Here is a 43,556-nt window from a genome sequence, read left to right on the forward strand (position 1 = left end):
GGATCCCGGGCCAGCAAGCGGCCCACCCGCTCCTTCATCTCGCCCGCGGCCTTGTTGGTGAAGGTCACGGCGAAGATCCGCTCGGGCGGCACGCCGTGCCGGTCGATCAGCAGGGCGATCCGGGCGGTGAGCACCCGGGTCTTACCCGACCCGGCACCGGCCAGCACCAGGAGCGGGCCGTGGACGTGCTCCACCGCCTCGCGCTGCGCCGGGTTGAGCGCGTGCTGCAGCTCCGGTCCGGAGGTATCGATCATGCCGCCTGCGCCGCCAATGGAATGCGAATCACGAAACTGGCTCCCTTGTCCGTCTGCTCCAACGCCAATGTGCCGCGATGCGCGTCTTCCACCACGCGCCGCGACAGGGCGAGTCCGATCCCCCAGCCACCTTGCTTGCTGCTGATGCCGGGCTGAAAGATGGCGCGCCGCACCTCGCGCGCGACGCCGGGTCCATCGTCGATCACCCGGATCTCGCCCATCCCCTGCTCGGCTCCGACCCGCAGGATAATCGTGCCGCGGCGTCCCTGCAGTGCGTCGATGGCGTTCTTCACCAGCGACTCCAGCGCCCACTCGAGCAGCACCGCGTCCCCGACGACCATGGGTCCCATCCCCGGGGCCTCCAGCTTGAGCTCGATGGGGTTGGCCCGGCGCGGGAGCCGGGGCCGGAAGTAGCGGGCCACGCGGTCGGCCAGCGCGCCGAGCCCGATCGGCTCGCGCTTGGCGGGATTGCCGATCCGCTCGAACCGCTGGGCCACCCGCTCCAGCCGCTCCGCGTCTGCCGACAGGTGCTCGGCCAGATCGGGCGGTGGGGTTGCGTGGGTGCGCACCCGCTCGATCCAACCTTGCAGGCTCATGAGCGGCGTGCCCATCTGGTGCGCGGCCTCTCGCGCCATGGCGACCCAGAGCCGGTCTCGTTGGGCGGACATCGCGCTCCGGTAGGCGAAGACGGCGACCGCCACCATGATCGCGATGGTGAGACCCTGCAGCACCGCCAGCGCGGTCAGATTCCGCTGCGCCGGGAGCGGTCCGTAGTGCACCGTGCCGATTGCCTCGTCCACAATCGGTGGGTTCTGCCGGTCCAGTCGCCGCACCAGCGCCTTGATCCGCGGGTCGTCCGGTGGCGCCTCGAAGGGCAGGTTGGCCACGGCGGTGACGCGGCCGGTGCGATCGGTGACCACCAGCGGCAGGCCGAGCGCGCGCACCTGAGCGCCCAGCCGAAGCAGCGCCTCCGCCTCCGCGCCCGGCCGCGGATTGTTGAGGCCGCCGAACACGCCGGAATAAAGCCGGCTGGTGGCATAGGCGTCGGAGCGAAAATGGCGGAGCACCAGGAGCCCGGTGCCCAGACTCAGGCCGGCGAGCAGGGCCACGAGCCCTACCGCCAAGGTGGGTGCGAGCCGCTGCAGCCTGTCGCTACGCACTGGGAGCGAGGCGGTCGACGCCGAGGTACGGTCTGAGCGCCTCCGGCACCCGCACCGACCCGTCGGCCGTTTGGTTGTTCTCCAGGAGGGCGATGATAGTGCGCGGAAAGGCGACGCCCGATGCGTTGAGCGTGTGCACGAACTCCGGCTTGGCCCTTGGCTCCGGCCGGAAGCGGATGTTGGCCCGGCGGGCCTGGAAATCGGTGAAGGTGCTCGAGCTCGAGGCCTCGAGCCACCCGCCCACGCCGGCGGCCCAGACCTCCAGATCGTAGGTTCGGGCGCTGGCGAAGCCGGTGTCCCCGGTGGCAAGCTCGAGCACCCGGTACGGGAGCCCCAGTCGCTGGAGCACGGTCTCGGCGTGTCCGGTCATGAGCTCGTGCTGCGCGGCCGAGTCGGCGGGCCGGGCAAAGCGCACCAGCTCGACCTTGTCGAACTGGTGTACCCGGATGAGGCCGCGGGTGTCCTTACCATGAGCCCCGGCCTCCCGCCGGAAGCAGGGAGTCCAGGCCACGTAGCCGCGGGGCAGATCGGCGGCCTCGAGGATCTCGTCCCGATGAACATTGGTGACGGGAACTTCGGCCGTGGGAATGAGGAAGAGATCGTCCGCCGGGGCGGCGTAGAGATCTTCCTCGAACTTGGGCAGCTGGCCGGTGCCAGTGAGCGAGGCGCGGTTCACCAGATAGGGCGGCGCGATCTCGATGTACCCGTGCTCCCGGGTATGGAGATCGAGCATGAACCCGGCAAGCGCGCGGACAAGGCGAGCCCCCATCCCGCGAAAGAGGGGGAAGCCCGAGCCGGTCAGTTTGGCGCCGGCCGGCATGTCGAGGATGCCCAGCGTCTGGCCCAGCTCCCAGTGCGGCTTGGGCTCGAAGTCGAGTCGGGGTGGCTCGCCCCAGGTGCGCAGCACCCGGTTGGCCGAGGCATCGCCAGTGGGGACGAGCTCGGAGGGAAAGTTGGGCAGCGCGATGGCACGCTCATCCAGCGCGCTCTCGATGTCGCGCAGCCGCCCATCGAGCGTCTTCACCTCCTCACCGGACGCCTTGAGCTGAGCCATCAGCTCGTCGGCGGGCTGCTTGTCCCGTTTCCGCCGCGCCACTTCCTCGGTTGCCACGTTGCGCTCGGCCTTGAGCGTCTCCACCCGGAGCAACATTTCGCGGCGCTGGCGGTCCAGCTCCAGGATGGCATCGACCGCGACGCTCAGGGCGGGGTCGCGCCGCAGCAGGCTCGCGCGGCTCCCATCGGGATCCTGGCGCAGTCGCTTGAGGTCGATCACGGACGATCAGTTGCCCGGGAGACCGGGCTTGAGGCCCTTGTAGCCGCAGTTCCGGTCGACCAGCACCTTGAACGTGATGCTCTTGTTGTCCAGGTCGAGGACCTCCAACTTGCCGTAGAGCGGAACCCCCAGCGAGGTGCAGACCACCCGGGAGCGCAGCATGAAGCGTTGCCCTATACTCACCGGCACCGCTGAATCGGTGACGTATCCGTTGCTCTGCGCCTCGGTTATTCCGTCGAAGCTCTCGCTGCGGGCCTGCAGCCCGGGGTTGGCCGTGGTGCCCGAGACCAGCCCGAGCGCCGCCCGCGGCAGGAACACTTTCTGGCTGTCCGGGCCCTGCACGTTGTAGGCGAACTCGAAGTCGGGCGTCTGGTCGACCCGCACGGCGCTGTCCACGACCGAGTAGGCGCTTGGCGTGCTGATCGGCGTGCCCACCAGGGCGCCGATCGTCACGGTGTGCACCGCATTCTCGATGGTCGGGTCGGGGAGGCTGTTCGCGTCACTGCACCCGGCGGCGAGCGCCAGCGACAGCAGGAGCGTTTGGAGACGGAGTCTGTGCATGTGAGCGGGAACGTTAAGGGCCGGAGAGAGAGCGGTCAACCTCAAACCATTTCTTGACTTCGCCTGATGCGGTCCCTACGTTGCGCACCATTCCCCGATCCGGAGGTGCGCACACCCGATGAGCGGTCTTGGAGCGGTGGTTCAGCGCCTCGCCGCGCGAGACGGAGTGAGCGGCGTGCTGCTGCTCAGCGGCGACGGCCTTCCGATCGAGCAGTCCGCCGGACCGTTCGAGCCGGAGACGCTTGCCGCGCTCGCCGCCACACTCGGGCAGCACGCGGGACGGCTGGGCGCCGGCGCCTCGCTCGGGGAGCTGAGCACGGGCGTGCTCGAGTTCCAGGGCGGCCTGCTGCTGGTGGCTCGGGTCGGGACCGGCGACTGGCTGGCCGTCCTCGCGTCGCCCGAGGCGGACATCGGACCTCTGCTCTTCGATCTGCGGCAGCATCGCCCGTCGCTCGCGGCGCTGCTCTAACTTCCGGCCCATCGTGATCGCCTTCCGCAGGTTGCTCGCTTGGGCACTCTGGCGCGGGGCCCTCCACCCGTGAGGTGGGCCGTGCTCCTCGCCGGAGGCTCGGGCACCCGCTTCTGGCCTCTCAGCACTCCACGGCAGCCCAAGCAGTTGCTCCCGCTCGCCGGGTCGATCTCGAGCGCGGAGGAGTCGGTCGAGCGACTCACCGGATTGATTCCGCGGGATCGGATCCTGGTGGTCGCCGGCGAGGGGCTGGCGGCCCGGCTGCAGCAGCTGCTGAAGCTCTCATCCACCAACCTGCTGGTCGAGCCACGCGCGGCTTCGACCGCCCCCGCGCTCATCTGGGCCACTTACGAGGCGCAGCGGCGCGACCCCGATGCCGAAGTGCTCTCGCTCCATGCCGACTGGGCGGTGGGCGACGCGGCCGCGTTCCGCCGGGTGGCCGACACCGCGCTCACGGCTGCCCGGCGGCACGACCGCCTTGTGAGCGTCGGGGTGGTGCCGTCCCGTCCCGAGACCGGCTACGGCTATCTGGTACCCGGAGTTCCGCTGGACGAGACCGCGCGCACGGTCGCGCGGTTTTCCGAGAAGCCGGACGCGGCAACGGCGCTCGATCTAATGGCCGCCGGCGCCCTGTGGAACAGCGGCCTCTTCGCCTGGACTGCCCGGCGCCTGCTCGACGAGGTGGCCCGGCACACGCCTGAGGTGGCGCCCGCCCTTCCCGCGCTCTTCGCCGGCGACGTGCCGAAGTTCTTCCGGGAGGTGACGCCGATCTCGATCGACGTCGGACTGCTGGAGCGGAGCGACGCGGTGGCCGTAGTCAGCGGCGCCTTTGCCTGGGACGACGTCGGGACCTGGCAGGCGCTGGCGCGGGTCCGGCCCAAGGACCCGAACGGAAACGTGGTCGTGGGCGAGGCGGTGCTGCACGATTCCCACGACTGCATCGTGTGGTCCGACCGCGAGCCGATCGTCCTGAGCGGCGTGCAGGAGCTGATCGTGGTGCACGCCAACGGGCGGATCCTGGTGATGGCGGCCGAGCGCGCGGCGGAGATGAAGCAGCTGCTCGAGGCGTTGCCGCCCTCGGTGCGTGACGTGGAGTCGTGACTCAGCTTTATCTGCTCGAGCCGGAGCCCGCAAACGCGGCGTGGGCTCCCTTCGCCGGGGTGCGGCCGGTCAGCGAGCTCAGGGCCGGCGCCTGGCGGATCCGCGAGCGCTGGGAGGCCGCCCTGGACGCGGACGCGGCGGCGATTCTCGGCAGTCACGTCGACGGCTTTCACGACGGTGACGCGCCTCCGGTCCGGGCTGTGGGTCCCATCGACGGGCCCGCCGTCGTGGGGCTCTCCCGATTCGCGCCGACCGGCGCTCGGGTAGTCCCCGGCGATCAGCATCGGCGGCTCGTCCACCAGGCGAGCACGGTGGGCTGGATCGTTCCCTCCGGCGAGCGGTGGGAGGGCCCGTCAGAGAAGGGGCCAGCGCTGGAGATCGAGGGAATGCTGTTGCACGGCGCGTACGACCTGGTCACCGCGCTCGAGCAATTGCTCCCGGGCGATTGCGCCGATTTCCGCGCCGCTCCTGCTGGACCGGTGCCGGAAGGCAGCCTGGTCCTGGGTGAGCCAGCCGACGTCCGCTGCCGGGAGGCGCTGGTGGAGCCCGGCGTCCTGTTCGACGTGCGCCAGGGCCCGGTGGTTCTGGAGTCCGGCTCGGAAGTCCGCCACGGAGCGCGGCTCGAGGGTCCGCTCTATGTCGGCGCGGGGACGCGGATCCTGGGTGGTGCCGTCCGCGGCTCGTCGTTCGGTCCGCACTGCCGGGCGCACGGCGAAATCTCCGCCAGCGTGTTCCTGGGATACGGCAACAAGAGCCACGAGGGCTTCCTGGGGCACAGTGTGGTGGGACAATGGGTGAATCTCGGCGCCGGTACGACGACGTCGAACCTCAAGAACACCTACGGCTCAGTGCGGCTGGAGGCGGGCGGGACCAGGATCGAGACCGGCCGGATCAACCTGGGCACGCTCTTCGGTGACCACGTCAAGACGGCCATCGGCACCCTGCTCGCCACCGGCACGGTGGTCGCTGCCGGAGCCAACGTGTTCGGCGGCCGGAACCCACCGAAGTACGTGCCCCCATTCGCCTGGGGAAGTGGTGGGGAGGAGCGGATGACGGAAGAGGGATTTCTCCTGGTCGCCGAGCGGGTGCTGGCCCGCCGCAACGTGGCTTTTTCCGCGGAGCGGCGCGAGTCGCTGCGGCGGATGTTCGCGCGGGGAATCGGCCGATGATGACGCTGTATGTCCTCGGCTCCGGCTCCCGGGGCAACTGCTGCGCCGTCGAGTCCGATGGCAAGGCGCTGCTGATCGATGCCGGCTTCAGCGCCCGCGAGATCGAACGGCGGGCCGAGCAAGCGGGGCTGGCGCTCGAGCGGGTCTCCGGCATCGCCCTCACCCACGAACATGGCGACCATGCCTGCGGTGCCGCCCGTCTGGCGCAGCGGCTCGGCGTTCCGGTGCTGACCGCGCCCGGCACCTGGGCCCGCCTGGTCGGAGAGATGGGGGACACCGGGCATCGGCCGATCGGGCTCACGGCTCGCGCCGAGCTGGGCCCCTTCGTGGTCGAGGCCTGCCCTACCAGCCACGATGCCGCCGAGCCGCTTGCCATCGTGGTCCGCGCCGGAGACGGGGCATCGATCGGGGTCGCCTACGACCTCGGTCGTCCGACGGCCGCCGTCCGCTACCTGTTGCGGGACGTGACGGCCATCGTGCTGGAAGCCAATCACGACGAAGTGCAGCTGCGGACCAGTGGCTACCCGCCCGTGGTGCAGCGGCGCATTGCCGGATCGGGTGGCCATCTCTCGAACCGGGCCGCCGCCGAGCTGCTCGCCGAGCTGCACCACCCGGGACTCGGGGTGATCGTGCTGGCCCACCTGAGCCAGCGCTGCAACAGCGCGGCCGAGGCGCGGGCCACGGTGGCGCCGATGCTGCATCGTCTCGGATTCGGCGGGGCGCTCCATGTGGCCGACCAGGACGCGCCGCTACCGCCGATTACGGTGCTGGCGCCAGGCCGAGTGCAGCTCCGCCTGTCGCTCTAGCCGTTGCTCAAGAGGGGGATGTGTCGGGGTCGGGTGGAACGGGAACGGTGTCGGGCCGCGGAGTCGGGGGACCCACCAGCTGGAAATCGACCGGGTCCTGGAGGTCGCCGCCGGAGAGCGTGAGATTCTTGCCCTTCAGCTTGAGCTTGTAGTTGACCCACTCGCCGCCCAGGGCGAGCGCCAAACTGTCACCCACGACGCGCCAGCGGACCGTCTCGGTGCCGTAGCTCGCGCTGCTGTCCGGGCGCACGATCACGATGCGGGGACCTTCCTTCTTCTGATCCTGCTTGAGATCGAACTTCCACGTGCCGAGGATCGTCGCCTGCTGAGCGTTGGCGAGGCCCGGCGCCAGCAGCAACGTCCCCATCACGATCCAACCGAACCTCACGATGTCCTCCCGAGATGACGGAATCCGCCGCTCCTCACGCGCGAGTGTAGTCTAACCGCGGATTCCGTGCCGACCAACCGTCACCGTCCCAGGGGGAAGCCGAACCCGATCGCAAGGTGGACATCGTTCTGCGTCTTCTTGTCGGCCTCGAGTGTGGTCTCGTCGATTCGAGTGCCGTAGATGTAGTCGTCGGCCGCCACGTAGAAGCTGAGCACGCTGCCCAGGCGGAAGCCGAGCGTCGCTCCGCCCACGCCGCCGATGTCGTCCTTGTCGTCCGCTCCCTGGTAGGCATCTCCGCTGCGCCGGACGTAACTGCCGCCGCCGCTCAGGCTGAACCAGACCGGCGAGGTTAGGGGCAGGATGTAGTAAGTGGCTCGCAGCGATCCGAACAGGAGATTGGCGTTGCTCTTGACCTGCTGGCCAGTGGCGAGGTCGAGCTTGAGGTCGCTGGGCACGTAGGTCACGCTCGTGAGAATCCCAAAGCGCGGGCTCACGGCCACGCCGAGCCGGCCGCCGACGGCGAGCCCGACCTCCTGCTTGAACTCGTCACCATTGGCCGCCTTGAGCAGCTCGGACGTGGGGATGTACACGCCGATGGTCGGCGAGATCGAGACCTTCTGGGCGCTCACGACGCTCGGCAGCGAGGCAGTCGTCAGCAGGATGGCGAGGACAGGCGAAGCGGAACGGAGCATCGTGGTCTCCTGGAATCGTTCGTGATGAACAGGCCGACGATCATCGCCGGCTGCTCCCTCGGTGGTGGAGCGCGCGCTCCACCTCCGCCATCAGCACGGGCTGGGTACGCCGCTGCGGCTCCATGATCGCGCGCGCGGCGAGCATGGAGGCTTCCGCCTCGCGGCGCCGGCCTAGCGCGAGGAGGCACTCTCCCACCCCAAGCTGGGCCTCTGCCGTCCTGTAGTTGTCGGGCCCGAGCTTTCGGGTACTCTCCTCCAAAGCGCCTTGCAGGATCCCCAGTGCCTCCTTGGCCTCCCCGAGCTGGACCAGACTCCGACCGAGGCCGATGGCCGCGTGCACCCGGAAGGGGTCGGTGTCGGGGTTGTCGGGCTCGAGGCGGGCCAGCGCCTCCCGGAACAACGTCGCCGCCTCCTGGAATCGCCCGCTCTCCCGCAGCGCCCGGCCCAGGTGTACCTCCACCGCCAAGGTGTTCCGGTGTCCTTCGCCTGAGACGCGGCGGTTCAGGGCCAGCACCCGGCGGAGAATCGACGCCGCGCTGTCCGGGCGACCTTGCATGCGGAGCACCGAGGCGAGCTCGTTCAGGTCGTACCCGACGTAGGTGTGCTCCGGGCCGAAGGTCGCCTCGTCGATTGCCAGCGCCTGGCGGAGCAGCCGCTCGGACTCGGCGAAATCCCCCCGCTCCCGCACGATCACCGCCAGGTTCCCCAGGTTCGTGCTGACCTCCACGTGGTGCTCGCCGAGCCGGCGTCGGTTGATGGCCAGCGCCTGGCGGAGCAGCGTTTCCGCCTCCTCCATCCTGGGCGTCGCCTTCTGCAGCAGGTCCGACAGTCCGTTGAGGGTGGCCGCCACCATGGGATGGTCCTCTCCCAGCGTGCGCCGCTGGGCCGCGAGGGCCCGGCGGTAGAGGCTCTCCGCCACCGGGATCCGACCCAGCCGCCGCTCGGTCAGTGCCAGGTGGAACATCGTTTTGGCCGCGAGCGGGTGGCTTGCTCCCAGCAGCCGCTCCTGCACGGCGAGGGCGTCCCGATAGAGCGGTGCCGCCTCCGCGTCGGCCCCTCGGTCAGTGAGTACTTCCGCCAGCATCCGCTTGCTGTCCGCAGTAGCCAGGGAGCTATCGCCGTGGATGGCGCGTTGAATGGCCAGCGCCTCGCGTGCCAGCGCCTCGGCGCTGGCGAACTCGTTCCGCTCCCGGCGCACCTCCGACAGGTGCTCCAGGCTCGCGGCGGTGGCCGTGTCCTGGGTGCCGAGCAGGGCGCGGTGGAGGGTCACGGCCTGGCTCAGCAGCGAATCGGCCTCGTCGAGCCGCCCCTGGTGGTCGCGTACCTCTCCCAGCTGGTCGATGATCGCCGCGGTGGCGACGTGCCGGTCGCCCGTGATCGCCCGCTGCTCCGACAGCGCGGCGGCGAGCTGGATGGCCGCATCGTCGTAGAGACCGAGGTTGGTGTAGACCCGACCCAGGGAGCTTCGGAGCCGCGCGCGAACCACGGGTTGCCCGGCGAGCGAGGTGTCGAGCCGGGCCGCGCCGCGGTCGAGGAGCCCGCGGGCCGAGCTCGCGGCTGCGCTGGTGTCGCCGGGGAGAAACGGATCCGACGCGCCGAAGACCGTCAACAGATACTGCTCCACCGCGTGCGCCGTCTGGGTCTCCCCCTCTGCCAGCGCGCGGAGACGGTGCTCCCGCACCGTCGCGAACACCATCCCCGCAGCGATGGCGCCCGCTACCGCAAGTGACGCGCGGTGGCGACGGGTAAACTTGGCGGCACGATATCGGAGCGAGTCAGGACGCGCGCTGACCGGCTCGTCCGCAAGGTATCGCCGCAGGTCATCGGCGAATGCGGCCACCGTGGGATAACGCTCCCCGGGATCCTTCTTGATCGCCCTGGCCACGATGTTGTCCAGGTCGCCAAGGTAGAGCCGTCGCAGCCGCTCGGGAGTGCTGCCGCGCGCCTGAGCCTGCCCGCGGCAGGCCTCCCGCTCGCCGGCACCGGCCGGCCACACTGCGGCGCTCAGGCGGCGGGGCTCGGTCTCGGTGATCGCCCGGAGATGGTCGGCGGGCGAGCGGCAGGCATCTCCGGTCGGGTGCCGTCCGGAGAGGAGCTGATACAGCAGGACGCCGAGGGCGTAGACGTCGGTCGCGGTGGTCACCGGATCGCCGCGCACCTGCTCGGGTGCGGCGTACTCCGGGGTGAGCGCGAGGCCGCCCTGCTCGGTGAGGAGACTGCGGTCCGCGGGGGCGGCGTCCTCCGCCAGCAGCTTGGCAATCCCGAAGTCGAGCAGCTTGACCGTGCCGTCGGGGGTCACGAGGATGTTGGACGGCTTGATGTCCCGGTGGACGATCAGGTTCGCGTGCGCGTGGCCCACCGCCGCGAGCACGTCCAGGAACAGTCCGATCCGACCAGCCGGCGGGAGACGCAGGGTGTCGCAGTGCCGGTCGATCCGCTCGCCCTCGACCCGCTCCAGCACGAGATAGGGTTGGCCGGCCCCGGTGAGTCCCGCGTCCAGCAGCCGCGCGATGTTGGGATGATTGACTCGCGCGAGGAGCGTTCCCTCGCGCCGGAAGCGCTCGGCGCCCACCGGGTCGAGCAGCGCGAGGTTCAACAGCTTGACGGCGGCGGTCCCCTCGAAGCGTCCGTCGCTGCGGCGGGCCAGCCATACGGTTCCCATCCCGCCTCGGCCGAGGGGCTGCTCGATGGTGTAGCCGCCGAGCCGCATGCCCGCGAGGGCGGCCGGCGGCCGATCCCCATGGCCGATGGGCCCCCGGGCCAGGAAGCCGGAGCGGTCGAGCTCGCCCTCGGCAGCGAACAGCCGCTCCAGCTCCGCCGCGTGCTCTGGCTCGCGTTCGCGGAGCTCGGACAGCCAGACGGCCCGCTCGGCGGGGTCCAGGTCCAACGCCTGTTCGAGCAGCCGCTCCAGTGCGGCGATCAGGGCCGGGGTGGCGCGGGTCATCAGGTCCACCCGACCGGATGCCTCAGGCATCCTGCATGGTCCGGTGCAGGAGCAGTCGTGCCTTGCGCCAGTCGCGCTGCATGGTGCGCTCCGACACGTTCCGAAGCGCCGCGAGCTCCCCCAGGGAGAAACCGCAGAAGAAGTGCAGATCCACCAATTGCGCCAGCGCGGGGTCGACGCCGGCGAGGGTGTGGAGTGCGCCGTCGAGCTGCTCCAGCTCCTCCGGTCGCACCTCGTTGGATGCCAGGTCGGCGCCCGAGGACGTGATCTGGAATTCGCCGCCTCGCTTCTTGGCCTGCCGACGACGCGCGTAGTCGAGCATCAGTCCGCGCATCGCCCGCGCCGCATAGGCCAGGAACTGCCCCCGGCTGGCGAAGGCAACCCCCTCCCGACCGGAGATGTTCAGGTAAGCCTCGTGCAGGAGGGTCGTGGTCCCGAGGGTGAGATCCGAGCCGCCCTGATGGAGCTGGCGCTCGGCGATCCGGTGCAGCTCGTGGTAGAGCGCCGCGAAGAGCTGGTCCGCAGCGGTCCCATCCCCGGCCTCCGCAGTCTGGATGAGCCGACCGATCGACTGATCCACCACTGAGGTCCTCGCCTGGCCGGAGCGATTGGAAGGGAAGGATTCCGGCAGAACATATGGCGCGACGAGGGACTCGTCAAAGTCCGTGGGGATCGATAGACCGCCAGCCGCGCGCGGCACCGGGGAACGGTGCAATACATGGCACTCGGTGGCCTCGGCGGTGAAGCCCAACCGGTGTGGTGGCATGATGCACTCGTGGCAAGGGGAAAAAGAACGCCCCGGGAGTCATCCCGGGGCATTCGCTCACACGACTGCGGCGGTGCTTAGTACATCCCGCCCATGCCGCCGCCCGGAGGACCCGCCGGGGCCGGCTTCTCTTCCTTCCTCTCCACCACCACGCACTCCGTGGTGAGGAGCAGGCCCGCGATCGACGCGGCGTTCTGCAGCGCCGTGCGGGTGACCTTGGTCGGGTCGATGACGCCCGACTTCACCAGGTCCTCGTAGTTGTCGGTCTGGGCGTTGTAGCCGAAGTTCTTGTCCTTCGACTCCTTCACCTTGGCCACCACGATCGAGCCCTCGGCGCCCGCGTTCTGGGCGATGGCCCGGATGGGCTCCTCCAGCGCGCGCCGCACGATCTCGACGCCGATCTTCTCGTCCTCGGTGCCCTTGAGCCGGTCGAGCGCGGACTGCGCCCGGAGGAGCGCCACGCCGCCGCCGGGAACGATGCCCTCTTCCACGGCCGCGCGGGTGGCGTGGAGCGCGTCCTCCACCCGAGCCTTCTTCTCCTTCATCTCGGTCTCGGTGGCCGCGCCGACGTTGATCACCGCCACGCCGCCGGACAGCTTGGCCAGCCGCTCCTGCAGCTTCTCCCGGTCGTAGTCGCTGGTGCTCTTGTCGATGGCCGCCTTGATCTCGTTGATCCGGCCCTTGATGTCGTCGGCCTTGCCCCGGCCATCGACCACGGTGGTGTTGTCCTTGTCCACCACGATCCGCTTGGCCCGGCCCAGATCGTTGAGGGTGGCGTTCTCCAGCTTGAAGCCGACTTCCTCGGAGATCACCTGGCCGCCGGTGAGTACCGCGATGTCGCGGAGCATCTCCTTGCGGCGGTCACCGAAGCCCGGGGCCTTGACGGCCGCGACCTTGAGGGTGCCGCGGAGCTTGTTGACCACCAGGGTGGCCAGCGCCTCGCCCTCCACGTCCTCGGCGATGATGAGCAGTGGGCGGCCGCTCTGGGCCACCTTCTCCAGCACCGGGAGCAGCTCCTTCATCGAGGAGATTTTCTTGTCGTGGATCAGGATGTAACCGTCGTCGACCACGGCCTCCATCTTCTCCGGATCGGTGACGAAGTAGGGCGACAGATAGCCCCGGTCGAACTGCATGCCGTCGACCGTCTCCAGCGTGGTCTCCAGGCCCTTGGCCTCCTCGACCGTGATGACGCCGTCCTTGCCCACCTTCTCCATGGCGTCGGCGATCAGGTTGCCGATCTCCTTGTCGTTGTTGGCGGAGATGCTGCCGACCTGGGCGATTTCCTTCTTGCCGGCCGAGGGGACGGAGAGCGTGCGCAGCTGCTCGACGATGGCCTCCACGGCCCGGTCGATGCCGCGCTTCAGCTCCATCGGGTTGGCGCCGGCGGTGACGTTCTTGAGGCCCTCGCGGTAGATCGCCTGGGCCAGCACGGTGGCGGTGGTGGTGCCGTCGCCGGCCAGATCGGACGTCTTGGTGGCGACCTCCTTCACCATCTGGGCACCCATGTTCTCGATCGGGTCGTTGAGCTCGATCTCCTTGGCGACGGTGACGCCGTCCTTGGTGATCGTGGGCGAGCCGAATTTCTTGTCGATGACGACATTGCGGCCCTTGGGACCGAGGGTGACCTTGACCGCCTCGGCCAGCGCATCAACGCCCTTCTTGAGGCGGGCGCGGGCATCGGTATTGAAGAGAAGCTCTTTTGCTGCCATCTGTCGGATCTCCTAGGGTTGGTGCGAGCTGGAATCAGCCGAGCTTGGCGAGGACGTCGGACGCCTTGATGATGACGTACTCGTCGCCTTCGTAGGTGTAGGGCGTGCCGCTGTACTTCCCGTAGATGACCTGATCGCCGACCTTGAGCTCCATCGGCACGCGGTCACCCTTCTCGACCCGGCCCGGTCCCACGGCCAGCACTTCACCCTGGGTGGGCTTCTCCTTGGCGGTATCGGGGATGTACAGCCCGCCGCGCATGGCCTCGGCCTCGTCGGCCGGCAGGATCACGACCCGATCCTCCAGGGGCTGAATCTTCAGGGCGGGCTTGCTCTTCGTCGCAGTCGCCATCGTGCTTCCTCCACAGCTGGAGCTGGATAGATGTTAGGTAAGACATTGCGGCGCCAATCGCTTAGCACTCAAGATTGTAGAGTGCTAACAAGCTTGTGGCAAAGATAAGACTTCGCTCTCGTCTGTCAAGCGCCGAGTCCCCCGCCCGCGAAGCAATCGAGAGACCGTCAAACCGGGTCATTTTGGCGGAAGATCGAGCGAGCGCCGCGCCGATCCGCGCGCAGCGGCAGGTGGCAGGTCAGAGCGACAGGAGTCGAGGGTGAGTTACAGGTCGAACCGCAGCTCGGCGCCGATGTAGCGGCTTTCCTTCCGAAAGAACTGGCGCTGGGTGGAGAGCCCGTCGTGGGCGATGAGGGCGATCCCGAGCTCCCGCCCATCCGACACCAGCGCAATGCCCAGCTTGGCCGACGTACTTACCCGCCAGTCGGTGGCCGCCGCACCCTCGAAATAGACGCCACCCACCGGCCGAACCTGCCCGCCGAGCAGGGTCCCGACCGGCCGGCTCCGAAAATCCACCGCGAGCGCCGCGCCGGGCCGGGGAAGCCGGAGCTGATCGATCAGCGCGTAGCTGAGCTCGCCGGTCAGGCGCCACGGGCCGGCACGCCAGCTGGCCCAGCCCGCCGCGACTTCCCGGGTCCAGTCGAGCCGGGTGGCATCGAACCGGTCGCGGTACTCATCGCCCAGGTGGCTGCTCTCGTGGTACACCTCGGCCGTCAGCTCCCAGCGTCCCAGCGCGGCCGTCGTGTTGAGGCCTACCACCCAGTCGTTGCTGATCTGGGCGCTCTTGGAGTCACCCAGGCTGAACCGGCCGTACACCTGCGACCCGAACCCGAGGGTGATCGGCCGAGGTCCACGCCGGAGCGCCAGCACCGGGAAATTCTCGCCCAGCCCCACCTCGGCCTCCGCCTCCCGACCGAACTGACTGTCGCCCTTGCGAGCGGAGAAGAGGCGTCCCACCAGACCGTGCACCCTGGGCGATGCCTCGGGCAGCTCGAAGCTCGGCACCCGGGGGAAGAGCCGCGCCTGCGCGGCCAACGGAGCTCCCGAAGCGAGGAGAAGCAGGAGCGCCCCCGCCACCCGCGTATGCATGCTTGACATTGCCTTCTCGCATCAAGAAGTTCCGCGCGGGCCAACGGCAGTTCGGTTGTCTCGGTCGGGCGGGGAAAGTTGCCCGACCGGTGAAAGCGGCGCAATGTCGCTTGGATCTTGACTACCTTGTCGCGGAGTGCTGCATAAATGTTGTGGAGCACGTTTCTCCTCGCCTCGATGCTGTCCGGGCCGGTGCGGCCGCATCCGGCGCCCACTGTCCTCGTGGCCGTCGACTCCTCCAAGCACGAGCTGACGATCACGGCCGGCCCGTTCGATCTCCCCAATATGCCGCCGATGACCGGCAACAACATGATGGATCACGGCATGTCGCACGACACGCCGGTGCAGCACTTCGCCTGGCCGGTGGAGGGCTGGTTCCGCGGCTACCGGGTCGACCTGGTGAACGCCAAGGGGCAGCCGGTGCCGAAGCACGTCATGCACCATCTCATCATGGTCAACTTCAGCCGGCGGCAACTGGTCTACTCGGCCGCCGAGCGGCTGATGGGCGCCGGCACCGAGACCGATGACGAGGTCAGCGTGCCCAAGACCATCGGCGTGCCGATGAGGCCGGGGATGAAGCTGGGCATGTACGTCGCCTGGCACAACGACACCGGCAAGGACCTCGATGGCGTCTTTCTCAAGCTGACCATGCTGTGGACCCCCAAGAACCAGAACCCGCGGCCGGTGAATTCGCTGCCGATCTACATGGATGTGAACCTGACCGTCGGAGGCAGCAACACGTTCGACGTGCCACCCGGCAAGTCCACCAAGTCGTTCGAGTTCACCCTTCCGGTCGGAGGGCGGCTCCTGGGCGTGGGCGGTCACATGCACGACTACGGCGTGCGGGTACGGCTGGAGGACGCGGAAACCGGGAAGGTCATCACCCAGGTGGTCGCGACCCGCGATTCGGCCGGGCATGTGAGCAAGGTGAGCCGCAAGCTCTACGGGGTCAGCGGAGACGGGCTGCCGCTCAAGGCCAACCACCGGTACCGCGTGGTCGGCGAGTACGACAACCCCACCGGCGAGACGCTGATCAAGGGCGCCATGGCGCATATGGTGGGGCTGTTCGTACCGGACGACATGAGCGAGTGGCCGTCGATCAATCCCCAGGATCCCACCTACCAGCGCGATCTCGCGTCGCTGCAGGTCAGAGGAGACATGGTGGGGATGGAGCACGGCGAGCATGGAGGGACGGAGCACGAGTCGATGAACATGCCGCATCCGGCCGGCGACAATCACGAGGCGCACGCGCCCCATCAGTAGCCGGATTTCCGGCGGACCGAGGGGGCGTGCTTTCGAAACATGCCCCCTCTGCTTTTCCCCAGCGGCTTGCACCGGCCGGCCGTTACTGCAGGATCCGCCGCACCCCCACCCAGCGATGGTACCACCACCGGCCGTACGGATCGTCGGCGCTCAACGTGCTGAGCTGCACGCCGCGCGTCGCGCTATGGATGAAACGCCCCTCGCCGACGTAAAGACCCACATGGGTGACCGCACGACCGGTGTTGGAAAAGGTGAGCACATCGCCAGGAAGCAGCTTGGCTGGATCCCTGGACACTTCCCTGCCCTCGCGCGCCTGGTCCACGCTCCGGCGCGGGAGGGCGACACCGTGTTGGCCGTAGGCGTACTGAATGAGCCCGGAGCAGTCGAACCCGCTCCCGCCGGCGCCGGTGCCACCCCACTGATAGGGGCGCCCCATCACCTCGCTCGCCGTCGCGACCACCGACTTGGCCAGGCGAGCCGCGTCGCCGCTTCGTGAGCCGTCCTCTGAGGATGAGGGCGCCGGTGGGCTAACTGACTCGCGGGCACCTGGGGAGGAGACGGCTCCCGGCTGCCCCGGTAGTGGCGCCCGGCGCTTCCCGCCGAACCGGATGGTGAGCCCGGCGGTGAGCTCGGGCCCTTCCCTGGAGTCGAGCGTCATCGCACGCCAGCGGGCTTCCGCGCCAAGCGTGAGAAAAGACGCCGGAAACAGCTCGTAGCCCGCCCCTGCCGACCAGGACGCCCAGGCCTTGGAGAACGAGTTGTCCTCTGGTGAGCCCATTCCCACGCCGACTCCCGCGATGACATAGGGGCCTGGCCGCCCGCCGCGGAACGCGCTGACATCGGCGCCCAATCCGGCAAAACCGCCCCGGCCTCCGCCCGTCCGTCCCAGGTAGTCCGCGTGACCGGCGATGCCGAAGACGCTTCCCACCGGCCGGCTCAGCCCGGCGCGATACACGGTCCATCCATCACCCTCGAAGAAATGCCCGACCTGGCCTTCGAAGGCCTGGGCCGCGGCTTGTGCCGCGATGCTCATCAGACTGGCGAGGACAAGGGCGAGCTTCCGGAGTCCACCGCCGAGCCGCGAGGGAGCCGGCGGCGTCATGGGCGCTCCCGAACCGGGTGCCCGGTGCGGAGGTTGACCAGATAGGCATCGCCCGGGTGGCAGCGGTCGGAGAGCGTAGCGCGGATGGTGGAGTCGTTGACCATGGTCGGCGTGGTACCGGTGTAGAGCAGCGGTACCGGGATGCGCGAGGCGCCGCGCCGGATCTCGAGCGTCCGGTCGACGCAGTGGGTCCCGTCCCGGGCGGTCGAGCTCCGGGCCAGCGTGAACCAGACCTCGACACCGCCCGGAGCCCTGGCGACGAGCGAATCCTGCGGCACCGGCGCGGCCGCCTCCCGCCGGGCAGGAGCCTCGGGCCGACGGCCACAGGCAAGCCCCGCGGCGAGCAGCAGGATAGAAGCCCTCCCGGTGTGCATCAGTCTCCCGGCTCCGACGGCGGCGAGCCCACGGTTGGGAGCACGAACTCCGTGGTATCCGGCGTCCCATCCTCCCTGACCGCGAGCACCTGCCGGACCTCGGGTGACTGGCGGAGGTATCCCAGCCAGACGATGAGTGCCGCGAAGCCGGCGACCGCCCCGCAGAGCGCCGTCACGGCGAGCCCCTTGATCGGGTCCGCCAGCTTCATGGCGATGAGCGCCCCGCCGACCGCCCCGAAAAACGAAGCTGCCCACGCCAGGAACGGCGTGAGCAGCCAACCGAAGATCCGGAAGAGGAGCCGCAACCAGCGCATGAGGTCAGGCGCGCTGCATCCCCAGGCTGGTGATGGCCGTGGCCAGCGCGAGCCCGGGAAGGAAGGCGACCCCGAACGTCGCCAGCGTCCAGTGCGCGCCGGGAAAGCCCAGGAGGATCGCCGCGACGGCAGCCACGATTCCCAAAACCAGCGCCGTGCCGAACCCGGCCGGTGCCGAGACTCGGCCATTCCGCGCGGCCTGGTTGGCGAGGATCCAGGCGCCCATCCAGGGCAGGAAGGTGCCCACCATCCACCAGACCGGGTGATACCACCACATGGCCCCGCCACCGATCTCCCACCATCGGTTGCTGTAGGTCCCGATGTTCTGCAGCAGCGCGACGTCGATCAGCAGGAAGACCACAGAGGCACCAAGGCCGATCCCGGCAGCGCCCGCGATGCCTTCGATGGTGCGTGCGTGGGTCCACAGGCCGGGAAGCTGGGTGACGGCATAGAGTCCGGCGAGGAGAATGACTGCCTGGGCGGCCGTCTCGAACGGGCCGTGGGGCAGAAAGCGGGAGACCAGCGAGAACACCAGGACCACGACCGCTTCGAGCAGGCCAAGCTTCACGGCACCCCGCACGATCGACGGGATGTCGGTGACGTCGTAATCCGCAGGGAGGTCCATCGCCGGGTGCATGACGGCTCCATGGAGGGGGTTAGGGCCCCAAGTATACTGGCCCGCGGGCAGTGAGGCCAAGGGCCCGGTCAGGTGCCCCAGGCCCCGACCACCACCGCGTCGGTCACAGCCCAGGCGCCCAGTGCGAGGTACATCCCCCGCTGGTGCTGGGCCGGATTCATCCTTGTATAGCGCATGCGCCAAGGGAGCAACACCGCCACCCAGGCCGTGAAGGCGAGCGCCAGACCGGCCCAGCGCCAGAGATCCTGGCCCGTGGCTCGCCAGCCGGCGCGGACGCCCGCCGCCGCGAACACGAGAAACGCCAAGAGCGCGGTCACCAGCGCCGCGTCGAGGCTCCGGCGCACCCCCAGGACGCAGGCGAGCGTGCGGTCGCCCCGGCGGGTGTCTTCCTCTAATTGATAGATCTGGGTGAGCGGATAGAGCGAGGCGAAGAGGGGACAGAACGCGAGCAGGACCAGCGCGCCTGCTGGGGTCACCGTCCGGCCGGTGGCCGCCCACCCGGCGTACGGCGTCAGGGTGCCGAATCCCCACATGTTGATGAGCCAATCCGCCCCAGCCACGGCCTTGAGACGGAACGGCGGCACGGAATAGAGCACCGAGAGCACGAAGCAGAGGGCATACGCCAGCACGAAGCCCAAGGGCAGGACGAAGGCCACGATCTGACCGGCCGCCAGGAGCGCCAGGCTCCATGCGGCCAGCCGGCGGGGCGGCGGCGGCGGACGCCTGAGATAGGCGACATCTCCCTCGTCGCGGTCGAAGGCGCTGTTGAGCGCCAGGGTACCGCCGTTGAGACAGATCACCCAGAGCACGAGACCAAGTCCCGCGGGTCCGATCCGCTGCCCCACGACGGCGCCCGCCACTCCGACCGCGAGGAGATAGCCGACGGCCGTGTGCGCCGCCATGATCGGCCACTCGGCGGGACGCAGGTGGAGGAGGTAGTCGAGCCGGGGTCCGAGAAGGCGGTACCCCGCCGCCCGGCCGGAGCTCACCATTGCAGCCCGAGGTAGCCCGCCGCGATCCGAAGGCCGCGCAACGTGAGGTCGGGGTCGCTGTGCTCGATGCTGGTGGTGAGCGGTGCGACCACCGGGGCGAGTCCACCGGTCGCGACCACGCCGGGCCGCTGGCCGCCCGGCCACTCAGCGCGGATCCGGCGCACCAGTCCGTCGATCGCGTCTGCCGTGCCGAACAGCACGCCGGCCTGAATGCACTCCTCGGTGCGGCGGCCGATCACCCGTGCCGGTGCCGTGAGTTCGGTAGCCGGCAACTTGGCCGTCCGGCGGGTGAGCTGGTCTGCCGCGGTGCGGAGACCCGGCATGATCACCCCACCCAGGAAGCGCCCCTCCGCGGTCACGCAGTCGAATGTCGTGGCGGTGCCGAAGTCCACCACGATGGTGTCCGCGCGATAGATCTCGATCGCCGCCAGTGCATTGACGATCCGGTCGGCGCCGACGCTGAGCGGCTCGTCGACGTCGAGGGTCACCGGAAGCGGAGAGCGCGCGTCCACCGCAACCCCGGTGCACCCAGTGGACTTGGCGACGCCCTGGATGACGCTCTGGGTGACCGCCGGCGCCACCGACGCGAAGCAGACGGCGCGGACCTCGTTGGGCGAGCGGCCGGCCTGGATGAGGAAGTCGCCGGTGGCGATGCTCCACTCGTCCGGCGTGCGATCGGGATTGGTGGTGAGCCGCCAGTGGCCCTCCAGCTCGCCACCGCGGAAGAGGCCGAGGGTGATCTCGGTGTTGCCTATGTCGAGGGTCAGGAGCATGGACGAAGTTACGGCGGCGAGAGGGAGTCGGCCAATTCGATGGTCCCGGCGCGGACCGCGGTGGTGGCCCCGGCCGCAAGGCGCACCAACAGCGCGCCGTCCGCCGAAAGGCCGGCGGCCACGCCGGCGGCGGGAGCGCGGAGTGGTCTCCCGTGCAGCCAGTCGCGGAGGCGAAAGCGGTCCCGCTCGTCCGTCGTCAACGGCCCCGCGTCGGGGTCGATCCGTCGGAGCGTCGCCAAGAGCGGCGCCACCAGGTCCTCGGACGTGACGCCGGGCAGCACCGAGCCGAGCCTGGTGGCGACGGCACGAAGCGAGGTCGGCGTCTCGTTCGCCACGTTGAGTCCCAGTCCGGCCACCACCCAGCCCGGCGCATTCCCCTGCCACCGTGCTTCGCACAGCACGCCGCCCAGCTTCCGGTCGCCGAGCATGAGATCGTTGGGCCACTTGAGCCCGACCGGTGGCGCGCCGAGCTGCTCGAGGGCTTCTGCCACGGCCAGGCCGATCCTGAGGCTCAGCAACTCGAGTCCCGCGGGTGCCCCTGGACGGTAGAGCAGGCTGAGCCAGAGTCCCCCGCGGCGCGACACCCAGCTTCGCCCGCGCGAGCCCCGCCCACCGGTCTGCTCCCGGGCCACCACGGCCGCCCCGGCGGACGCCCCCGCCTCGGCCAGCTCGTGCAGCACATCCATGGTCGAGCCGACCCGGTCCAGCGTGAGCAACGCCGGGTCGCTCACCGCAGCAGCACCAGGAGCAGCGCGCCCAGCGCGATGCGATACCAGGCGCACGCGCCGAAGCTGTGGTGCGAGACGTAGGCGAGGAACGCCTTCACCACCACGATCGCCGACACGAACGCGACGACGAATCCCACGGCAAAGGCCGGGGCATCCGCGGCCGTGAGCGCGGTCCAGCTCTTGTGCAGGTCGTAGAGCGTGGCCGCGGACATGACGGGGATGGAGAGAAAGAAGGAGAACTCGGTCGCCGCCGTGCGGGAGAGCCCGAGCGCGTAGCCGCCCATGATGGTCGCGCCGGACCGCGAGGTTCCGGGGATGAGCGACAGCACCTGCGCGAGCCCCACGCCGAGCGCCGTGCCCGGAGGCACGGCCCCGACCACGTCGATGCGAGTCGGCGGACACCACCGCTCGATCAGCAGAATGACGAGCCCGCCGACGATCAGCGCGCCGGCCACGACGCCGGGGTTGAACAGATGCGCCTTGATCCAGTCGTGCGCCACGAAACCCACCAGCGCGGCCGGGAGAAAGGCGATGACCAGGTTGGCGAGAAACCGGCGGCTGGCGGGCTCGCGCCCGGCCGCGATCACGGCATGGCTGAGCCGGGCGCGATAGAGCCACACGATGGCCAGGATGGCCCCAAGCTGAATGAAGATGTCGAAGGTCTTGGCCCGCTCGTCGACCTCGCCCAGCCAGCGGCTCACCACGATCAGATGCCCGGTGGACGAGACCGGGATGAATTCGGTGATCCCCTCGACCAGCCCGAGTAGCGCGGCCTTGCCGAGGACACCCGCCTCGGCACCGGGGCTCACGAGACGACCTCCTGGTAAAGCGCCTCGTACATCGGCACCACCCGATCCGCCGAGAACTCCTGCGCCTTGCCGATGGCCGCCACGCGCATCGCGGCATGGCGTACCGGGTCGCGGAGAAGCTCGACGGCCCGCCGACCCATCGCCTCGACCGACCCGACCGGCTCCAGGATCCCGTTCACTCCGTCGTCCACCACCTCGGGCAATCCGCCGGCGCGGCTGGCGACCACCGGCGAGCCGCAGGCCATCGCCTCCAGCGCCGCCAGCCCGAACGATTCGGTTTGGGATGGGAGCACGAAGAGATCGCTCACCTGCAGCAGCGAGGCCACCGAGTCGAGCCGGCCGAGGAAGCGCACGTCGGGCGAGACATTGAGCTCGCGGGCCTCGTTCTCGGCGTCCACCCGCTCGGGGCCGTCCCCGATCATGACCAGGGTCGCCGGCATGGCGCGGCGGATGCGCGCGAACACCCGGACCACGTCCTTGACCCGCTTCACCTCCCGGAAGTTGGAGACGTGGGTGATGAGCTTGTGGTCGCCCGGCGCGAGACCGCTCCGCCCGCCGCTCTCCCCTGGCCGGTACTCCTGCAGGTTCACGAAGTTGGGGATCACCCGAATGTTGCAGCTCACGCAGCCGAAGGCGCGGTAGGTCTCGTCCCGCAGATAGGAAGAGACCGCGGTGACCTCGTCCGACTGCTCGATGGAGAACTTGGTGATCGCATAAAAGCTCGACTCCTGCCCTACCAGGGTGATATCGGTGCCATGGAGCGTGGTGATCACCCGGAGCGGACGCTCGCGGGCGAGCATCTGGCGCGCGAGATAGGCGGTCGTAGCGTGGGGAATGGCGTAGTGGACGTGGAGCAGCTCGAGATCCTCCGCCACCACCACCTCGTGCTGCTTGGAGGCGAGCGCCAGGGTGTAGGGGAAGTGATCGAACAGGGGATACCGCCCCATGCGGGTCTCCACCTGATGGAAGAAGACCCGCTCGGAGTAGCCCCGCAGCCTGAACGGCGCGTCGTAGGTGATGAAGTGGACCTCGTGGCCCCGGCGCGCCAGCGCCAGACCCAGCTCGGTGGCCACGGCGCCCGAGCCGCCGTAGGTGGGATAGCAGGTGATGCCCAGTTTCATGGTGCCCGCACGGTATGGGTCCGGGGAGCCGGCACCGGGCCGGCGTCCCTACTCCAGGCGTCCGCAATGTCCTGCGCGACCTTCTCCGGGTTGCGCGTGGCGTCCAGGGTGAGCGCCGCGCCACCGAGCTGGTGGCGGAACCAGGTCTGCTGCCGCTTGGCGTACTGCCGGGTGCTCACGGCGATGGCGCCGGACACCGACCCGCGCGTCCGGCTGCCGTGCAGGTACTCCACCGCCTCACGGAGTCCGATCCCGTCGAGCCCCGGCGCCCCCGGCGGGTGCCCTTCGGCGAGCACCGCGGCCACCTCCTCGATCAGCCCCCGGCGCACCATCTCCTCGGCGCGGCGGGCGATCCGCTGGTGCAGCACCGGCCGGGGCACGGTGAGGACGATGTACCACGGGTCGAGAACACCCTGCGCCCGGGCCACGCGCTGCCAGTGGGAGAGCGGGTAGCCGCTGAGCAGCGCGACTTCGATGGCCCGCGCCGCCCGCTGGCGTCCGCCGCCTTGAAACCCGGGATCGAGCCGGCCGGCCCAACGGAGCAGCTCGAGTCCCTCCAGACGCGCGGTCCACGCGTCCAAAGCCCGGCGCCGCGCCAGATCGAGCGGCGGCTCCCGAAAGAGCCCTTCCGCCAGCGCCCGCACGTAGAGACCGGTGCCCCCGACCACTACCGGGAGCCGCCCGCGTGCGCGAATATCGGCGACCCATCCCTCGGCGTCACGGGCGAAATGCCCGGCGCTGTAGCGTGCGCCCGGGTCCACCACGTCGAGACCGTGGTGCGGCACCCGGCTCCGTTCCCTCCGGGTGGGCTTGGCCGTGCCGATGTCGAGCCGCCGGTAGATCTGACGCGAGTCCGCCGACACCACCTCCAGTGGCCAGTGCGCGGCGAGCGCCAGCGCGACGGCGGTCTTCCCCACCGCCGTCGGGCCGACCAGCACCGGGACCCTAGCGGCGGCCAAACCGGCGCTCCAGCTCCTCACGCGGCAACTGGACGATCGTCGCGCGGCCATGCACGTCATGGGGCGGCAGATCGGTCGCGAAGAGTCGCAGCAGCAGCTCGCGCATCTCCTCTTGTTCCAGGTGCTCACCGGCTTTCACGGCGGCCCGGCACGCGAAGGTGGCGGCGAAGCGTTCCAGCCGGTTGGCCCAGCCGCCGAACCGGCCGCGGGCCAGGTCGGCCACCAGCTCCTGGAAGCAGGCGCCCGCGTCGAATCGCGGGTGGGGCGACGGCACCGCGTGGAGCACGACCGAGCGGCCGCCAAACGCTTCCGCCTCGAAGCCCACGCGCTGGAGCTCGGCCGCGTGCAGCTCCACGGCCTCGAGCTCCTCGTCGGTGAGCTCCAGCGTGAGGGGAAGCAGGAGTCGCTGTGCCGGCGCGCCCACCCCGCTCAACTGGGCCAGCACGGCCTCGTAGAGCACCCGCTCGTGGGCCGAGTGCTGGTCGACGATGACCAGACCCTCCGGTGCCTGATAGACGATGTACGTCTCGAACATCTGCAGCAGCGGCGCCTGGAATCCGCCGCCGCCGCTCGCGGGCGACGACTCGTCGTCCGGCGCGGCGAAGAGCTCGGGCACCAGCTCGCCCATCTCCGTCCCGCCGCGATCCGGAGGCAGATGGGCAACCCCCGCGAGGGGGCGCCAGTCGCCCATCGGTGCCGCAGCCACCAGCGCCCCCAGCGCGTGGCGCACGGCCTCCTCCACCACGCGCTCCACTCCAATCCGGTCGCGGAAGCGGACCTCGAGCTTGGCCGGATGGACGTTCACGTCCACGTCCTCGGGAGCGACCTCGATCCGGAGATAGATCGAGGGCCGGTCACCCGGATGGATGGCGGAGCGGTAGCCTGCCTCCGCGGCGCGAACGAGGAACGGATCCCTGAATGGACGGCCGTTCACGAAGAGCTGCGTGCGGCGGCCGGTGGGCTGGGCGTCGCCTGGACGCTGGACGAAGCCCTCCACCCGAAAAGCCCCTGCCGCGTAGGACACCGGAACCAGTGTCCCCGCGATGTCCCGGCCCCAGATTGAGGCGAGCCGCTCGGCTGGGGATTGATCGGGCGGCACCGCCAGCCGTGTGGTGCCATCCGCCTCCAGCTCGAACGCCACGCCCGGATGCGCCAGCGCGAGGGTGGCCAGCGCGTCGTGCGCGGCCCGGGTCTCGCTCGCCGCCGAGCGGAGGAACTTCCGGCGAGCCGGCGTATTGAAGAAGAGAGAGCGTACCGTGACCGTGGTGCCCCGCTGCCGCACGGCGTCGGCCACCCGGTCGAGCCGCCCGCCGGTGACGCTGAGCTCGGTGCCGAGCCCGTCGCCGTCGGCGGTCAGGAGTGAAAAGCGGGAGACCGACGCGATCGCCGGGAGCGCCTCGCCGCGGAAGCCGAAGGTGGCGACGCCGACCAGGTCCGCCACGCTCCGCACCTTGCTGGTGGCGTGCCGGTCGATGGCGAGCACGGCATCCTCGCGGCTCATTCCGGCGCCATCGTCACCCACCTGCATGAGGGTCTTACCGCCGTTCTCCAGCTCCACCCGAACGTGCCGGGCGCCGGCGTCGAGCGCGTTCTCCACCAGCTCCTTCACGGCGGACGCGGGGCGCTCGACCACCTCACCCGCGGCGATCTGGTCGGCCACGGCGTCAGGAAGGATGGCGATGCGGCGGGCCATGGCCGGAATCTACCCGCCGACGGCGGCGACCGCCTCGTCCGGGAGCCACCCTTCCCTGGCATTGGGTGCCCGTACCAGCACCCAGCCCGGGAGGTGCCGCACGATGCGGACGGCGCTGCCACTCTCGAGTGGCGAAAGCGCCGGCGCCCTCCCATGGGGCGAGACCCGGAGCGGCGTATCGTCGAGCACGACGGCCAGGGGCACCCGGTACCATGCGCGGAGGCCCAGTCCGGCGAGCACGGCACCGCCGCCGAACACCAGGAGGACCAGCCACCGTTCCCGGAGCTGCGGCCGCAAGCACCATCCGAGCCAGCCCGCAATCCACAGTACGGCACCACCCAGCAGCAACTCCTCCGGTGTCAGCGGTGGCGACCAGGTCCAGCGGGCGGAGGTGGCGTCCGTTGCGGGCACGAGCACGAACCCTCGGCGGATCACTCCCTGGCGCGGCGCCAGCCGGCGAGCCTCCAGCCACGCGGCCGCCGCCCGTCCGCGGCTGCCGAGCCGATAGTATGCGGCCCCGAGGTTGTACCAGTGGGCCGCCACGGCAGGTTGCTCCGCGGCTCTCGAGCTGAAGCCATCGACGGCTGCCCGCAGCGAGCCGCTCTGGTAGAGCTCCTCCGGCGAGGGGGACTGCGCCCGGGCCACTCCCCCGCTCAGCGCGAGCAGCACGATGACCGCGGAGACGCGCCGCGCCCGCCGCCCGCGGAGCGAGCCACCGAGGCGAAGCAGGACGTCGCGCACTTCGCTGGCAAGCGCCGGATCGTCCGCCGCCTGGGCCGCCGGGCCGTATCTCCGTGCATGCAGGCGGTCCCGCAGGCTGGCCACACGAGTCGCGAGCTCGGCATCCGCCCCCGCGGCTCGTACCGCCGCGGCCAGACTGGCCCCGAACCGAAGATGGGGATCGGGCACCAGGGCGCGCACCAGGGCATCCAGGTCCAGCTCCGCGCTCCGGAGATCGAGGCGCGCCGCCCTCCGCGGCCGCGCCCGACTGGGCTGTGGCATCCGCCCCCACGACCATGCGACCAACGGCGGCAGCGCCAGCAGCAGCAGCCAGGCCCAGTCGGGCACCCTGTGAGCCAGCCTCCACGAGAGGCTTGGCGCCTGCGCACGAAGCAGCGGTGGCGGGAGCGCCGCTGCGGCCGCCGATTCACCACCCGCGGTCACCGGCACCGACGCCGCCGCCATGCCGAGCTCAGCATAGTGGCCCGAGGCGAGATCGAAATACGGATACGTCACCGGCGGCAGCGCCAGGACCCCGGCAGAGTCCGGCACGACGAGATAACGGAAGGTCTTGGTGCCGCCGAGCCGGCCCTCACCCGAGACCATCGCTTCGTCGACCCGCTCGACGTAGGCGCGGGCGCCGGCCGGCCAGCGGACCGCGGGCGCGGGCCAGAGCGCCAGGTTGCCTTCGCCGGTCAGCGCGAGCTCCACCGTGATCCCGTCGCCCACCCGCGCGGCCGGCGGGGTCACTCGTCGCTCCAGCCGCAGCCCGCCGCCGATCGCCCCGATGAACCCAGCGGGCCGCCCCTCCGGCGGGAGCGGCTGCACCACCAGTGTCTCCGCCCGGCTGGAGATCGCGAAGCGATCCTCCTGGCTGAAGAACTGGAGCGCGACCGGCGTGCTGTACTTGAGGGTGGCCCGCGGAATCGAGAGTCGCCCGGGCACCAGCGGAAAGACGATCTGATGGGAGACGAAGAGATCGTACCAGCGTCCGCCGACGTTGCGGGTGGCCGCGATGCCGACCGGCGCCGCCTGGGGATAGCTCCAGACGCCATCGATCACCGGTGGGAGCAGCGTCGGCGGACGGCGGAGTTGGAGCCGGAGGTCCCGGGGAAACCAGGCCGCCGTCACCACGTCGACCTGCTCGCCCAGCCGGGCCGTGTCGGAGGAGACCAGCAGGTCGATGCCCGCTTGACCGGGTAGCGGTGGCTTCGCGCGCTCCAGCAGACCACGGAGCCGGGGTCCCAAGGTGGAAGCCGTGGCCGCCCGGTTGGCGGCCACGACGATGACCAGCGCGCCGGCCTCGACGGTATCACGCCCCTGTGCCGCGCGGGCTGGGCCCAACTCCCAGTTGCCGGGTCTGGTGGCCCGGAGCCGGATCTCCAGCACTGTCGTGCGGGTCCGGCCCGGGTCCGCCGAGACCTCGGTGCGCTCCGACCGGGCCACGATCTCGAGCCCGTTGAACGGGGCGATCGTCACCTGCAGCGGCATCGGCGAGTGGGAGACGGCGCGCAAGGTGTACACGACCTCCTCGCCGACAGAGATTCGGTCCTCGTCCACCGACACCTCGAGCTGGGGCCGCTCGCCCTGCAGGAGGCCGAGCAGCAGCCCCGCACAACCGAGAGCGCGAATCACCAGTCTTTCACTCCCGACGTGGAGCCCGCCTCCGTCCGGCGCTGCTGCTCCTGCCGGGTTTCACGCTCGCGCCGCTCCATCGAATTGAGGATCTGCTCCGCCTGACTCTGGTTCACGCCCTGGCTGGCGGCCGGCGCGCTCGGCCGCGGGGCGGGACCGCCGCCGCCGCTGGGTGGTGTGCCTCCGCCCCCACTGCCGCCACTGGGCGGCGGAGGTGGTCGGTGCCGCTCCGTGAGCTCGAGATTCCACTTGGCTCGCGCGGATCCGGGCTGGAGCAGGAGGGCCTGGCGCAGGCGGTCGGCCGCGTCGTCCAGCAGCTCGTCCCGCCGGCTGCTGTCGCTAGCCGACGCCAGCAGCTCCGACAGACCCAGATTGTAGAGCGCGCGGTAGCGGAGCGCCGGATCCAGCGACTTGGCGGCTTCCACCAGCGCGCCGCGCGCCACCTCGTAGCGGCGCGCCTCGAGCGCCGCCGTCCCCGCGTTGTAGAATGCGGTATCGCGGGCGCGGGCGCCGTTCGCCTCCTTGAGAAACTCCGCGGCGGCGCGGACCGGATCCCCGGCCGCCAGCGCACGTGCGCCCGGCGTCGGCCGCTGAGCCGACGCCGTCCGGCCGAGGAGGAGCAGTCCCGCGAGTCCGATGAGCGCCGGGCCCGGGCGGACCAGGGTGTAGCCGAGGAGGAGGAGCGCGGCGAGCAGCACCGGGATCCAGCCGCGGGGCACGAGATCCGCGGTGCGGGTCTCGGACGACGGGCTCCGCTTCATCGCCGCGACGAGGTCGCGGACCGCGCCCGCCTGGTCGCGCGCCTCACTCAGGACCAGCGTCCCCTCGGCCGCGTTCACCACGGCGTCGAGCACATCGTCCCGCCGCTGGGTCTGGATCACGCTGCCGTCCTCGTCCTGCTTGTACTGCAGCAGCGTGCCGGCGGAATCGCGGATCGGAATCCGACTGGGCGTGGGCCGGCCCTCGGAGACCATGATGAGATGGACCCCGGCCTCCTTCAGTGCCTCGGCCTGGGCGATGATCTCGGGCAGCGTGTCGTGCGCTTCGCCGTCGGTGAAGACGACCAGCACCCGGTCGGCCGCGCCTGTGGTGGCGCCCAGCAGCTCGGCGCCCTGGCCCAGCACACTGCCCAGATTGGTGCCGCCCTCGCTCGCCAGGTCGGGGTCGAGCGCATCGAGGTACATCCGGATGGCCCCGCCGTCGACCGTGAGGGGCGTCAGGATATAGCTTCGGCCCGCAAACGCGATGAGACCAAGGCGGTCGCCCTCCAGGTCCTGGCTCAGGCGGCGAGCCTCGGTGACGGCGCGCTGCAGCCGGCTCGGCGCCACGTCCTCCGCCAGCATCGAGCGGCTGATGTCGAGGGCGAAGACCAGATTGAGCGCCCGGGTCTCGGTCTTGATCTCGGTCCGCCCGTAGCGCGGCCCGGCAAGCGCCACGATGCCGCACAAGGCCACCAGCCCCAGCACCGCGGGCGCCCAGCCGCCGCGCGCGCGGGCGAGTCGGCCGAGCGCCGGTGACCAGTGGCGCGCGAGCCGGATCCGGCGGCGGCGGCCCAGCCAGGCACCGAATCCAATGGCGATGCCGAGCACCGGCGCGAGCAGCAGCAGGAACGGGGCGTCGAAGATCATGGGACCCGCACCACCAGCGTGCTGCCGAGCAGGATCTCGAGCGCGAGCGCGCCGAGCCCGGCGAGAATCAGCGGCCGGGTCGCCTCCTCGTACTTGGTGTAGCGGGTCACCTGAATGGGCGTCTTCTCCAACTGATCGATCTGGCGGAAGATCCGGCTCAACGCTTCGCTGTCTTTGGCGCGGAAGTAGCGGCCCCCGGTCTTCTGGGCGATCTCGCGCAGCAGCGGCTCGTCGATCCGGACCGGCAGCATTTCGTAGCGGAACCCGCCCAACCCACGGCCGGTCGGGATCGGCGCCTCGCCGATGGTGCCTACACCGATGGTGTAGACCTTGATGCCATAGGCGGACGCCGTAGCGGCGGCGGTGCGGGGGTCGATCAGTCCCTTGTTGTTCTCGCCGTCGGTGAGCAGCAGGATCACCTTGGATTTATCGGGTGCGCGGCGCAGCCGGTTCACGGCCGTGGCGAGTCCACTGCCGATGGCCGTGCCGTCCTCCAGACTGCCGATCTTGAGCTCCATCACCGCCTGCTCGACCACTGGGTAATCCAGCGTGACCGGCACCTGGGTGAGCGCCTCGCCGGCGAAGGCCACCAGCCCGATCCTGTCCGCGGTCCGCCCGCGGATGAACGCCACCGCCTGCCGCTGCGCCACGCCCAGCCGGTTCGAGGGCGCGAAGTCCTCCGCCAGCATGCTGCTCGAGATATCGATACAGATGACGATCGCGATCCCTTCCTGCTTCACCTCGATCGTGTCTCCGCCGACCCGCGGCCCCGCGGCGGCCACGATGAGCGCCACCAGCGCGGCGGAGCGCAACAGCGGCGGCAGCACCACCCACCAGCGCTTGGCCGAGACGGCAGCGGGCAGACTCACGTCGCTGTAGCGGGCCGCCGGGACCTCGCGCCGGCGTCGGCGCCACCACCAGAGCGCCAGGCCCAGGAGCAGGAGCAACAGCCAGGGACGCGCGAAGCTCACGCGGCCTCACGCAGGAGCCGCGGCTCCAGCTCGTTGCCCCAGCGGGCGAGACCGAGCGCGTCGGGAAAGGTGCGCTCCCCGAACCGGGCCTCGTCCAGTGAGTGCAACAGGTCGGTGAGCTCGCCCAGCGGCCAGGCCGGGCGCGCCGCGCGCACCACGCGGAGCAGATCTTCGGTGTCGAGTCCTACGTGGGCCTGGGGAAGCCGCTCCGCGATCACCCAGCGGAGTCGCGCGGTGGCCGCGGCGGCCACCGCCCGGGACTCGCCGGCGTCTGCCCAGCGTTCCAGGGGCGGCTCGCCACCGTGGGCTGGTGGAAGCACGAAGACCTGACGCTCCTTTCCCCGACGGCGCCACCACCAGTGCAGCGGCGCCAGCAGCACGCCGGCCAGCAGCCAGAGCGCCAGCAACGGCAGCACGGTCCGCGTCCGCCGGGGCACGAAATCGGCGCGGGGCTGCGGCGCCAGGGTGGAATCCGGCGGCACGGCCGGCAGCACGCTCCTGATATGCAGGGTGACGGATTCGGCCGGCAGCGAATCCACGCTCCCGCTGGCGCCCAGCAGGATCGGGCCCGGGAGCTCCACCGTCTGCGCGCCGGTCCGCCAGACCACGACCGGGTAGGTCACGTCGGCGGAGTCGCCCCGCAAGGTGACGCGCGGCGCCGCCAGCAGCTCCACCGGATCCGCGGGAGTCCAGTCGGCCGGGCGGAGGGTGCGTCCGGCCGGAACCACGACGGTTCGGGTGAGCCAGATCGTGTCACCCACGGTAGGATCGTTCTGCTGGGCCCCGGCCACGAGGAGGCCGGCGACCACCGGGCCCATCATGCGCGGTGGATCCGCCGTGCCCGGCGCGCGAACGCCCGCCGGAGTGGCAGCGCGTAGTCGACCCCGGTCTCCAGTCCCACCTGGTCGGCCCCGGCTGCCGCGAGGATCCGGCTACGCTCCTCCCGCCGGCGCTCGGCGAGCGCGCGGACCTGCTCCCGTACCACGCGGCTGCCGGTGTCGATCAGCACCCGGCGGCCCGACTCCGCATCGAGCATCTCGATCCAGCCGGACTCCGGCAGGTGGTGCTCGCGCGGATCGTCCACCGTGATCGCCACCACCTCGTGGCGCGCAGCCAGCCGGCGCAGCGGGCGGTCCCATCCGGCGGCGATGAAGTCGGAGAGAATCACGACGATGCTGCGATGGCGCAGCAGCCGGCTGGTGTAGGAGAGGCTGGCGGCGAGATTGGTTCGCTGGCCCGCCGGCTCGAACGCGACCAGATCGCGGATCACCCGGAGCGCGTGCCGGCGACCCTTGGCCGGGGGGATGACCTGCTCGACCTCATCGGCGAAGAGGAGGGCGCCCACCCGGTCGTTGTGGTAGGCCGCAGCCAGCGCCAGCACGGCGGCCACCTCGACGGCGAGCCCGGCCTTGGTGACGGGCTCACCGAAGCGGGTCGAGCCCGATTGATCCACCAGCAGCATGAGGGTGAGCTCGCGCTCCTCGGTGAACGTCTTCACGTAGGGGCTCGCCAGCCGGGCGGAGACGTTCCAGTCGATGGCGCGGAAGTCGTCCCCGTGCTGATAGGCCCGGACTTCGGCGAACTCCATCCCCTGCCCCCGGAACACGGAGCGGTACTCCCCCGCGAACAATGTGCCGACCAGGGCGCGGGTGCGGAGCTCGATGCCCTTTACCTGCTTGAGGATTTCGGGAGAAACGGCGGGCATTTCACGGCACCCTCAGGGCGGCGAGCACCTTGGTCACCACGTCGTCGGTGGTCACGTCCTCGGCCTCCGCCTCGAAGGTGAGCACGATCCGGTGGCGGAGCACGTCGGGCGCGAGCGCGCGCACGTCCTCGGGGACGACGTAGGCGCGCCCCCGAAGAAACGCGTGCGCGCGGGCCGCCTGGGCCAGCGCGATCGACGCCCGGGGCGACCCGCCGAAGGCGATGAGCGGCTGAAGATCCTTGAGTCCGACGGCCGAAGGTTCTCTGGTGGCGCGCACCAGGTCCACGATGTAGTCCACCACCTTCTGATCCATGTAGAGCTGCGCGATCGAGGCGCGCGCGGTCAGGATGTCGTCCGGATGGAGCAGGCGCTCCACCGGGATCTCCTGCCCTCCGCTCATCCGGAGCAGGACCTCCTTCTCTTCATCCCGGCTGGGGTAGCCGACCCGGACCTTCAGCATGAATCGGTCGAGCTGCGCCTCGGGGAGCGGATAGGTGCCCTCGTTCTCGATCGGATTCTGGGTCGCCAAAACCAGGAACGGCTCCTCCAGCCGATAGGTGGTGCCGCCGATGGTGACCTGATGCTCCTGCATCGCTTCCAGCAGCGCGGCCTGGACCTTGGCCGGGGCGCGGTTGATCTCGTCCGCCAGGATGATCTGGGCGAAAACCGGTCCCTTCTTGACGTTGAACTCCTGGCTCTTCTGGTCGAACACCATGGTGCCGATCAGATCGGCGGGGAGCAGGTCGGGCGTGAACTGGATGCGGGAAAAGGAGGCGTGAATCACCTCGGAGAGCGTGCGTACGGCCAGCGTCTTGGCCAACCCCGGCACCCCTTCGAGCAGGATGTGGCCCCCGGTGAGCAGCCCCACGAGCAGCCGCTCCACCATGGCATCCTGGCCCACGATGCGCCGGGACACCTCTTTGAGGATACGCGGCACCGGCAGCGTCTCGGCCGGTTTCTCGGTCAGCTTCGGCGCGCTCACGCTCGCTGGCTCCTGGAGTTGGGTCTGGGAAAGATAGTCGGGATCGGGGTGGCATCTGCCCGGCGGGAGCGCCCTTTCCAATGCTACTTCCTGGACGCCCCGGGGCCCCTCTCGGTTTCACCTTCGTCCGGCGTCATCCGGATCGCCTTGTAGAGCGCCGCTTCCTCCTTGGGTGTCAGCGGGCGGTACCCTCCAGGCGGCAGATCACCCAGGCGCACGGGGCCGAAGGAGAGCCGCGCCAGGCGCTCGACCTTGAGTCCCATCGTTTCGCACCACCGGCGGACGATCCGATTGCGGCCTTCCTGCAGGGTGACATCCAGGATGCTGCGTCCATCGGTGCCGGGCCGCACCCGGACCTCGAGCGGCGCGACCGGCCGCCCGTCGATCACGATCTTCTCCCGCACCGCCTGGCCGATCTCGCCGGTCGGTCGGCCGTGCACCAGCGCGGTGTAGCGCCGGGGGACGTGATACCGCGGATGGGTGAGACGGTGCACCGCTTCGCCGTCGGTGGTGAGCAGGAGGAGCCCCGTGGTAGTCACGTCCAGCCGGCCGACATAGGTGAGGCCCGCATGGTCGGGGATGAAATCGAAGACCGTCCGGCGGCCTTCCTCATCGCTGGCGGTGGTGACCACGCCGAGCGGCTTATGGAATGCCAGCCAGCGCCGGGCCTGCACCTTGACGGCGCGGCCGCCGACGGTGATCCGCTGCCGCTGAGGATCGACCTTGCTGCCCAGCTCCGCCACCTTCCCATCCACCCGGACCCGGCCGTCGGTGATGAGCTGCTCCGCGGCCCGCCGCGAGGCGACTCCCGCCCGGGCGAGCGCCCGCTGGAGCCGCATCTCGCTCACGATTCGGCCTCGACGTAGGCGGCCGCGTCATCCGTCGCCTCGGGCTCGGGATGGTGCGGCCGCAAGGCGATGGTGAGCTCCTCGGCCCGCGGCAGGTCGGCCAGGTCGCGGAGGCCGAGCAGCTCCAGGAACATGGGCGCGGTGCCGTAGAGCAGCGGGCGGCCCAGGGCCTCGCCCCGGCCCACTACCTCGATCAGCCCGCGCTCCTGCAGCAGCCGCAGCACCCCGCCCGCCGAGACCCCGCGGATCTCCTCGATCTCCAACCGGCCCACGGGCTGGCGGTACGCGATGACCGCCAGCGTCTCCAGCGCCGCCGCGCTCAGCTTGGGCGTGCGGACCGAGAAGTGGGCCCGCTCGATGGCCGCGGCATGGATCGGCCGGGTGAGGATCTGGTAGCCACCCGCCATCTCCACCAGCTCCACGCCGTGCTGCTCGAAGTCGTAATGCTCGCGGACCTGCTCCAGGGCCATCCGCAGGTCGGCGAGCGTGGCCTCCTGCTCCAGGGTGGAGAGCTCTTCGATGGTGAGCGGGCGGCTGGCGCTGAAGAGCGCCGCCTCAAGCAGCTGAGCGAGCGGGGTCACGGGCGATCACCATCGGCGCGAACGCGGCCGGTTGGACGAGACGAAGGGTCCCCCGCTTGGCCAGCTCCAGCAGCGCCAGCAGGGTGGAGAGCACATCGACGATGGTCGGTCGGGAACCCAGGGCATCGAGCCAGCCGATCTCCTCGCGCTCCTCCAGGAGCTGCTCGATCCGCCGGGTCGCGGTCTCGACGTCGAGCGGCCGGGCCACCACCCGGTGCAGCACCGGCGAGGGAATCGCCGCGACCACGCGCTCCACCGCCTGGAGCATCTCCAGCAGATCGAGCGTCAGCGGCACCGGCGGGAGCGGCGGCGCGGGCGGCAGGAAGCCGCGGACCAACTGCTCCGATCGTCGCTCCGCGGCCCGGCCCAGCCAGATCGCGATCTCCCTGATCTGCTGATACTCCAGAAGCCGGCGCACCAGCTCCGCGCGGGGGTCCTCCCAGCCGTCCTCCTCGGAGCGGCGGGGGAGCAGCATCTGGGCCTTGAGCCGCACCAGCCGGCTCGCCATGTCCAGGTAGTCGGCGGCCTGGTTGAGGCCGAGGTCCTGGATGGCGGAGAGGAACTGGTCGGCAATGCGGGCGATCGGAATCTCCGCGATCTCGATCTGCTCCTCCCTGAGGAGGTGCAGCAGCAGGTCGAGCGGCCCCGAGAAGGCGTCGAGCTGGACCACGAAGCCGGGGCCGGCGCCAAGCGCGGTGGTGGGGGCCTCGGAGGCAGTCATGAAAAGATGTTCGCTCCCGGACCGACCTGGTACGGAGCGATCAATCCGCCCAGAAAGTTCATCATCTTGAAGGCCGGGGTGAGCAGGATGCCCATCACCGGCCGGAAGAGAAACATCAGCGCGAAGAGCGGCAGGTAGCCGAAGCGGTTGAGTCCGCGGTACCAGGCCCCCGCGCGGGGCGGCAACACGTGGTAGAGCAGGTGCGAGCCATCCAGCGGCGGGACGGGAATGAGGTTGAAGAAGCAGAGGATGAGATTGAGCCAGATGCCGTAGACCATCATCCGCTGCGCGGTGTCGAACGCGGCCGTGCCGGCCGGCAGGCCGCGGGCGGCCAGGCCGACGAGCACGAACAGCAGCGAGAAGAGCAGCGACAGAAAGAGATTGGTCGTCACCCCGGCCGCCGAGACGATGATGTCGCCCCGGCGGAAGTTCCGGAACTTCCGGGAGTTCACCGGCACCGGCTTGGCCCCGCCGAAGGTGAAGCGGCCGCCGGAGAGGAACCAGAGGGCGGTCGGCATCAGGAGGCTCATCACCGGATCGATATGCGGCAGCGGATTGAGCGTCACCCGCCCGAGCGAGTACGCCGTGTCGTCCCCCTGGTGCAGCGCGGTGATGGCATGGGCGTACTCGTGCGCCACCATCGCGAAGATCAGCATCGGGAGCGCGAGGATGAAGTCGCTCAACTGAGATTCCAGGGGTGCGGTCCTGTCGGTCGGGAGGGCAGAAGGTTACACCACCAGGAAAGCCAAGTCAAAGCGGCGTGCCGCTTGACCTTGCACCGGCTGGTGCCTAACTTACGCCGCTCATTTCCGGCCCCATCGCCGGATCGCGTTCTCCGTTCAGCCGAGGTCGTCGTGCCCCGAATCAAGTCCGCCAAGAAGCGCATGCGCCAAGGCAAGACTCACGCGGTGCTCAACCGCACTCAGCGGAGCCAGCTCCGTTCCGCCATCAAGAAGGTCCGGAGCACGGCCGGGGACGAGGCCAAGACGGCCTATGCCGAAGCCGCGCGCCTCATCGATCGCGCGGGCCGCAAGCGGCTGATTCATCCCAACGCGGCCGCCCGGCACAAGAGCCGCCTGGCCAAGCTGGTGGCCGGGGGCAAGTAGCCGCCTCTGGTATCTGTCGAAAGGGGCCCGACCTGATGGTCGGGCCCCTTTTCGTTTGCCGGTACGGCGCTCAGATACCGGCCAGCTCGGCTCCGCAGCGCTCGCAGTACCACTCGGTCGGACGGTTGAGCGTGCCACACTCGCCGCACTTGAGGGTCTTGGCCACGCCCGCAGCGCCGGGCTTCCCGGGCGCCGCCTGGTGTACCGCCGCTGAGCTGGCGCCACCCGGATTGCTCGGCCGCCGCGGAGCGGGTGCGGGCTTCCGCTCCTCGTCCGAGACCGATTTGAGGAACGCCAGCTCGTCACTCGGCGCGGCCGGCTCCGGCTCCCGCGGGCGTGGCGGCCGGGGGGCGGACCGGGGGTCCGGGCGGACCGAGACGGCCGAGGGCTCGGGAGCAGGCGCCGGCTCGGGAGCCGGGGGTGGTGGGGGCGCCCGCTCGACCACCGGCTCGGGCGGTGGCGGCGGCGGCGGAGCCGGCGTCTCGACCGGGTGCGCCGCCTCCACTGGGCGGGCCACTTCGGCCGGGCGGGCTGGGCTGGTCGTGATCAGGGCCTGTACTTCGGCCAACCGGGCGATCTCGTCGCCCACGATCCGCAGCTCGCTGCGCAGGCGGTCGAGCCGGTTGCGGCTGTCGTCGGCGATCCGGCGCCACTCGTCTTCCGCGTACTCGCCGACGGTATGCCGCACCTCGGCCTCGGCCAGCTCCTCGTCGGCATGACGCCGCTCCCGGTCGAGCTCCGATTGGTGCGACTGGTGCCGCTGGAGCTCCGCGGCGATGCTGGCGCTATGGCCCCGAAGCTGGTCGATGACGCCGCGGAGGCGGGACTCGTAGTCCGCGCGCACCTTTTGGCGGACGCCGGGAGGCGCCTTGTCCGCGGCGGAGTCGAGCCGGGCCAACCACTGCTCGTACTGGGCCCGCTGCTGCAGCAGGGCTTCGATGATGGAATCGGTTTCCGAGGTCGGTTTGGCCATGGGGCTTCCTCTCAGCCGCTCGAGGTCACACGGGACCGCCGGCACTTTGCCCGTCAGCAGGGTGATTCGGGAGCACATGCAAATCTAAATTCGGTCGCGCCCTGGGGACAGGTGTGCCGCGTTCACCCCGCGCGATCGAAGACGACCTGACCCCGCACGATGGTCAGGTCCGCGCGTCCCCGGAGCCGGCGCCCGCCGAAAGGCGTGTTCCGGCTCTTGGAGAAGAAGGTACCGGGCTCGACCACCCACTCCGCCGTCGGGTCGAGGACCACCACATCGGCCGTGGCCCCGCGCGCCAGGGAGCCGCCGGGCAGGTTGAAGATGCGGGCCGGCGTGGCGCTCATCCGCAGGATCAGGGTCGGCAGGTCGATCAGTCCGGTGCCGACCAGCTCCGTGATGGCGAGCCCCAGTGCCGTCTCCAGTCCGATGATGCCGTTGGGCGCGTCGTCGAACTCGCGCTCCTTGGCATCATAGTGGTGGGGCGCGTGATCGGTGCAGATGACGTCGATGGTCCCATCGCGCAGGGCCTGGCGGACGGCCTCGCGGTCCTCCGGCTCCCGGAGCGGCGGGCTCATCTTGGCGTTGGTGTTGTAGTCCTCGCAGGCCTCGTGGGTCAGCGTGAAGTGGTGGGGACACGCTTCCGCCGTCACCCGGATTCCCCGCTCCTTGGCGCGCCGGATCAGCTCCACCGAGCCCCGGGTCGACATATGACACAAGTGAACGTGGCCGCCGGTCAGCTCGGCCAGCAGAATGTCCCGCGCCACCATGATCTCTTCCGCGGCAGCCGGCACGCCTTTGAGACCCAGCCGGGTGGAGATCAGCCCCTCGTGCATCACGCCGCCGGCCGCGAGCGTCGGATCCTCGCAATGGTCCGCCACCGGAATGCCGAACGTGCGGGCGTACTCCAGGGCGGTCCGCATGAGGTGGCTGGAGACCACCGGCTTGCCATCGTCGCTCACCGCCACCGCGCCGGCCCCGACCAGCTCCCCGAACTCCGCGAGTTGGCGACCCTCCTGCCCCAGTGAGATCGCGCCGATCGGGTAGACCCGCGCCTTCGACGCCCGCTGCGCCTGGCTCACGATGAAGCCCACGGCCGCCTGGTTGTCGGTCACCGGATCGGTGTTGGGCATGGCGCACACGGCGGAGAAGCCGCCGGCCGCGGCGGCCATCGCCCCGGTGGCCACCGTCTCCAGATCCTCCTGCCCCGGCTCGCGCAGGTGGACGTGCAGATCGATGAGTCCGGGCGAGACCACCTTCCCCCCCGCCTCGACCACGAGGGCGCCGTCGGGACAGCCGAGGTTCTGGTCGATCGCCTCGACTTTGCCGTCCTGCAGCAACAGGTCGGCCGTGCGATCGATACCGTTCGCCGGATCGATGATCCGCCCACCCCGCACCAGGATCGGGTGCGGCATCAGTCGGCGCCCCCTGCCCCGCCACCGGCCTGGCTGGCCCAATCGGGCGAGCCGCCGGCCAGCAGGTACAGCACGGCCATGCGGACTGCCACGCCGTTGGTGACCTGGGGCAGGATCACGCTATGGGGGCCATCGGCCACGTCGCTGTCGATCTCGACGCCGCGGTTCATCGGGCCGGGGTGGAGGATCAGCAGGTCCTTGGGCGCCTTGCCCAGCCGCTCGGTGGTCACGCCGAACACCCGGTTGTATTCCCGGAGCGAGGGAAGAAACCCGCCTTGCATCCGTTCCAGCTGGAGTCGCAGGACATTCAGCGCGTCGGCCCACTGGATCGCGTCTTCGATCCGCGGCAGGATGGTGACGCCGAGCTCCTGGACGTTGCGAGGCAGGAGCGTCGCGGGCCCGCAGACCCCGACCTCGGCGCCGAGCTTGGTGAGGCCCCAGATGTTGCTGCGGGCCACCCGGCTGTGCAGGATGTCGCCGCAGATGGCGACCTTGAGGCCCGCGAGCCGCTTGAACCGGTCGCGCAAGGTCAGCATGTCCAGCAGGCCCTGGGTCGGGTGCTCGTGCTTCCCGTCGCCGGCGTTGATCACGTTCGAGCGGATCCGCTGCCCCAGGAACTGCGCCGCCCCGGACGCGCCGTGGCGGATTACCACCATGTCGATCCGCATCGCCTCGAGGTTGCGCGCCGTGTCGACCAGGGTCTCGCCCTTGCTGACCGAGCTGCCGGCCGAGGCCACGTTCACCGTGTCGGCGCTCAGGCGCTTCTCCGCGAACTCGAAGGAGATGCGGGTGCGGGTGGACGCCTCGAAGAAGAGATTGACGATGGTCTTGCCGCGGAGGGCCGGCACCTTCTTGATGGGCCGCTCGCTGACCGCCTTGAACGGCTCCGCCGTATCGAGGATGAGCTGGATCTGCGCCGGGCTCAACGGCTCCAGGCCCACCAGGTCCTTGCCCAGGCTCGGCGCGGCGGTCACCTCAGCTTTCCCGGACCAGCTCGACGGCATCGCGGCCGTCGAGCTCGGAGACGAAGACGTCGACCCGGTCGCCCGGCGCGACGCTCACGGTGGTGCCCACGATGTCCGCCTGGATCGGCAGCTCCCGGCCGCCGCGATCGATCAGCACACAGAGCAGGATGCGGCGAGGCCGCCCGAAATCCGCGCATTCGTCGAGCGCGGCCCGCACGGTGCGGCCGGTGTAGAGCACGTCGTCCACGATGACGATCGTTCTGCCGTCCAGGTCGGGAAGCTGGGTTTCGCCCACCACCGGGCGAGGCCCGACCGTCTGGAGATCGTCGCGATAGAGCGTGATGTCGAGCTTCCCGGAGGGGACGGCGGAGCCTTCCGCTTGATCGATGAGCCGCTTGAGCCGGTCGGCGAGCTCCACACCCCGCCGTTGAATCCCCACCAGGACGAGGTCCTCGGTGCCGCGGCAGCGCTCGACGATCTCAGTAGCCATGCGCACCAGGGTCCGGCCGAGCGCGCGGTCGTCCAGGAGAGGAGAACGGGAGGGCATCGGGGCGGGAAGCTACTGTCGGCCGCGAGGCTGCGCAACTCGCGAAAAACGGCCCGCCCTGCCGGGCAGGGTGGTCTCGAGAGTCCATCCGGGCTGGTTTCAGTTGCCGGTGGACAGCGCCAGCCACGGCGAGGCGGAGGCCGAGCCCCTGTGCCTCAGACTTCCAGGCGTTCCCCTTCCTTGCTGGCGTAGGCGTAGAGCACCGGCGTGAGAAACACACTGATCAGGAGGCGCGAGAAAAGGCCACCGACGATGACCAGGGCGAACGGGCGCTGAGCGTCGGAACCGACGCCGGTGGAGAGGGCTGCCGGCAAGAGGCCAAGCGCGGCCACCAAGGCGGTCATCATGATCGGCCGAAGCCGCTGAAGGGCGGCTTCGCGGGTCGCCTCTCTGATACCGAGGCCGCCGAGCCGGAGCTCGTTGGCATACGAGATGTACACCACGGCCGTCTGCACCGAGACCCCGAAGAGCGCCAGAAACCCGATACCGGATGACACGGAGAACGGCGTCCCGCTCAGCGCCAGTGCAACCAGGCCCCCCACCGGCGCGGAGAGCACCACGCCGAGGACGGTGATGAAGGGGAAGCTGAAATTACGGTACAGGGCGAACAGCAGCACGAAAATGAGGCCGATAGTGAGCGGCAGGACCACCGCGAGCTGCGTCCGTGACGCGGTGTACTCCTCGTACTCGCCACCCCAGATCACCCGGTACCCCGGCGGAAGGGGTACGGCAGCACGCACCGCACGCTCAGCATCCTGAACGGTGCTGGCGAGATCCCGCCCTTCCACTGCGAACTGGACGCCGATGTACCGGGAGTTGTCTTCGCGGTAGATGAACGAGGCCCCACTGGTGACACCGATGGACGCGAGCTCGCGCAGCGGGATCTGTTGGCCCTCCGGCGCGGCGACGAGTATCCCCCCGATCTGCTCCGGCGTCTCACGGAAGCTGGGAGCCAGCCGGACGACCAGGTCGAAGGACTTCTCTCCCTGCACCACCGATGTCGCGGCCACGCCACCGACCGCCGCTTCGATCAGCCCATTCACGTCGGCCATGTTGATGCCATAGCGCGCAATCTTGCCCCGATCGATCTGAATGGTGAGACTGGGCTGCCCCAATTCCTCCACCACAGTGATCCGGTTCATGCCGCGGACACCGTGCAGCACGCGCTCGATCGCCCGCCCCTTCGCCTCCAATACCTGGAGATCAGGGCCGAACACCTTCACCGCCAGGGCGCTCTTGAGTCCGGTCTCGGCCTCGTCGACAGCGTCCTCCGCCGGTTGCGTGTAATTGAAGCTCACTCCCGGGAAGACCGACAGCTTGCGATTCATGGCAGCAATCAAGTCGGCCTTCCTGTGGTAGGGGCCGTGCCACTCGTCATACGGTTTGAGGCCGACGTAGAACTCCGCGTTGAAGAAGCCAATCGGATTGGTGCCGTCGTCCGGACGCCCGTGCTCGGAGGCGACGACGGTCACTTCAGGGAACCCCCGGAGGATTTGACGGAATTGGGGAACCAACTTGCCTGATTCCTCGAGCGAGATGGTCGCAGGCATGGTGGCCCTGACCCAGAGCGCCCCCTCGTCGAGGTGCGGCATGAACTCGGCCCCCATTCCGGCCGCGAGCAGGAGGGACGCTCCGAATACCGCGAGCGATGCCAGCACGGTGACGCGCGGCCGCGCCAGACACCAGTCGAGCACCAGGGTGTAGGTCTGATGCACCGCCTCGAACGCGACGTTTCTGCGCTCGCGCACCCCTCCCCGGAGGAACAGCGCGCACAACACTGGAATGAGAGTCAAGGTCAGCGCCAGCGCACCCACGAGGGCGAAGATGGTCGTGTCGGCGATGGGTCGGAATAGCCTGCCCGACGGGCCCGAGAGCGCGTAGATCGGCAAAAACCCCGCGACGATGATCGCGACCGCGTAGACCACCGGCCGATCCACCTCCGAGGCCGCTTCCGCGATCACCTCCTGTATGGAGTACCGGGTACCGTGGCGGATTGCCAGGCGACGGTAAATGTTCTCCACCATCACCACCGAACCGTGCACCAGAATCCCGAAGTCGATGGCGCCAATGGAGAGCAGGTTGGCCGGAATGCCTCGCAGGTTGAGACAGATGAACGCGAAGAGAAGGGAGAGTGGGATCGTCACGGCGGCGATTAGCCCCGACCGGGCATCGAACAGAAAGAAGATCAGGACTACGACCACGAGGAGAATGCCCCGGAGCAGGTTGTCCTCCACCGTCCGGGTGGTCAGCCGGATCAGGTCACTCCGGTCGTAGAACGGGACAATGCGCACATCCTTCGGGAGCACCAGCCGATTCAGCTGCTCCGTTTTGGTCTGTACTCGCTGGAGCACGATCTGCGCCTGCTCCCCGGTTCGCATCAGCACGACGCCTTCGACGGCGTCCAGCCGGTCGTTGAACCCGAACTGCCCCAGGCGGGGCGCGTACCCGATGACTACCTGGCCGACATCGCGGACGAGAATCGGGGTGCCATTCTTGACCGCCAGCACAATCTCCCCGATGTCCTCCGGCGTGCGCAGCCGGCCAAGGCCGCGCACATAGAAGAACTGCCCCCCCTCAGAGTAGAACCCGCCACCAGCGTTGCCATTGTTGGCCCCGAGCGCCTCGGCGATTGCCGGAACCGAGAGTCCGGCCCCGGCCACCTTGGTAGGGTCGAGGACGACCTGATACTGCATCGTCTGTCCCCCGAAACCCGACAGGTCGGCCACGCCCGGCACCGCCTTGTAGGCCTTCGAGAGCACCCAATCCTGGATCGTCTTGAGCTCCATTGGGGAGCGGTCAGGGCTCTGCAGAACGTAGCGGTACACCAGTCCCGAGGGGGAGAAGAGCGGAGCCACATCCGGGGTGACACCATCCGGCACTTCCGCGTCACGCAGCCGCTCGAACACGCGCTCGCGCGCGAAATAGTTGTCGGTGCCATCCTTAAAGACCAGCCGGACGTCCGAGAGCCCATACAGCGAGATCGAGCGGACGACGTCGAGATTGGGCAGCCCGTTCATCTCGGTCTCGATAGGGACCGTGATGAGACGCTCGACCTCCTCGGCGGCCTGACCCGGCCATTGAGTCACGATCTCGACCATCGGTGGCGCGATGTCGGGGTAGGCGTCCACCGGGAGTCGTGAGAATGACCAGGTGCCGACCGCCGCCGTGATGACTGCGACAGCGAGCACGACCGCCGGCTGCCCGAGGGCCAGCGTGACGATCCGGTGAATGGCTGAACGACTCGTGGAAGACAGGTTGGTCGGCACG

At 69.9% G+C, this 43,556-nt stretch carries 43 protein-coding genes; 6 read left to right on the plus strand and 37 right to left on the minus strand.

Annotation, left to right across the window (positions count from 1 at the left end; translation table 11 throughout):
* From VHR41_17640 to VHR41_17655, 4 genes are all read right to left on the minus strand, one after another.
* Window positions 1–254: UvrD-helicase domain-containing protein (locus VHR41_17640; GenBank protein HEX3236022.1), on the minus strand; the 254-nt coding region annotated here is incomplete at its 3' end.
* A complete protein-coding gene (locus tag VHR41_17645; protein HEX3236023.1) occupies window positions 251–1,414 on the minus strand; it encodes a HAMP domain-containing sensor histidine kinase in 1,164 nt (387 codons plus the stop codon). The genes VHR41_17640 and VHR41_17645, both read right to left, overlap by 4 nt.
* On the minus strand, window positions 1,407–2,687 hold the full coding sequence (gene serS / locus VHR41_17650) for a serine--tRNA ligase (protein HEX3236024.1): 1,281 nt from the start codon (window positions 2,685–2,687) through the stop codon (window positions 1,407–1,409). Before serS ends, VHR41_17645 begins: the two co-directional genes overlap by 8 nt.
* A gap of 6 nt (window positions 2,688–2,693) precedes the next feature.
* Entirely contained in the window at window positions 2,694–3,248 is a 555-nt protein-coding gene (locus VHR41_17655) for a hypothetical protein (protein ID HEX3236025.1), read from the minus strand.
* Window positions 3,249–3,366: 118 nt separating this feature from the next.
* Between VHR41_17655 and VHR41_17660 the strand changes: the two genes are divergently transcribed.
* The 4 genes from VHR41_17660 to VHR41_17675 all read left to right on the plus strand — a co-directional run bounded on the left by VHR41_17660 (window position 3,367) and on the right by VHR41_17675 (window position 6,793).
* Window positions 3,367–3,717, plus strand: a complete 351-nt coding sequence (locus VHR41_17660) for a roadblock/LC7 domain-containing protein (protein ID HEX3236026.1) — start codon at window positions 3,367–3,369, stop codon at window positions 3,715–3,717.
* Window positions 3,718–3,798: 81 nt separating this feature from the next.
* Window positions 3,799–4,818: a sugar phosphate nucleotidyltransferase gene (locus tag VHR41_17665; GenBank protein HEX3236027.1), complete on the plus strand. Its 1,020-nt coding sequence runs from the start codon at window positions 3,799–3,801 to the stop codon at window positions 4,816–4,818.
* Window positions 4,815–5,987 (plus strand): putative sugar nucleotidyl transferase, encoded by a 1,173-nt coding sequence (locus VHR41_17670; protein HEX3236028.1) that lies wholly within the window; start codon window positions 4,815–4,817, stop codon window positions 5,985–5,987. The genes VHR41_17665 and VHR41_17670 overlap by 4 nt, the downstream gene beginning before the upstream one ends.
* Window positions 5,984–6,793 (plus strand): MBL fold metallo-hydrolase, encoded by an 810-nt coding sequence (locus tag VHR41_17675; protein ID HEX3236029.1) that lies wholly within the window; start codon window positions 5,984–5,986, stop codon window positions 6,791–6,793. The genes VHR41_17670 and VHR41_17675 overlap by 4 nt, the downstream gene beginning before the upstream one ends.
* 7 nt (window positions 6,794–6,800) lie before the next feature.
* Here VHR41_17675 and VHR41_17680 read toward each other — a convergent pair whose 3' ends face one another.
* The 7 genes from VHR41_17680 to VHR41_17710 form a co-directional block, all read right to left on the minus strand.
* A complete protein-coding gene (locus tag VHR41_17680) occupies window positions 6,801–7,181 on the minus strand; it encodes a hypothetical protein (GenBank protein ID HEX3236030.1) in 381 nt (126 codons plus the stop codon).
* A gap of 80 nt (window positions 7,182–7,261) precedes the next feature.
* Complete coding sequence (locus VHR41_17685) at window positions 7,262–7,873, minus strand: hypothetical protein (GenBank protein HEX3236031.1); 612 nt, start codon at window positions 7,871–7,873, stop codon at window positions 7,262–7,264.
* 40 nt (window positions 7,874–7,913) lie between these two features.
* Window positions 7,914–10,847, minus strand: a complete 2,934-nt coding sequence (locus VHR41_17690; GenBank protein HEX3236032.1) for a tetratricopeptide repeat protein — start codon at window positions 10,845–10,847, stop codon at window positions 7,914–7,916.
* Entirely contained in the window at window positions 10,840–11,397 is a 558-nt protein-coding gene (locus VHR41_17695) for an ECF-type sigma factor (protein ID HEX3236033.1), read from the minus strand. The genes VHR41_17690 and VHR41_17695 overlap by 8 nt, the downstream gene beginning before the upstream one ends.
* A gap of 263 nt (window positions 11,398–11,660) precedes the next feature.
* The gene (gene groL / locus VHR41_17700) at window positions 11,661–13,292 is read right to left on the minus strand and encodes a chaperonin GroEL (GenBank protein HEX3236034.1); all 1,632 of its coding nucleotides are present in this window, start codon (window positions 13,290–13,292) and stop codon (window positions 11,661–11,663) included.
* Window positions 13,293–13,326: 34 nt separating this feature from the next.
* Window positions 13,327–13,611, minus strand: coding sequence for a co-chaperone GroES (locus VHR41_17705; GenBank protein HEX3236035.1), 285 nt, complete (start codon window positions 13,609–13,611; stop codon window positions 13,327–13,329).
* 294 nt (window positions 13,612–13,905) lie between these two features.
* Window positions 13,906–14,739 (minus strand): DUF1207 domain-containing protein, encoded by an 834-nt coding sequence (locus VHR41_17710; GenBank protein ID HEX3236036.1) that lies wholly within the window; start codon window positions 14,737–14,739, stop codon window positions 13,906–13,908.
* Between the two features lie 138 nt (window positions 14,740–14,877).
* On the opposite strand from VHR41_17710, the gene VHR41_17715 reads away from it, so the two are divergent.
* Window positions 14,878–15,993 (plus strand): hypothetical protein, encoded by a 1,116-nt coding sequence (locus tag VHR41_17715; protein HEX3236037.1) that lies wholly within the window; start codon window positions 14,878–14,880, stop codon window positions 15,991–15,993.
* A gap of 82 nt (window positions 15,994–16,075) precedes the next feature.
* Here VHR41_17715 and VHR41_17720 read toward each other — a convergent pair whose 3' ends face one another.
* From VHR41_17720 to VHR41_17820, 21 genes are all read right to left on the minus strand, one after another.
* Complete coding sequence (locus VHR41_17720) at window positions 16,076–17,095, minus strand: C40 family peptidase (GenBank protein HEX3236038.1); 1,020 nt, start codon at window positions 17,093–17,095, stop codon at window positions 16,076–16,078.
* Window positions 17,092–17,469 (minus strand): hypothetical protein, encoded by a 378-nt coding sequence (locus VHR41_17725; protein HEX3236039.1) that lies wholly within the window; start codon window positions 17,467–17,469, stop codon window positions 17,092–17,094. Before VHR41_17725 ends, VHR41_17720 begins: the two co-directional genes overlap by 4 nt.
* Window positions 17,469–17,783, minus strand: a complete 315-nt coding sequence (locus tag VHR41_17730; protein ID HEX3236040.1) for a hypothetical protein — start codon at window positions 17,781–17,783, stop codon at window positions 17,469–17,471. Before VHR41_17730 ends, VHR41_17725 begins: the two co-directional genes overlap by 1 nt.
* Window positions 17,784–17,787: 4 nt before the next feature.
* The gene (locus tag VHR41_17735; GenBank protein ID HEX3236041.1) at window positions 17,788–18,420 is read right to left on the minus strand and encodes a hypothetical protein; all 633 of its coding nucleotides are present in this window, start codon (window positions 18,418–18,420) and stop codon (window positions 17,788–17,790) included.
* A gap of 68 nt (window positions 18,421–18,488) precedes the next feature.
* Window positions 18,489–19,412, minus strand: a complete 924-nt coding sequence (locus VHR41_17740) for a UbiA family prenyltransferase (protein HEX3236042.1) — start codon at window positions 19,410–19,412, stop codon at window positions 18,489–18,491.
* Window positions 19,406–20,185 carry a type III pantothenate kinase gene (locus VHR41_17745; protein HEX3236043.1) on the minus strand — a complete coding sequence of 260 codons (780 nt, stop codon included), beginning with the start codon at window positions 20,183–20,185 and terminating at the stop codon, window positions 19,406–19,408. The genes VHR41_17740 and VHR41_17745 overlap by 7 nt, the downstream gene beginning before the upstream one ends.
* Window positions 20,186–20,193: 8 nt before the next feature.
* Window positions 20,194–20,916 carry a biotin--[acetyl-CoA-carboxylase] ligase gene (locus tag VHR41_17750; protein HEX3236044.1) on the minus strand — a complete coding sequence of 241 codons (723 nt, stop codon included), beginning with the start codon at window positions 20,914–20,916 and terminating at the stop codon, window positions 20,194–20,196.
* Window positions 20,913–21,722 carry an undecaprenyl-diphosphate phosphatase gene (locus VHR41_17755; GenBank protein ID HEX3236045.1) on the minus strand — a complete coding sequence of 270 codons (810 nt, stop codon included), beginning with the start codon at window positions 21,720–21,722 and terminating at the stop codon, window positions 20,913–20,915. Before VHR41_17755 ends, VHR41_17750 begins: the two co-directional genes overlap by 4 nt.
* Window positions 21,719–22,843, minus strand: coding sequence for an N-acetyl-alpha-D-glucosaminyl L-malate synthase BshA (gene bshA / locus VHR41_17760; GenBank protein ID HEX3236046.1), 1,125 nt, complete (start codon window positions 22,841–22,843; stop codon window positions 21,719–21,721). Before bshA ends, VHR41_17755 begins: the two co-directional genes overlap by 4 nt.
* On the minus strand, window positions 22,840–23,802 hold the full coding sequence (gene miaA / locus VHR41_17765) for a tRNA (adenosine(37)-N6)-dimethylallyltransferase MiaA (GenBank protein ID HEX3236047.1): 963 nt from the start codon (window positions 23,800–23,802) through the stop codon (window positions 22,840–22,842). The genes bshA and miaA overlap by 4 nt, the downstream gene beginning before the upstream one ends.
* On the minus strand, window positions 23,789–25,495 hold the full coding sequence (mutL, locus tag VHR41_17770; GenBank protein HEX3236048.1) for a DNA mismatch repair endonuclease MutL: 1,707 nt from the start codon (window positions 25,493–25,495) through the stop codon (window positions 23,789–23,791). The genes miaA and mutL overlap by 14 nt, the downstream gene beginning before the upstream one ends.
* Before the next feature lie 9 nt (window positions 25,496–25,504).
* Window positions 25,505–27,850, minus strand: coding sequence for a hypothetical protein (locus VHR41_17775; protein ID HEX3236049.1), 2,346 nt, complete (start codon window positions 27,848–27,850; stop codon window positions 25,505–25,507).
* Window positions 27,847–29,478, minus strand: a complete 1,632-nt coding sequence (locus VHR41_17780; GenBank protein HEX3236050.1) for a VWA domain-containing protein — start codon at window positions 29,476–29,478, stop codon at window positions 27,847–27,849. Before VHR41_17780 ends, VHR41_17775 begins: the two co-directional genes overlap by 4 nt.
* The gene (locus VHR41_17785) at window positions 29,475–30,449 is read right to left on the minus strand and encodes a VWA domain-containing protein (GenBank protein ID HEX3236051.1); all 975 of its coding nucleotides are present in this window, start codon (window positions 30,447–30,449) and stop codon (window positions 29,475–29,477) included. The genes VHR41_17780 and VHR41_17785 overlap by 4 nt, the downstream gene beginning before the upstream one ends.
* Window positions 30,446–31,270: a hypothetical protein gene (locus VHR41_17790; protein HEX3236052.1), complete on the minus strand. Its 825-nt coding sequence runs from the start codon at window positions 31,268–31,270 to the stop codon at window positions 30,446–30,448. The genes VHR41_17785 and VHR41_17790 overlap by 4 nt, the downstream gene beginning before the upstream one ends.
* A complete protein-coding gene (locus tag VHR41_17795; protein HEX3236053.1) occupies window positions 31,267–32,154 on the minus strand; it encodes a DUF58 domain-containing protein in 888 nt (295 codons plus the stop codon). The genes VHR41_17790 and VHR41_17795 overlap by 4 nt, the downstream gene beginning before the upstream one ends.
* 1 nt (window position 32,155) lies before the next feature.
* Complete coding sequence (locus tag VHR41_17800) at window positions 32,156–33,136, minus strand: MoxR family ATPase (GenBank protein ID HEX3236054.1); 981 nt, start codon at window positions 33,134–33,136, stop codon at window positions 32,156–32,158.
* 83 nt (window positions 33,137–33,219) lie between these two features.
* Window positions 33,220–33,975, minus strand: coding sequence for a pseudouridine synthase (locus tag VHR41_17805; GenBank protein ID HEX3236055.1), 756 nt, complete (start codon window positions 33,973–33,975; stop codon window positions 33,220–33,222).
* Between the two features lie 5 nt (window positions 33,976–33,980).
* Entirely contained in the window at window positions 33,981–34,565 is a 585-nt protein-coding gene (scpB, locus tag VHR41_17810) for an SMC-Scp complex subunit ScpB (GenBank protein HEX3236056.1), read from the minus strand.
* Window positions 34,540–35,286: a ScpA family protein gene (locus tag VHR41_17815; protein ID HEX3236057.1), complete on the minus strand. Its 747-nt coding sequence runs from the start codon at window positions 35,284–35,286 to the stop codon at window positions 34,540–34,542. Before VHR41_17815 ends, scpB begins: the two co-directional genes overlap by 26 nt.
* Window positions 35,283–35,969: a site-2 protease family protein gene (locus tag VHR41_17820; protein HEX3236058.1), complete on the minus strand. Its 687-nt coding sequence runs from the start codon at window positions 35,967–35,969 to the stop codon at window positions 35,283–35,285. The genes VHR41_17815 and VHR41_17820 overlap by 4 nt, the downstream gene beginning before the upstream one ends.
* A 171-nt stretch (window positions 35,970–36,140) precedes the next feature.
* Here VHR41_17820 and rpsT point away from each other — a divergent pair, with 171 nt between their 5' ends.
* Window positions 36,141–36,392: a 30S ribosomal protein S20 gene (gene rpsT, locus VHR41_17825; GenBank protein HEX3236059.1), complete on the plus strand. Its 252-nt coding sequence runs from the start codon at window positions 36,141–36,143 to the stop codon at window positions 36,390–36,392.
* A gap of 70 nt (window positions 36,393–36,462) precedes the next feature.
* Here the strand turns inward: rpsT and VHR41_17830 are convergent, their stop codons facing one another.
* The 5 genes from VHR41_17830 to VHR41_17850 form a co-directional block, all read right to left on the minus strand.
* Window positions 36,463–37,365 (minus strand): zinc finger Ran-binding domain-containing protein, encoded by a 903-nt coding sequence (locus tag VHR41_17830; GenBank protein HEX3236060.1) that lies wholly within the window; start codon window positions 37,363–37,365, stop codon window positions 36,463–36,465.
* Between the two features lie 122 nt (window positions 37,366–37,487).
* The gene (locus VHR41_17835; protein ID HEX3236061.1) at window positions 37,488–38,777 is read right to left on the minus strand and encodes a dihydroorotase; all 1,290 of its coding nucleotides are present in this window, start codon (window positions 38,775–38,777) and stop codon (window positions 37,488–37,490) included.
* Window positions 38,777–39,751 (minus strand): aspartate carbamoyltransferase catalytic subunit, encoded by a 975-nt coding sequence (locus VHR41_17840; GenBank protein HEX3236062.1) that lies wholly within the window; start codon window positions 39,749–39,751, stop codon window positions 38,777–38,779. Before VHR41_17840 ends, VHR41_17835 begins: the two co-directional genes overlap by 1 nt.
* A 1-nt stretch (window position 39,752) precedes the next feature.
* The gene (gene pyrR, locus VHR41_17845; GenBank protein ID HEX3236063.1) at window positions 39,753–40,289 is read right to left on the minus strand and encodes a bifunctional pyr operon transcriptional regulator/uracil phosphoribosyltransferase PyrR; all 537 of its coding nucleotides are present in this window, start codon (window positions 40,287–40,289) and stop codon (window positions 39,753–39,755) included.
* 155 nt (window positions 40,290–40,444) lie between these two features.
* The coding region (locus tag VHR41_17850) for a CusA/CzcA family heavy metal efflux RND transporter (protein ID HEX3236064.1) at window positions 40,445–43,556 on the minus strand (3,112 nt) is incomplete at its 5' end.

This window comes from Gemmatimonadales bacterium, from assembly GCA_036265815.1.
GTDB lineage: Bacteria > Gemmatimonadota > Gemmatimonadetes > Gemmatimonadales > GWC2-71-9 > CAVVWJ01.

Bases quoted from the DNA above. Each gene is read 5' to 3' on its own strand.
- VHR41_17715 (HEX3236037.1), top strand. From the start codon at position 14,878: ATGTTGTGGAGCACGTTTCTCCTCGCCTCGATGCTGTCCGGGCCGGTG.
- VHR41_17795 (HEX3236053.1), bottom strand. From the start codon at position 32,154: ATGCCCGCCGTTTCTCCCGAAATCCTCAAGCAGGTAAAGGGCATCGAG.
- VHR41_17830 (HEX3236060.1), bottom strand. From the start codon at position 37,365: ATGGCCAAACCGACCTCGGAAACCGATTCCATCATCGAAGCCCTGCTG.
- VHR41_17720 (HEX3236038.1), bottom strand. From the start codon at position 17,095: ATGACGCCGCCGGCTCCCTCGCGGCTCGGCGGTGGACTCCGGAAGCTC.
- VHR41_17815 (HEX3236057.1), bottom strand. From the start codon at position 35,286: ATGACTGCCTCCGAGGCCCCCACCACCGCGCTTGGCGCCGGCCCCGGC.
- VHR41_17735 (HEX3236041.1), bottom strand. From the start codon at position 18,420: ATGCACCCGGCGATGGACCTCCCTGCGGATTACGACGTCACCGACATC.
- VHR41_17685 (HEX3236031.1), bottom strand. From the start codon at position 7,873: ATGCTCCGTTCCGCTTCGCCTGTCCTCGCCATCCTGCTGACGACTGCC.
- VHR41_17730 (HEX3236040.1), bottom strand. From the start codon at position 17,783: ATGCGCTGGTTGCGGCTCCTCTTCCGGATCTTCGGTTGGCTGCTCACG.
- VHR41_17675 (HEX3236029.1), top strand. From the start codon at position 5,984: ATGATGACGCTGTATGTCCTCGGCTCCGGCTCCCGGGGCAACTGCTGC.
- mutL (HEX3236048.1), bottom strand. From the start codon at position 25,495: ATGGCCCGCCGCATCGCCATCCTTCCTGACGCCGTGGCCGACCAGATC.
- bshA (HEX3236046.1), bottom strand. From the start codon at position 22,843: ATGAAACTGGGCATCACCTGCTATCCCACCTACGGCGGCTCGGGCGCC.
- VHR41_17690 (HEX3236032.1), bottom strand. From the start codon at position 10,847: ATGCCTGAGGCATCCGGTCGGGTGGACCTGATGACCCGCGCCACCCCG.
- VHR41_17660 (HEX3236026.1), top strand. From the start codon at position 3,367: ATGAGCGGTCTTGGAGCGGTGGTTCAGCGCCTCGCCGCGCGAGACGGA.
- pyrR (HEX3236063.1), bottom strand. From the start codon at position 40,289: ATGCCCTCCCGTTCTCCTCTCCTGGACGACCGCGCGCTCGGCCGGACC.
- VHR41_17780 (HEX3236050.1), bottom strand. From the start codon at position 29,478: ATGATCTTCGACGCCCCGTTCCTGCTGCTGCTCGCGCCGGTGCTCGGC.
- VHR41_17725 (HEX3236039.1), bottom strand. From the start codon at position 17,469: ATGCACACCGGGAGGGCTTCTATCCTGCTGCTCGCCGCGGGGCTTGCC.
- VHR41_17745 (HEX3236043.1), bottom strand. From the start codon at position 20,185: ATGCTCCTGACCCTCGACATAGGCAACACCGAGATCACCCTCGGCCTC.
- VHR41_17835 (HEX3236061.1), bottom strand. From the start codon at position 38,777: ATGCCGCACCCGATCCTGGTGCGGGGTGGGCGGATCATCGATCCGGCG.
- VHR41_17655 (HEX3236025.1), bottom strand. From the start codon at position 3,248: ATGCACAGACTCCGTCTCCAAACGCTCCTGCTGTCGCTGGCGCTCGCC.
- VHR41_17790 (HEX3236052.1), bottom strand. From the start codon at position 31,270: ATGATGGGCCCGGTGGTCGCCGGCCTCCTCGTGGCCGGGGCCCAGCAG.
- VHR41_17740 (HEX3236042.1), bottom strand. From the start codon at position 19,412: ATGGTGAGCTCCGGCCGGGCGGCGGGGTACCGCCTTCTCGGACCCCGG.
- groL (HEX3236034.1), bottom strand. From the start codon at position 13,292: ATGGCAGCAAAAGAGCTTCTCTTCAATACCGATGCCCGCGCCCGCCTC.
- VHR41_17710 (HEX3236036.1), bottom strand. From the start codon at position 14,739: ATGTCAAGCATGCATACGCGGGTGGCGGGGGCGCTCCTGCTTCTCCTC.
- VHR41_17805 (HEX3236055.1), bottom strand. From the start codon at position 33,975: ATGCGGCTCCAGCGGGCGCTCGCCCGGGCGGGAGTCGCCTCGCGGCGG.